The 57,671-nt window shown below is 70.2% G+C and carries 43 protein-coding genes and 1 tRNA gene (2 of these 44 only partly in view); 25 read left to right on the top strand and 19 right to left on the bottom strand.

What is annotated here, in order from left to right; translation table 11 throughout:
* Positions 1–477, top strand: partial view of an NADP-dependent oxidoreductase gene (locus SACE_RS24960; RefSeq protein ID WP_011874628.1) — the 3' portion only. It extends 447 nt beyond the left edge of the window; the window shows 477 of its 924 coding nt (coding positions 448–924); its start codon lies off the left edge, out of view; the stop codon is at positions 475–477.
* A 427-nt stretch (positions 478–904) separates the two neighbouring features.
* On the opposite strand, the gene SACE_RS24955 is transcribed toward SACE_RS24960, so the two are convergent.
* The 3 genes from SACE_RS24955 to SACE_RS24945 are packed head-to-tail and all read right to left on the bottom strand — an operon-like array spanning position 905 to position 4,003.
* Positions 905–1,885 (bottom strand): asparaginase, encoded by a 981-nt coding sequence (locus SACE_RS24955; protein WP_009942444.1) that lies wholly within the window; start codon positions 1,883–1,885, stop codon positions 905–907.
* Positions 1,882–3,318 carry an amino acid permease gene (locus tag SACE_RS24950; RefSeq protein ID WP_009942445.1) on the bottom strand — a complete coding sequence of 479 codons (1,437 nt, stop codon included), beginning with the start codon at positions 3,316–3,318 and terminating at the stop codon, positions 1,882–1,884. The genes SACE_RS24955 and SACE_RS24950 overlap by 4 nt, the downstream gene beginning before the upstream one ends.
* A 4-nt stretch (positions 3,319–3,322) precedes the next feature.
* On the bottom strand, positions 3,323–4,003 hold the full coding sequence (locus SACE_RS24945; RefSeq protein ID WP_029621367.1) for a FadR/GntR family transcriptional regulator: 681 nt from the start codon (positions 4,001–4,003) through the stop codon (positions 3,323–3,325).
* A gap of 352 nt (positions 4,004–4,355) precedes the next feature.
* On the opposite strand from SACE_RS24945, the gene SACE_RS24940 reads away from it, so the two are divergent.
* Complete coding sequence (locus SACE_RS24940) at positions 4,356–6,290, top strand: acyl-CoA dehydrogenase family protein (RefSeq protein WP_009942447.1); 1,935 nt, start codon at positions 4,356–4,358, stop codon at positions 6,288–6,290.
* 12 nt (positions 6,291–6,302) lie between these two features.
* Here the strand turns inward: SACE_RS24940 and SACE_RS24935 are convergent, their stop codons facing one another.
* From SACE_RS24935 to SACE_RS24920, 4 genes are all read right to left on the bottom strand, one after another.
* Positions 6,303–7,217: a GlxA family transcriptional regulator gene (locus tag SACE_RS24935; protein ID WP_009942448.1), complete on the bottom strand. Its 915-nt coding sequence runs from the start codon at positions 7,215–7,217 to the stop codon at positions 6,303–6,305.
* Positions 7,218–7,224: 7 nt separating this feature from the next.
* Positions 7,225–7,824 (bottom strand): cysteine hydrolase family protein, encoded by a 600-nt coding sequence (locus tag SACE_RS24930; RefSeq protein ID WP_029621368.1) that lies wholly within the window; start codon positions 7,822–7,824, stop codon positions 7,225–7,227.
* 87 nt (positions 7,825–7,911) lie between these two features.
* Positions 7,912–8,313, bottom strand: coding sequence for a RidA family protein (locus tag SACE_RS24925; protein WP_009942450.1), 402 nt, complete (start codon positions 8,311–8,313; stop codon positions 7,912–7,914).
* Between the two features lie 75 nt (positions 8,314–8,388).
* Entirely contained in the window at positions 8,389–8,877 is a 489-nt protein-coding gene (locus SACE_RS24920) for a SixA phosphatase family protein (protein WP_009942451.1), read from the bottom strand.
* 163 nt (positions 8,878–9,040) lie between these two features.
* Here SACE_RS24920 and SACE_RS24915 point away from each other — a divergent pair, with 163 nt between their 5' ends.
* Entirely contained in the window at positions 9,041–9,796 is a 756-nt protein-coding gene (locus tag SACE_RS24915) for a class I SAM-dependent methyltransferase (RefSeq protein ID WP_009942452.1), read from the top strand.
* 13 nt (positions 9,797–9,809) lie between these two features.
* On the opposite strand, the gene SACE_RS24910 is transcribed toward SACE_RS24915, so the two are convergent.
* Positions 9,810–10,325 (bottom strand): GNAT family N-acetyltransferase, encoded by a 516-nt coding sequence (locus tag SACE_RS24910; protein WP_009942453.1) that lies wholly within the window; start codon positions 10,323–10,325, stop codon positions 9,810–9,812.
* 132 nt (positions 10,326–10,457) lie between these two features.
* On the opposite strand from SACE_RS24910, the gene SACE_RS24905 reads away from it, so the two are divergent.
* Positions 10,458–10,898: a nuclear transport factor 2 family protein gene (locus tag SACE_RS24905; protein WP_009942454.1), complete on the top strand. Its 441-nt coding sequence runs from the start codon at positions 10,458–10,460 to the stop codon at positions 10,896–10,898.
* On the opposite strand, the gene SACE_RS24900 is transcribed toward SACE_RS24905, so the two are convergent.
* Together SACE_RS24900 and SACE_RS24895 are read right to left on the bottom strand one after the other, a co-directional pair.
* Positions 10,890–11,621 (bottom strand): SDR family NAD(P)-dependent oxidoreductase, encoded by a 732-nt coding sequence (locus tag SACE_RS24900; RefSeq protein ID WP_009942455.1) that lies wholly within the window; start codon positions 11,619–11,621, stop codon positions 10,890–10,892. The two genes, SACE_RS24905 and SACE_RS24900, sit on opposite strands and share 9 nt — an antisense overlap.
* Positions 11,618–13,444 (bottom strand): sialidase family protein, encoded by a 1,827-nt coding sequence (locus SACE_RS24895; protein WP_231849773.1) that lies wholly within the window; start codon positions 13,442–13,444, stop codon positions 11,618–11,620. The genes SACE_RS24900 and SACE_RS24895 overlap by 4 nt, the downstream gene beginning before the upstream one ends.
* 285 nt (positions 13,445–13,729) lie before the next feature.
* Between SACE_RS24895 and SACE_RS24890 the strand changes: the two genes are divergently transcribed.
* The 8 genes from SACE_RS24890 (at position 13,730) to SACE_RS24855 (ending at position 21,977) form a co-directional block, all read left to right on the top strand.
* Complete coding sequence (locus SACE_RS24890; RefSeq protein WP_009942457.1) at positions 13,730–14,677, top strand: dihydrodipicolinate synthase family protein; 948 nt, start codon at positions 13,730–13,732, stop codon at positions 14,675–14,677.
* A gap of 18 nt (positions 14,678–14,695) precedes the next feature.
* A complete protein-coding gene (locus tag SACE_RS24885) occupies positions 14,696–16,006 on the top strand; it encodes an ABC transporter substrate-binding protein (protein ID WP_231849771.1) in 1,311 nt (436 codons plus the stop codon).
* A 47-nt stretch (positions 16,007–16,053) separates the two neighbouring features.
* Positions 16,054–16,944 carry a carbohydrate ABC transporter permease gene (locus SACE_RS24880; RefSeq protein ID WP_031334171.1) on the top strand — a complete coding sequence of 297 codons (891 nt, stop codon included), beginning with the start codon at positions 16,054–16,056 and terminating at the stop codon, positions 16,942–16,944.
* Positions 16,944–17,783, top strand: a complete 840-nt coding sequence (locus SACE_RS24875) for a carbohydrate ABC transporter permease (RefSeq protein ID WP_011874625.1) — start codon at positions 16,944–16,946, stop codon at positions 17,781–17,783. Before SACE_RS24880 ends, SACE_RS24875 begins: the two co-directional genes overlap by 1 nt.
* Positions 17,780–19,792: a beta-galactosidase gene (locus SACE_RS24870; RefSeq protein ID WP_009942461.1), complete on the top strand. Its 2,013-nt coding sequence runs from the start codon at positions 17,780–17,782 to the stop codon at positions 19,790–19,792. The genes SACE_RS24875 and SACE_RS24870 overlap by 4 nt, the downstream gene beginning before the upstream one ends.
* Before the next feature lie 70 nt (positions 19,793–19,862).
* Positions 19,863–20,465 carry a hypothetical protein gene (locus SACE_RS35780; protein ID WP_143538216.1) on the top strand — a complete coding sequence of 201 codons (603 nt, stop codon included), beginning with the start codon at positions 19,863–19,865 and terminating at the stop codon, positions 20,463–20,465.
* Between the two features lie 199 nt (positions 20,466–20,664).
* Positions 20,665–21,372: a YqjF family protein gene (locus tag SACE_RS24860; RefSeq protein ID WP_009942463.1), complete on the top strand. Its 708-nt coding sequence runs from the start codon at positions 20,665–20,667 to the stop codon at positions 21,370–21,372.
* 89 nt (positions 21,373–21,461) lie between these two features.
* Positions 21,462–21,977, top strand: a complete 516-nt coding sequence (locus SACE_RS24855; protein ID WP_009942464.1) for an XdhC family protein — start codon at positions 21,462–21,464, stop codon at positions 21,975–21,977.
* Positions 21,978–21,981: 4 nt separating this feature from the next.
* Here SACE_RS24855 and SACE_RS24850 read toward each other — a convergent pair whose 3' ends face one another.
* A complete protein-coding gene (locus SACE_RS24850) occupies positions 21,982–23,430 on the bottom strand; it encodes an MFS transporter (RefSeq protein ID WP_009942465.1) in 1,449 nt (482 codons plus the stop codon).
* Between the two features lie 111 nt (positions 23,431–23,541).
* Here SACE_RS24850 and SACE_RS24845 point away from each other — a divergent pair, with 111 nt between their 5' ends.
* Entirely contained in the window at positions 23,542–24,273 is a 732-nt protein-coding gene (locus SACE_RS24845) for a FadR/GntR family transcriptional regulator (RefSeq protein ID WP_197537712.1), read from the top strand.
* A 630-nt stretch (positions 24,274–24,903) separates the two neighbouring features.
* Positions 24,904–25,371 (top strand): GNAT family N-acetyltransferase, encoded by a 468-nt coding sequence (locus SACE_RS24840; RefSeq protein ID WP_011874621.1) that lies wholly within the window; start codon positions 24,904–24,906, stop codon positions 25,369–25,371.
* A 67-nt stretch (positions 25,372–25,438) separates the two neighbouring features.
* Here SACE_RS24840 and SACE_RS24835 read toward each other — a convergent pair whose 3' ends face one another.
* The 3 genes from SACE_RS24835 to SACE_RS24825 form a co-directional block, all read right to left on the bottom strand.
* On the bottom strand, positions 25,439–28,690 hold the full coding sequence (locus tag SACE_RS24835; protein WP_009942468.1) for an arabinosyltransferase domain-containing protein: 3,252 nt from the start codon (positions 28,688–28,690) through the stop codon (positions 25,439–25,441).
* Positions 28,691–28,872: 182 nt separating this feature from the next.
* Positions 28,873–30,273 carry an Nramp family divalent metal transporter gene (locus tag SACE_RS24830; protein ID WP_009942469.1) on the bottom strand — a complete coding sequence of 467 codons (1,401 nt, stop codon included), beginning with the start codon at positions 30,271–30,273 and terminating at the stop codon, positions 28,873–28,875.
* A 529-nt stretch (positions 30,274–30,802) separates the two neighbouring features.
* Positions 30,803–31,249 carry an ArsI/CadI family heavy metal resistance metalloenzyme gene (locus SACE_RS24825; protein WP_011874619.1) on the bottom strand — a complete coding sequence of 149 codons (447 nt, stop codon included), beginning with the start codon at positions 31,247–31,249 and terminating at the stop codon, positions 30,803–30,805.
* Positions 31,250–31,332: 83 nt separating this feature from the next.
* Between SACE_RS24825 and SACE_RS24820 the strand changes: the two genes are divergently transcribed.
* The 6 genes from SACE_RS24820 to SACE_RS24795 all read left to right on the top strand — a co-directional run bounded on the left by SACE_RS24820 (position 31,333) and on the right by SACE_RS24795 (position 38,087).
* Entirely contained in the window at positions 31,333–31,701 is a 369-nt protein-coding gene (locus SACE_RS24820; RefSeq protein WP_009942471.1) for an ArsR/SmtB family transcription factor, read from the top strand.
* Positions 31,698–32,792, top strand: a complete 1,095-nt coding sequence (gene arsB, locus SACE_RS24815; RefSeq protein ID WP_009942472.1) for an ACR3 family arsenite efflux transporter — start codon at positions 31,698–31,700, stop codon at positions 32,790–32,792. The genes SACE_RS24820 and arsB overlap by 4 nt, the downstream gene beginning before the upstream one ends.
* Positions 32,793–32,806: 14 nt before the next feature.
* Positions 32,807–33,214, top strand: coding sequence for an arsenate reductase ArsC (locus tag SACE_RS24810; protein ID WP_011874617.1), 408 nt, complete (start codon positions 32,807–32,809; stop codon positions 33,212–33,214).
* Positions 33,215–33,330: 116 nt separating this feature from the next.
* Complete coding sequence (locus SACE_RS24805) at positions 33,331–34,722, top strand: hypothetical protein (protein WP_009942474.1); 1,392 nt, start codon at positions 33,331–33,333, stop codon at positions 34,720–34,722.
* 52 nt (positions 34,723–34,774) lie between these two features.
* Entirely contained in the window at positions 34,775–37,138 is a 2,364-nt protein-coding gene (locus tag SACE_RS24800) for a xanthine dehydrogenase family protein molybdopterin-binding subunit (protein ID WP_009942475.1), read from the top strand.
* 190 nt (positions 37,139–37,328) lie between these two features.
* Positions 37,329–38,087, top strand: a complete 759-nt coding sequence (locus tag SACE_RS24795; protein ID WP_009942476.1) for a DUF3626 domain-containing protein — start codon at positions 37,329–37,331, stop codon at positions 38,085–38,087.
* Between the two features lie 27 nt (positions 38,088–38,114).
* On the opposite strand, the gene SACE_RS24790 is transcribed toward SACE_RS24795, so the two are convergent.
* On the bottom strand, positions 38,115–38,645 hold the full coding sequence (locus tag SACE_RS24790) for a CGNR zinc finger domain-containing protein (protein ID WP_009942477.1): 531 nt from the start codon (positions 38,643–38,645) through the stop codon (positions 38,115–38,117).
* Positions 38,646–38,723: 78 nt separating this feature from the next.
* Between SACE_RS24790 and SACE_RS24785 the strand changes: the two genes are divergently transcribed.
* Positions 38,724–39,542: an alpha/beta fold hydrolase gene (locus tag SACE_RS24785; RefSeq protein WP_009942478.1), complete on the top strand. Its 819-nt coding sequence runs from the start codon at positions 38,724–38,726 to the stop codon at positions 39,540–39,542.
* An 853-nt stretch (positions 39,543–40,395) separates the two neighbouring features.
* Positions 40,396–41,718 (top strand): MFS transporter, encoded by a 1,323-nt coding sequence (locus SACE_RS24775; protein WP_011874616.1) that lies wholly within the window; start codon positions 40,396–40,398, stop codon positions 41,716–41,718.
* Between the two features lie 151 nt (positions 41,719–41,869).
* Here the strand turns inward: SACE_RS24775 and SACE_RS24770 are convergent, their stop codons facing one another.
* Positions 41,870–42,460, bottom strand: a complete 591-nt coding sequence (locus tag SACE_RS24770) for a VOC family protein (RefSeq protein WP_157894870.1) — start codon at positions 42,458–42,460, stop codon at positions 41,870–41,872.
* A 176-nt stretch (positions 42,461–42,636) separates the two neighbouring features.
* Here SACE_RS24770 and SACE_RS24765 point away from each other — a divergent pair.
* Positions 42,637–42,710 (top strand) — tRNA-Pro (locus SACE_RS24765).
* Positions 42,711–42,933: 223 nt separating this feature from the next.
* Here SACE_RS24765 and SACE_RS36890 read toward each other — a convergent pair.
* The 3 genes from SACE_RS36890 to SACE_RS24760 form a co-directional block, all read right to left on the bottom strand.
* Positions 42,934–44,310 carry an IS630 family transposase gene (locus tag SACE_RS36890; RefSeq protein ID WP_231849770.1) on the bottom strand — a complete coding sequence of 459 codons (1,377 nt, stop codon included), beginning with the start codon at positions 44,308–44,310 and terminating at the stop codon, positions 42,934–42,936.
* Between the two features lie 81 nt (positions 44,311–44,391).
* Positions 44,392–44,631, bottom strand: coding sequence for a hypothetical protein (locus SACE_RS37935; RefSeq protein ID WP_143538215.1), 240 nt, complete (start codon positions 44,629–44,631; stop codon positions 44,392–44,394).
* 106 nt (positions 44,632–44,737) lie between these two features.
* The gene (locus SACE_RS24760) at positions 44,738–50,062 is read right to left on the bottom strand and encodes an AAA domain-containing protein (RefSeq protein WP_009942483.1); all 5,325 of its coding nucleotides are present in this window, start codon (positions 50,060–50,062) and stop codon (positions 44,738–44,740) included.
* Between the two features lie 552 nt (positions 50,063–50,614).
* Between SACE_RS24760 and pglW the strand changes: the two genes are divergently transcribed.
* Together pglW and pglX are read left to right on the top strand one after the other, a co-directional pair.
* Entirely contained in the window at positions 50,615–54,973 is a 4,359-nt protein-coding gene (gene pglW / locus SACE_RS24755; protein WP_044547554.1) for a BREX system serine/threonine kinase PglW, read from the top strand.
* A protein-coding gene (pglX, locus tag SACE_RS24750; protein WP_009942485.1) for a BREX-2 system adenine-specific DNA-methyltransferase PglX crosses the window boundary here: on the top strand, positions 54,970–57,671 show its 5' portion. The gene runs 955 nt beyond the window's last position; 2,702 of the gene's 3,657 nt are visible here — the first part of the coding sequence; the start codon lies at positions 54,970–54,972; its stop codon lies beyond the right edge, outside the window. The genes pglW and pglX overlap by 4 nt, the downstream gene beginning before the upstream one ends.

Below are 57,671 nucleotides of genomic sequence, written 5' to 3'. Positions count from 1 at the left end.
CTGGTGCACGCGGCGGCCGGAGGCGTCGGCTCGTTCGGAGTGCAGATCGCCGCGGCCAAGGGCCTGCGCGTCATCGGCACGGCCAGCGAGCGCAACCACGACTTCCTGCGCGAGCTGGGCGCCGAGCCGGTGACCTACGGCGAAGGGCTGGCCGAGCGCGTCCGCGAGCTCGCGCCGGACGGGGTGGACGTCGCGCTGGACTTCGCGGGCGGCGACGCCGTGGCGGTGTCGCAGTCGGTGCTGAAGTCGCCGCGGCGGGTGGTCTCCATCGTCGACCCCGGGGTGAAGGAAGCCGGCGGCATGTACCACTACGTGCGGCCGGACTCGGCCGACCTGACCGAGCTCGCGCGGCTGGCCGACGCCGGGAAGCTCGCGGTCAACGTCGACCGGGTGCTGCCGCTGTCCTCGGCGGCCGAGGCGTTCCGGGTCAGCCAGGAGGGGCGCACCCGCGGCAAGCTCGTGCTCGAGGTGTCCTGACGCCTGCCGGCGACCCGCCACCGGTGATCGTTGCAGGACCGAGAGAGCCGCTTCGCCGTGGTTGCGGCAGAGGCGTCCCGATCTCGGAATTCGTTGCCGCTCCGACAGACGTGTGGGTCGCGGAACAGATCACGTCGCCGATGTGTCGCAGGACTCGTCGCCCGTGGTGGACAGCGCCGCAAGTGCGCCGACTCGGGTCACAGCCGCGTCCCGAGAGCGCACCTGGCCCGTGCGAGGGAAGTGGTGATCCCGAACGGGAAACCCGATCGGAAGCGCACTTCCAGCAGCACGACCGCGAGGACGAGGACAACCCCCGCTCGCTGCACACGACCAGGGCGCGGGAGAACAAACTGCCGAAAATGACCCTGCGACCTGGCCTGATGTCGGTGGTGGCCGGTGGCGGGTCGCGGGGACCCGCCACCGGTGCTCATGCGGCGGCGCGCAGCGCGCCGGCGAGGGGGCCGACCACTTCCAGCCCGTCGGGGGCGCCCGGCCCGGCGAAGCCGGCGAGCGCGGCGGCGTCGGCACCGGCCAGGGCGAGGGCGGCGGCGGTGACCGGCGGCCGCGCCCGGTCCGATCCGTCGGCGATCTTGACCGCGACCGCGGTGCCGTCGGGCAGCGCCGCGACCTGCACCGCTTCGAAGCCGTCCTTGGCGATCAGTCCCGGAACCGCCCGCATCAGGGCGGAGACGTCGCGCCTGCTGCCCGCGACCATCTCCGGGTGCGCCCGGATCGCTTCGGCGACCCGGTGGGCCGGGCTGCCCGCGGGCGCGGCGGCGATCCGGCCCGCGGCCGTGGCCAGACCGCGCAGCGACACCGAGAACAGCGGCGCACCGCAGCCGTCGGTGGCCACGTGCGCGACCGGCTCGCCGGTCAGCTCCTCCACCGTGGCGGCCACCTCGCGCTGCAGCGGGTGGGCCGGGTCGAGGTAGTCCGCGGTGGACCAGCCGTTGCGGCGCGCGGTGTCCAGCATCGCCGCGTGCTTGCCCGAGCAGTTGTGCGCCAGCTTGCGGGCCGAGCGCCCGTCGGCCACCCAGCTCGCCCGCTCGACGGGGTCGTAGGGCAGGTCGGCCGGGTTGGCCAGGTCGGCCTCGGCGAACCCGCCCGCGTCGAGGATGCGGCGCGTCCCCTCCAGGTGCACCCGCTCCCCGGAGTGGCTGGCCGCGGTCAGCGCGAGCAGGTCCGGCGGCAGCGACAGCCCGAGCCGGACCATCGCCACCGCCTGCACCGGCTTGGCCGTCGAGCGCGGGTAGAACGCCGTGCCGGCATCGCCCGCCTGGAACAGCACCGACCCGTCCGGGCCGACCACGACCACCGAACCGTGGTGCACGCCCTCCACGAGACCGTCGCGCAACAGGTGCACCAGCGGCACGTGCCCCGGCACCCCGATCGGCGCCGCTGCGCTCATTCGGCGTTCTCCAGCACCGCGGTGTTGATCCGCTTGCGCACACCGAACCAGCCGACGACCAGGGCGAGCACGATCAGCGGCAGGCACATCAGGGTGATCCGGCCGACCTCGTCGAAGCCCATCAGCACCACCACCGACGCCAGGAACGCCAGGGTGACGATCTCGGTGTACGGGGAGAACGGCAGCCGGTAGCTCGGCCGTGTCACCTCGCCGCGCTTGGCCTTGCGCACGAACAGCAGGTGCGAGAGCACGATGATCGCCCAGGTGCCGAGGATGCCCAGCGAGGCGAAGTTCAGCACGATCTCGAACGCCTCGGCGGGCACCAGGTAGTTCAGGCCGACGCCGATCACGCAGACCGCCGCGGTGAGCATGATCCCGCCGTAGGGCACCTGGTTCTTGTTCATCGCGCCGGTGAACTTCGGCGCCGAACCCGCCATCGACATCGAGCGCAGGATGCGGCCGGTGGAGTACAGCCCGGAGTTGAGGCTGGACATCGCGGCGGTGAGCACCACCAGGTTCATCACGTCGCCCGCGTACGGCACGCCGATGTGGGAGAGCACGGTGACGAAGGGGCTCTCGGCCTTGCTGTAGGCGCTCCAGGGCATGAGCATCGCCAGCAGCACCACCGAGCCGACGTAGAACAGCGCGATCCGCCACATGATGGAGTTGATCGCCTTGGGCATGACCTTCTCGGGGTTCTCGGTCTCGCCCGCGGCGACGCCCACCAGCTCGATCGCGGCGTAGGCGAAGATGACGCCCTGCATGATCAGCACCATCGGCAGCACGCCGGCGGGGAAGACGCCGCCGTTGTCGGCGATCAGCTGCGGCCCGGGCGTGGCGCCGTCGATCGGGTGCTGGGTGACCAGCAGGAAGATCCCGACGACCATGAACAGCACCAGCGCGGCGACCTTGATGATGGCGAACCAGAACTCCAGCTCGCCGAACAGCTTCACCGAGACCAGGTTGATGGCGAGCACGATGGCCAGCGCGATCAGCGCGAGCACCCACTGCGGGATCGGGGTGAACGCCGCCCAGAAGTGGGCGTAGAGCGCGATCGCGGTGATGTCGGCGATGCCGGTGGTCGACCAGTTCAGGAAGTGCATCCAGCCCGCGGTGTAGGCACCCTTCTCGCCCATGAACTCGCGCGCGTAGGACACGAAGGCGCCGGAGGACGGGCGGTACAGGATCAGCTCGCCCAGCGACCGCACGACGAAGAAGGCGAACAGCCCGCACACCGCGTAGACGATGGCCAGCGCGGGCCCGGCCGTGGCCAGCCTGCCGCCGGCCCCGAGGAACAGCCCGGTCCCGATCGCGCCGCCGATGGCGATCATGTTGATGTGGCGGGTCTTGAGCGACTTGCTGTAGCCCGCGTCGCCCGCGTCGAAGGGGGACTTCGGGCGCTCGGCGGCCCGCGTGGTGGTTTGTTCGGTCACGGTGTCAGGACTTTCCGTTCTGCTCGCGGGGTCGCCGCCCGTTCTTGTTGGTGACGATGCTGGTCAGCGCCGCCTCGACGTGTTCGAGGTGGAAGGCCATCGCCTCGGTTGCCGCCTCCTGCGAACCCCCGGCGATCGCCTCGACGATCCGCCGGTGCTCGGTGTTGGAGCCGCCGCGCCGGTCGCCGAGCTGGTTCAGCAGCGCGGACTGCTTGGCCAGCGCGTCCCGGATCTCCTCGATGACCTTGCCGAAGACCGGGTTGCCCGAGGCCTGGGCGATGGTGATGTGGAACAGCGAGTCCAGCGCCACCCAGGCGGTGTTGTCGGTCTCCTGCTCCATCCGCTCCAGCAGGTGGGTCAGCAGGTCGAGGTCGTCCGAGCTGTGCCGCAGCGCGGCGTAGCCGGCGGCGGGGACCTCGACGTGCCGCCGCACCTCTATCAGGTCCCGCGCCGAGTAGGGCCCGAACACCGGGTTCTCGGCCGGTCCGGCCGCGGTGACGAACGTTCCCCTGCCGGTGCGGGAGACGGTGAGCCCGAGGGCCTGCAGCCCGCGCAGCGCCTCGCGCACCACGGAGCGGCTGACCTCGAACTCCCTGCCGAGGGCGGCCTCCGACGGCAGCTTGTCGCCGACGGCGTACTCACCGCGCTCGATGGCGCCGCGCAGGTGGTCCAGCACGGCTTCCATCGCCGAGACCCGCCGGACTGGCTGTCCGGCTGTCTGGCTGTCCGACAGGTTCATGAGGCGGAATCGTCAGGTCTGGCACGCAGAGTTGTCAAGGCCTGGCTTTTCTTCACACTAACTGACGAGGTCGGGACTCTAATGTGTGAAAAGCGACAGCCGATTTCGGCTACACGACGCATTCATCTGTTCTGCGACTACGCGCACCGGGCCCGGCCTGCGGTCCAGTCGAGGGGCAGTGCTCACCTGGGCGGGTCATCTCGGACGAATCGGGCACGGATGTCCTTCCCCTGGTTACCCCCGGGTAGTAGCTTGGTGTGTCCGAGATCACCAGGCCGCTCGTCGTTCGGGGGCAGTGATGACCACGTTGGACTCCACCGGTACCGAGCGTCCGCAGGTGGACGCGCAGCAGGCCAGGCAGGTCGCCGAAGAGGCGCGGCAGACCCGCTGGGACCGCCCGAGCTTCGGACGCGAGCTGTTCATGGGCAGGCTGCGGCTGGACCTGATCGACCCGCTGCCCGAAGGCGCCGTGCTGCCCGAGGGCGAGCGCTTCCTATCCCGGCTGCGGGAGTTCTGCGAGACCCGCATCGACGCCGCGCTCATCGAGCGCGAGGCCCGGGTGCCCGACGAGGTCATCCACGGCCTGCGCGACCTCGGCGCCCTCGGCATCAAGATCCCCACCACCTACGGCGGCCTCGGACTGCCCGCCGTCTACTACCACCGCGCGCTGATGCTGGTCGGGACCACGAGCCCGGCCGTCGGCGCGCTGCTGTCGGCGCACCAGTCCATCGGCGTGCCGCAGCCGGTCAAGATGTTCGGCACCGAGGAGCAGAAGCGCGAGTTCCTGCCCCGCTGCGTCCGCGAGATCACCGCCTTCCTGCTCACCGAGCCCGACGTCGGCAGCGACCCGGCGCGGCTGGCCACCACCGCGGTGCCCAGCGAGGACGGCGAGAGCTACACGCTCAACGGCGTGAAGCTGTGGACCACCAACGGCGTGCTGGCCGACCTGCTGGTGGTGATGGCCCGGGTGCCGAAGTCCGAGGGGCGCCGCGGCGGCGTGACGGCGTTCGTCGTCGAGGCCGGGGCACCGGGCATCACGGTGGAGAACCGCAACTCCTTCCTCGGCCTGCGCGGTATCGAGAACGGCGTGACCCGGCTGCACGACGTCGTGGTCCCGGCGCGCAACCGCATCGGCGGCGAGGGCGAAGGCCTCAAGATCGCGCTGACCACGCTGAACACCGGGCGGCTGTCGTTGCCTGCGATGTGCGCGGCCGCCTCCAAGTGGTGCGCCCGCATCGCCCGCGAGTGGTCGGCGCAGCGCGTGCAGTGGGGGCGGCCCGTCGGCGCGCACGAGGCGATCGCGAGCAAGATCTCGTTCATCACCGCCACCGCGTTCGCGCTGGAGGCCGTGCTGGAGGTCTCGGGCAGGCTGGCCGACGCCGACCGCCACGACATCCGCATCGAGGCGGCGCTGGCCAAGCTCTACAGCTCGGAGCTCGCCTGGCGGATCGCCGACGAGCTGGTGCAGGTGCGCGGCGGCCGCGGTTACGAGACCGCGGATTCACTGGTCGCGCGCGGCGAGCGCGGCGTACCGGTCGAGCAGCTGCTGCGCGACATGCGGATCAACCGGATCTTCGAGGGCTCCAGCGAGATCATGCACCTGCTGATCGCGCGCGAGGCCGTCGACGTCCACCTCTCGGTCGCCGGGGACATCATCGACCCGAAGGCCGACGTGCGGCGCAAGGCCCGCGCGGTGGCCAGGGCCGGCGGCTTCTACGCCCGCTGGCTGCCGGGCCTGGTGGTCGGCCGGGGACAGCTGCCGGCCGGCTTCGCCGAGTACGGGCGGCTGGCAGGCCACCTGCGCTACGTCGAGCGCGCCGGCAGGCGCATCGCGCGCCAGACCTTCTACGGCATGTCGCGGTGGCAGGGCGCGATGGAGAACCGCCAGCTCTTCCTCGGGCGCATCGTCGACATCGGCGCCGAGCTGTTCGCGATGAGCGCGACCTGCGTCTACGCCACGTCGGTGAACCAGGAGGCCTCCGGCGTGGAGCTGGCCGACGCGTTCTGCCGCCAGGCGCGGCGGCGCGTCGAGGAGCTGTTCGGCAGGCTGTGGCACAACACCGACGCCGCCGACCGCACCCTGGCCCAGCGGGCGCTCGACGGCAGGTACGACTGGCTCGACGAGGGCGTGATCGACCCGTCGGTCGAGGGGCCGTGGATCGCCGACGCGACCCCAGGCCCGACCACGCGACCGGACCAGCGGCGCATCGTCCCACCCGGACCCCAGAACTGACCAGGCCCGCGTTCACGCGTCCGCGGCGCGTGAACGCAGGCGCCGCAGCATGCGGCCGTCCTCGAACCCGACGGACCGGGCCGCCGAGTCGACCGTCGCGCCCTGGCCGATGAGGTGTTCGGCCCGCTCCAGCCGCAGCAACTGCTGGTAGCGCAGCGGCGTGAGCCCGGTCGCCCGCGTGAAGCCGCGCGTCAGCGTCCGCTCGCTGCACCCGGCCTCGGCCGCCAGCCGGGCCAGCGGCAGCCGCTCGGCGAACCGCGCGTCGAGCAGGTCCTGGACGCGGTGCACCGCGTCGCTGAGGTGGCCGCGGTGCCGCAGCATGGCGCTGGCCTGCGGCTCGTCGCCGTTGCGGCGGGCGTAGACGACCATCGCGCGGGCGATGCGGGCCGCCGCGGCCGGTCCGTGGCCGGTGGCGACCAGGTGCAGCGCGACGTCGATCCCGCTGGCGATGCCCGCGGAGGTGACCACCCGGTCGTCGAGGGTGTAGAGGACGTCGCGCACGACGTGGGCCCGCGGGTACCGCGCCGCCAGCTGGTCCTGCAACTCGTGGTGGGTGGTGCAGCGGCGGCCGTCGAGCAGCCCGGCCCGGCCCAGCGCGTCGGCGCCGGAGCACACGCTGGCCACTGTGCCGCCACGCGCGTGGTGCGCGCGCAGTCCGCGCAACTGAGCATCGGAGAGCACGGCCGTACGCGGCAGGAAGTCGCCCTGCCAGCCGGGAACGATGACGAGGTCGTCCGCGCACAGCTCGGGCCACCCGGTCTCGGCGTGCACCGGCAGCGACTGCGCCGTCGGCACCGACGCCTGCTCGGCGACGTAGGTCAAGGTGTAGCCGAGTCCCTGCCGGGCGGCGGTGGAGAACACCTGCGCGGGTCCCGCGAGGTCGAGCAGGTGCACGCCGGGGACGAGTACGAAGACGACGCGGGTCACGAACCGGTCAGCCTACCGGGTTGGTCGCACCGGTGAGCTCGTCGACGGTTGCGATGGTGGCGAACCGGCCCGCGAGGGCGTAGCGGGTGCGGGCGATGATCTCGTCGGTGCCGAGGGTGCGCGGGTCGGCGAGGACCTCGGCCAGCGGCCGGTCCGCCGGGGCGTCCCAGTGCGGGATCGGCTGCGTCGCCGTCGCGTCGACGGCGAAGGTGATGGCGTAGCCGTAGTCCGACGCCACGCGCGCCGTGGTCTCGCAGCACTGCTCGGTGCGGATGCCGCACACGACCAGCTCGCGGATGCCGTGCGCGGTCAGCGTCTGCTGGAGGTTGGTGGTGGTGAAGGCGTTGTGCGAGGTCTTGGTCAGCACCGGCTCACCCGGCTGCGGCCGGAGGTCGTCGAGCAGGCGCACGAACCCGCTCTCGGGGTCGAAGACGTTGCCTGTGCCGGGCTCGGTGTGCAGGACCCACACCACGAGGTCGCCCGCGTCGCGGGCCATCCGCACCAGCCGGTCGACCTGCTCAGCGATCCGTGGCTCGGAGATGGCGGCCCAGTTCGGGCGCTGCCGGAAGGATTCCTGGACGTCGATCACGAGGAGTGCTCTGTTCACGCCGGCAAGTCTTGCCGGGAGGGCACGGCGGCGGGAAGGCATCATCGCGCCGCCGTGCGGAACGATCCGGTCAGCGCCGGGCGCCGGTCACGCGGGGCGGATTGCGACGGCGTCGATCTCGAAGAGCATGTCCGGCAGGGCGAGGGAGGCCACGCCGATCAGGGTCTGCGCCGGCGGCCGGTCACCCCAGGTGCGCTCGACCTGCCCGGCGAGCACGTGGAGCTTGTCCGCGTCGTGGTCGACGACGTAGGTGCCGACGCGCACGACGTGCTCGAAGGTCAGGCCGACGGCCGTCAGCGCGGTCCCGAGATTGGCGAAGGCCCGCTCGACCTGCTCGGCGAAGCCGGGCGAGACGACCTGGCCGTCATCGCCGGAGCCGTACTGGCCGGCGATGAACACCGGGTTCCCGCCGGTGGCCTCGACGACGTGGCTGTAGCCGAACGGGACCGGATCGTGCAGCACGGCGGGATTGGTGATGATGCGAGACATCTGGCCGACCATCTCCTGTCGCGGGAAAAGTGTCGCAGCGTCGCCAGGATATGCCCGCCGGAGCTTCCGCGGTGGTCAGCCGCGAGGCACGGTCGAACCCACCAGCTCCGCCCATCCCGGCGTGATCTCCGACCAGTCGCCGGGGCCGCTGAGGACGGCGACCGCGGCGGTGCGCATCTCGTGCGTCCGCCTCGTCAGCAGCGAGACCAGCCCCTCGAAACCCGGGTTGTGGCCGACCAGCAGCACGGTGCGCACGATCTCGGGCAGCCCGTTGACGACCGCGAGCAGATCGCCCGTGGTGGCGTCGTAGACGTCCTGCTCGTAGCGCACCGTCGGCGCGGACGCGAGCTCTGCGCCCAGCAGCTCCCAGGTCTGCTTGGCCCGCAGCGCCGGGGAGCAGACGACGAGCTCGACACCGGGCGCGTTGTTGCGCATCCACTTGCCCGCGACGGGCGCGTCCTTGCGCCCGCGGGCGGCGAGCGGGCGCTCGAAGTCGGACCCGCCGTCGGGCCGGTCGGCCTTGGCGTGCCGGCAAACGATCAGCGTCCGGTTCTTACCCGTCATGCCCACTCCATCGGTTCCGAGTTTCGGTTCAGCACCACGGTAAAGCCGTACCGCGACGCGGGCGCGGCCCGGTGGCCGCGGCCCGGTGCGATGTGGCCGCGGCCCTGGCGTCCGCGGTGAAATCCGGTGGCCCCCGTTCTCGAGGGGTTGCGAGAATCCGGGCATGTCCCGTGGTTTCGAGGAGCTGGTCGCCGAGGGTGCCGCCGTGTCCGTAGACGGCTGGGACTTCTCGTGGCTGGAGGGACGTGCCACCGAGCAGCGGCCGTCGTGGGGTTACCAGCGCATGATGGGCGAGCGGATGGCCACCGCCCGCGCAGCGCTCGACGTGCAGACCGGCGGCGGGGAGGCCCTGGCCGGGGTGCCGGAGCTGCCGCCGCTGGCGGTGGCCACCGAGTCGTGGCCGCCCAACATCGCCGAGGCGACCCGGCTGCTGCACCCGCGCGGCGTGGTGGTCGTCGCCGACGCCGACGAGCCGCCGCTGCCGTTCGCCGACGAGGCGTTCGACCTGGTCGTCAGCAGGCACCCGGTGACCACGTGGTGGCCCGAGATCGCCCGCGTGCTGCGGCCCGGCGGCACGTACTTCTCCCAGCAGGTCGGCCCCGCCAGCGTCTTCGAGCTCGTCGAGCACTTCCTGGGCCCGCAACCGCGGGAGGTGCGGCGCAAGCGCCATCCCGACGACGCCCGGGCGGCGGCGCAGGCAGCGGGGCTGGAGGTGGTCGACCTGCGCTCGGAGTCCCTGCGCACCGAGTTCTTCGACATCGGCGCGGTGGTCTACTTCCTGCGGAGGGTGATCTGGATGGTCCCGGGCTTCACGGTGGACCGGTACCGCCCGCAGCTGCGCTCCCTGCACGAACGCATCGAGGCCGAAGGCTCCTTCGTCGCCACCACGACCCGCTTCCTGATCGAGTGCCGGAAGTGACGGGACCGGCGTCTCAGAACTGCCCCGCCGCGATCCGCTTCTCGAACCAGTGGTCGGCGTACTTGCGCCGCGCGTACGGCGGGATCTCGGCGAAGCCGTGCTTGGCGTAGAGTCCGCGCGCCTCGACGAGGTCGGCGCGGGTGTCGAGCCGCAGCAGCGACGCCCCGAGCGAGCGGGCGTGCTCCTCGACCGCCACCAGCAGCCGGCCGCCCCAGCCCAGGCCGCGCACCCGCGGTGCGACGTACATGCGCTTGATCTCGGCGATCTCCGGTGACAGCAGCCGGACGGCCACGCAGCCGACGGACGTGTCGCCGTCCCACCCGACGAGGAACGCGCCGTGCGGCGGGCGGAGGTCGTCGCTGGGGTCCTCGGCCAGGGCGCGGTCGATCTCCTCGGTGGTGGCCTGCCGCCCGTAGTACCGGCTCGCCACCTCGTCGACGTAGGTGCGCAGCAGCACCGCCGAGACCGGATCGTCGACGGGGGTGGCGGTGATGCGGTGCTGGTCGCCGACCGCGGGGGAGATGCCCATGTGGACAGTATTCGGGCGCTGTCCAACGGTTTCCGATTCGCAGTGCGATGTCCGAAACCCGCTTGGCTCGGCTCCCCGGCGCGGATTGACTCGAGGTGCACCGCAAGAGGCACGACGACGAGGACGACGACGATGACCCCACGAACCGCCGAGACCGACCAGCTCTCCGCCGCTCTGGATGACTTCTACGCGGCCGAGGCCGAATACCTCGCCGCCGGTGGCCCGGGCCGGGCCGACTTCTCCGGAGTGGCGCGGCACCTCGACCCGGACGTGGTGCTGCACCAGGACCCGGGCCTGCCGTACTCGGGGACCTGGCGCGGCCACGACGGCCTGGAGCGCTTCTTCGCCACCATGAGCCGGACGTGGGAGCGCTTCGACATCGGCGAGCAGGACTACTGGTTCGGCGATGCGACCGCGGTCGTGCTCAGCCGGATCAGGGCGCGGGCCAGAGCCACCGGCACCGAGCTGGAGTTCCCCATCCTCCAGCACATCCGGATCCGCGACCGCGGGCTCGCCGAGGTGCGCCCGTTCTACTGGGACACCGCGGCGATCGCGAAGGCGTGCTCAGGCTGAGTCCTTGCGAACCGTCCAGCCGCCGTCGACCACCAGGCTGCTCCCGGTGATGTAGGACGCCTGCGCGGACGCCAGGAAGTGCACCGCCGCGGCGACCTCGGCCGGCTCGCCGAGCCTGCCCATGACGGTGCTCGCCGCGCTCCGCTCGCGCCCTTCGGCGTCGACCCGGTCCCACGCGGCGGTCGCGATCGGACCCGGCAGGACGCAGTTGACCCGGATCCCGGGCCCGTAGTCGACGGCGAGCTGACCGGTCAGCGACAGCAGCGCGCCCTTGCTCGCCGCGTACGCCGCGTGACCGGGGATGCCCGCGTGCGCGTGGACCGACGACACCAGCACGACGCTGCCACCACCTGCCCGCAGGGCGGGCAGGCACGCCCGGAAACCCAGGTACGCGGCGTCGAGGTTCACCGCGAGCTGCCGCCGCCACTCCTCGGGCGCCGTCTCGTGCAGCGGCTTCACCGCCACCGCGTAGGCGTTGCTGACCAGCACGTGCATGCGCGGAGTCCGTTCGGCCACCCGCTGCCAGGTCTCCTCGACGGCCACGTCGCCGGTGATCCACGTGGCTTCGGCGCCGGAGGCCGCCAGGTCAGCGGCCAGCCGGCGCCCGGAGTCGTCGACGTCCACGCCCAGAACCGGGTTCCCCGCCCCGGCGAAGCACCGCAGCACGGCCGCGCCGATACCCGACGCGGCACCCGTGACCACCGCGCAGCCGAGCGCGCTCATCGGCCCACCCCGTCCAGCGGCAGCCGCAGTTCCAGGCCCGCGCCGATCGGGCGGTTCACCGCCCGGATCGCGTCGAGCTGGCCCCGCGGCAGCGCCCGCCGGTAGACTCGGACCTCGTCCAGCGCGCCGTGCCAGCGGTCGGCACCGTCCACCCGCTGTCCGATGTGGACGCCGTCGATCCCGAACTCCGCGCCGCCGGCCGACACCGAGCCGAGCGGAGCCGCCGCGACGGCGACCTCGGCACCGTCGACGATCATCCGGAACCGCCCGCCGCCGCGCTGCAGGACCACGTGGTGCCAGCGCCCGTCGTTGAACGCCGACGTCGAGGCGATGGTGGCGTGCCCCTCCTCGGCCGCCAGGTGCGCGCGGATGCGGTTGCTCCCCGGCTCGGCGCGCAGCCACAGCTGCGGGGTGTTCTCCGAACCCATCCGGTAGGCCCAGAGGAGGGTGTGCGCTCCGGCGGTCTGGTCGTAGGAGAACCACGCCGTGACGGTGAAGTCGTCGGAGCGCAGGTCGAGCTCGTCGGTGAGCGGGACGTGCACGTGCTGCCCGCCGGTGGCCGCCAACGCGGATCCGAACCGGCCCTCGGTCAGGCCGGGCGTTCCTCGCACGTACGCCGTGTGCGCGTTCTTCGACACGTCCGGAGTCGTCGGACCCGGCGCGGGCGGCTCCGGGAAGTTCGGCGGTGTGCCGTTGGGCTGCTCCAGGTACGCCTCGCCGAAGCGCGCGAGCACGATCTCCTCGTACGGATTTCCCTTGCCGCGCTCGTAGAGCAGTCCGATCGTGTCCTCGTCGATCGCGGTGAGGTCGGAGTACCCGGACGGTCCCCAGTGGACGATCTTGCCGTCCTGCCAGCTCTCCCAGCTCCCGCCCTCGTCGTAGGACGAGCGGATGCTCATGGCCTCGCGCCCGGCCGGGTGGGCGGGTGCGGAGAACAGGATGCGGTTGCCTGCGTCGCCCTCGTCGACGGCCCGCCAGCGCAGCGCCGAGCCCTGGATGATCGGCGTCTGGAGCTCGGGGATCGTGCGGAACGGCTTCTCGAACGTCTCGCCGCCGTCGGCGGAGACGGCGAAGGCGCGGTGCCCGGGATCGGTGCCGCCCTGGTCGCGCGCCGCGGCGTACACGCGGCCGTCGACCAGCTCCACCACGCTCATCTCCTGCGGCTTGATGGTGTCGGGCCGGTGCTCGGCGTTGGCGCCCACCCGCCAGTTGAGCCCACCGTCGTCGCTGTAGACGAGGTGACCGCCGACCTGGCGCTCGTCGGCCGACTCGTGCGATGCGCCGACCACGAGCCGTCCGGCGTGCTCGCCGCGGGTGAGCTGGATGCCGTGCATCGGCCCGGTCGCGTACCAGCGGTCCCACGCAGGGTCCTTGACCTGCGCGGTGATGTCCCGGGGCGCGCTCCAGGTCCGGCCGTCGTCGTCGCTGTGCTGGACGTGGACGGTGCGGTCGCGGTCGACGTCGCCGGGGTTGTGCGTGGTGACCAGGACGACGCGGCCGGTAGCGGCGTCCACGACCGGAACCGGGTTGCCGAAGGTGTGGGGTCCGTTGTCGCCGACGAGCTGGACCGGGCCCCAGGTCCGGCCCCCGTCGGTGGAGCGCCGCACGACCAGGTCCACGTCACCGTCGTCGCCGCAGTCGTTGCGCCGTGCCTCCGCGAAGGCCAGCAGGGTGGCGGCGGTCGTCCGGACGATGGCCGGGATCCGGTAGCAGGCGTAACCGGCCAGTCCCCGGGCGTAGAGCGCCTGTTCGGTGAAGTCCGCCGGACCGCCGGGTGGGCCGGCGGCGTGGGCGGGTGCGGCCAGGACGCTGCTCGCGGTCACGGTCACGACGGCCGCAGCGAGCACCCGCAGCCGGTGCGCGGCGCGCGGTCGGCAGGCGGGCTCCGGTCGGTGGTCAGCGGACGGTCGAGCGGGGCGGAATCGGTTCATGGACGCCGAAAACCCTTCTGACGCCGGATGTTCGACGGTGCGGCCACTCGCGTCCCGGTTCGGACGACCACTTGTCATCGCCCGGCCCGCCCGCTAGCTTGCACACATCGCAGGACATCCTACGTCCCACGTGTGATGCCCACAATGGTCGAATCGACCACCAGTCCGAGGAGCGCAATGGCCCAGCCCGGTCCGCAAACCGAGGTCCCGATCGCCGGCGGGGTCGTCCCGCCGCTGTGCACGCCCCTGACCCCGGAGCGGGAGCTGGACGTGCCGTCGCTGGAGAAGCTGACCGGGCACCTGCTCGGCGCGGGCGTCCACGGCCTGTTCGTCACCGGCTCGACCGGCGAGGTCGGCTACCTGCCGGACAGCACGCGCCACCGCGTTCTCGAAGTCGTGGCCGGGGTCAGCGCGGGGCAGGTCCCGGTGCTGGCGGGAGTCATCGACACCGCGACGCCACGGGTCGTCGAGCAGGCGCGCGCCGCGCGGCGCCACGGAGCGGACGCCCTGGTCGCGACGGCGCCCTTCTACGTGCCGACCCACCCGGCGGAGATCGCGGTGCACTTCCGCCGGATCCGGGCGGCGGTCGACCTGCCGCTGCTGGCCTACGACATCCCGGTGTCGGTCGGCACGAAGCTCGCCGCGGAAACCGTCGCCGAGCTCGCCGCGGACGGCACGCTCGCCGGGCTCAAGGACTCCAGCGACGACCTCGACGGTATCCGCACCGTGCTGGAGACCGTCGACACCGACCGGTTCCTGGTGTTCAGCGGCTCGGAGACGATGGCCGACACCGGGCTGCGGCTCGGTGCGCACGGGCTGGTGCCCGGGCTCGGCAACGTCGACCCGGACGGCTACCTGCGGCTGCACCGGGCGGCCACCGCCGGCGACTGGGCGCTGGCCGAGTCCGAGCAGGTGCGGCTGCGCGGGCTGTTCCACCTGATCAAGGTGGGGATGCGGCGTCCGATGAGCCGGTACTCCTCGGCGATCGGGGCGTTCAAGGAGGCGCTGGTGGCCAGGGGAGTGATCGAGCACGGCACGACCAGCGTCCCGATGATCCCGCTCGACGAAGCCGAACGCGCCGAGGTGCGGCGGTTCCTGGTCGAGGCCGCTCTGCTCCCGGAGTGACCTATGTGGACCTCGAAGATGACCAGGCGCCAGGGCCTTCGCGCGCTCGCGGGCGCGGCCGCCGGGCTCGCCGCCGCCGGGTGCACGCAGCAGCCGGCTCCCCAGCCGGGACGACCGGCGATGCCGGGGGAACCGGTGGAACTGGAGTTCTGGGCGTGGGTGCCCGGCATGGACGAGGTCGTCGCCACCTGGAACCGGCAGCGCCCGGACATCCAGGTGCACTACGTCGAAGTCCCCGCCGGGGCTGACGGCGCGTACCCGAAGCTCTACGCCGCGCTGGAAGCAGGGGCCGTGCCCGACCTGGTGCAGATCGAGTTCATGGAGCTGCCCAACGCCGTGCTCCACGGAGGACTCGTCGACCTGGCCCCGCTCGGTGTCGGCGAACACCGCCACCAGTTCGTCGACTGGACCTACGAGCAGGTCAGCTTCGGCGGCGGGGTCTACGCGGTGCCGCAGGCATCCGGTCCGGTCGCGACGTACTACCGCAAGGACCTCTTCGACGAATGGGGCCTGACACCGCCTGCGACGTGGGAGGAGTTCGAGCGCGTCGCCGAGCGGGTGCGGGAGCACGACGCCTACCTCACCACGTTCCCGACCAACAACGCCGAGGTCCTGTCCGCGCTGTGCTGGCAGGCCGGCTCCATCTGGTTCGGCGCCGACGAGCGGCAGTGGGTGGTCGACGTGGACAACCCGGCGACCCACCGGGTCACCGCCTTCTGGCAGCGACTCATCGACCGGGACCTGGTCGACACCATCCCCAACAGCGGCAACGCCTTCTACAAGAGCGTCCAGGACGGCCGGATCGTCAGCCTGCTCGGTGCGCACTGGCACGCGGAGGTGCTGGAGGGCAACGCCGAGAACACGGCGGGCAAGTGGGCGGTGGCGCGGATGCCGCAGTGGGACGCGGCCGGTCCGGTGCGCACCACCAACCTCGGCGGCTCGGCCACCTCGGTGGTGCGCGGCAGCCGCTTCCCCTCACAGGCCCTGGAGTTCGCGCTGTGGCTCAACACCGACCCCGCCACGGTCAGCGACCTCGTCGTCAAGGGCATGGGATTCCCGGCGCTGGCCGACCTCTCCCACGTCGCGGCCATGGACGAGGCGTTCGGCTTCTTCGGCGGTCAGCGGATCAACGACGTGTTCCGCGAATCCAGCGAGTCGGTGGACAACAGCTGGAAGTGGCTGCCGACCACGAACCAGGCGCTGGAGCACATCAACGCCGAGCTGCAGGGGATGGCCGCGGGCGGGCGGAGCCTGCGCGAGATCGCGGTCGACGCCGAAGCCCGGATCATCCGCGACCTGGAGAAGAAGGGGCTGCCCCACCGGTCCTGACCGCCACCGCTCGCGGTGGCCGCGAGCAGCGCTGACAAAGGAGTCGCATGCGCCGCACCAAGGGGACGAGAGTGGCCGTCGCCGGCCTCGTCGGACCGTTCCTCCTGTTGTTCCTCGCGTTCTTCATCGCCCCGGTGCTCTACACGCTGCACCGCAGCCTGCTGGTGGTGCAGCGCAGCGGTCCGCTCGGCCTGGGCGGGGCCGATAACGTCTTCGGCGGGCTGACCAACTACCGGTGGGCGCTGGAAGATCCCGGATTCATCGCCGGGTTCGGCCGCATCCTGCTGTTCGGCGTGGTGCAGGTTCCGGTGATGATCCTCGGCGCGACCGTGCTCGCCCTGCTGCTGGACACCGCCTCCGCCCGCTGGAAGGGCTTCTTCCGCAGCGCCTACTTCCTGCCCTACGGCGTGCCCGGCGTCATCGCATCCATCCTGTGGGGATTCCTCTACACCCCGGGCATCAGCCCGGTCTCGGAGCTGTTCGCCGCACTGGGAATCCCGGTCGACTTCCTGTCGTCGGGCTCGATCCTGTGGTCCATCGCCAACATCGTCACCTGGACCTACGCCGGCTACAACATGCTGGTCATCATCGCCCAGCTCAACGCCATCGACCCCGCGCTGCAGGAGGCCGCGCGCATCGACGGCGCCAACGCGTGGCAGATCGCGATCCGGATCAAGCTGCCGCTGATCCGCCCGGCCCTGGTGCTCAACACGGTGTTCAGCATCATCGGCACGCTGCAGCTGTTCACCGAACCGCTGCTGCTCAAACCGCTCAGCGGCTACATCGACGTCGAGTACACCCCGAACATGAGCGCCTACGCCGAGGCGTTCACCAACAACGACTACGGGCTGGCCGCCGCGCAGTCGATCATCGTCGCGGTGACCTGCTTCGTGCTCTCCTTCGGGTTCCTCAAGCTGGTCGGAAGGAGGGGCGCGTGATGCCGGAGCGGGCGTCGAAGATCCTGGTGACCGCCGTGCTGGCGGTCGCGGCGGTGTACTTCCTGCTGCCGGTGTACTGGCTGGCCGTGGCGGCCACGAAGACGACCACCGGCCTCTACGGCTCCAGCGGGCTGTGGTTCTCCGACCCGAGGCTGTGGACCAACCTCGGGCAGCTCTTCAGCCACGACGGCGGGATCTACCTGCGCTGGGTCGCCAACACCCTGCTCTACGCCGGGGTCGGCGCGCTGGCCGGGACGTGGCTGTCAGCGGCGTGCGGGTACGCCATCGCGAAGTTCTCCTTCCGCGGCAGGGAAATGGTGTTCAACCTGGTGCTCGGCGGGGTGCTGATCCCGTTCACCGTGCTGGCGCTGCCGCTCTACCTCATCTTCAGCTCGCTGGGCCTGGCCAACACCTACGCCAGCGTGCTGCTGCCCAGCATGGTCAGCCCCTTCGGGGTCTACCTGGCGCGCATCTACGCCGACGCCGCGATCCCCGACGAGCTGCTGGAGTCCGGCCGGATCGACGGCGCGGGGGAGTTCCGCATCTTCAACACGCTCGTGCTGCGGCTGATGAAACCGGCGCTGGTGACCGTGTTCCTGTTCCAGTTCGTCGCGATCTGGACCAACTACTTCCTGCCGCTGGTGATGCTGTCCGACAGCAGCCTGTACTCGCTGCCGCTGGGACTGGCGGCGTGGTCCACCGCGGCCGAACGCGACGCGGTGCTCACCCAGCTGACGGTGGGCGGCGCGTTCGTCTCGGTCGTTCCGCTGATGATCGCCATGCTCTTCCTGCAGCGCTACTGGAAGGGCGGGCTCACCGAAGGGAGCGTCAAGTCTTGACCGAACCGCAGGCCGCCCGCCGATTCCGGGAGCGCATCGCCACCATCGCCTACGGAGGGGACTACAACCCCGAGCAGTGGCCGCGGGAGGTGTGGCGCGAAGACATCCGATTGATGAGCGAGGCCGGGATTTCCCTGGTGTCGGTGGGCATCTTCGGCTGGGCGCTGGTGGAACCGCGGCCCGGCGACTTCGACTTCGGCTGGTTCGACCAGGTGCTGGACAACCTCGCCGAGGGCGGTGTCGCGGCTTCGGTCGCGACGATGACCGCCTCGCCGCCGCCGTGGCTCGCGAGGAAGTTCCCGGAAACGCTGCCGCAACGCGCCGACGGCACCATCCTGTGGCCGGGCGCCCGGCAGGCGTACTGCCCGTCCAGCCCGGTCTACCGCGAGCACGCGCTGCGGCTCGTCGAGAAACTCGCCGAACGCTACGCCCAGCACCCAGCGCTGGCGTTGTGGCACATCGGCAACGAGTACGGCTGCCACGTCCGCGCCTGCTACTGCGACAGCTCGGCGCTGGCCTTCCGCGACTGGCTGCGCGAGCGCTACGGCGACGTCTCCGAGCTCAACGAGGCGTGGTCGACGAAGTTCTGGTCCCAGCGCTACGACGACTTCGACGAGATCCTGCCGCCGCGCACCGCGCCGACCTTCGCCAACCCGGCGCAACGGCTGGACTTCGCCCGCTTCTCCTCGGACACCATGCTGGAGCTGCTGCGGATGGAGAAGGCGGTCCTGCGCCGCGTCACGCCGGAGATCCCGGTGACCACCAACCACGTTCCGCTGGCCAGGACCCTGGACCTGCACGCGTGGTCGTCCGAAGTGGACGTCGTCGGCTACGACTCCTACCCCGACCCGCACGACCCGCGCGCCCACGTGCTGGCCGGCCTGTCCTACGACGTGTTCCGGTCGCTGCGCGGCGGCCAGCCGTGGCTGCTGATGGAACAGGCGCCCAACGCGGTGAACTGGCGGCCACGCAACGCCGCCAAGGCCCCCGGCCAGATGCGGCTGTGGAGCTGGCAGGCCGTCGCCCAGGGCGCCGACGGCGTGCTGTTCTTCCAGTGGCGGCAGTCGGCGGGCGGCGCGGAGAAGTTCCACTCCGGGATGGTGCCGCACGCCGGCACCGACACCCGCACCTTCCGCGAGGTCACCGAACTGGGCGCCGAACTGGCCGCCGCCGGGGAGCTGGCGGGCACCCGCCCGGACAACGACGTCGCGCTCGTCCTCGACTGGGACAGCTGGTGGGCCCTCGAACTGGACTCCCACCCGTCGGAGCTGGGCCAGGTCGACGCGTTGCTCGCCCACTACGGCCCGCTGTTCGATGCCGGCATCGGATGCGACGTCGTGCACCCCGACCGCGACCTGTCCGGCTACCGGCTCGTGGTGGTGCCGAACCTCTACCTGCTGCGGGAGACGACCGCGGCGAACCTCACCGACCACGTCCGGCGCGGCGGGCACCTGCTGGTGTCGTTCTTCTCCGGCATCGTCGACGAGAACGACCGCGTGCACCTCGGCGGCTACCCGGCCCCGCTGCGCGAGGTGCTGGGACTGCGGATCCCGGAGTTCCAGCCGCTCGCCGAAGGCGCCGGCATCGGCGTGGAACTGCTCGGCAGCGCCGCCCGCGCGACGCTGTGGTCGGAAAAGATCGAGCCCAAGGGTGCGAGCGTGCTCGGCACGTTCACCGAGGGCGCGCTCGCCGGGCACCCGGCGCTGACCCGCCACGCCTTCGGCGACGGCGCGGCCTGGTACCTGGCAACCCGCCCGGAGCCGGAGGCGATGCGCACGCTGATCGACCGCGTGACGGCGGAAGCCGGTGTCCAACCGGTGCTGGCGGACCTGCCCGCCGGAGTGCAGGCGACCCGCCGAGGCGAGTTCTTCTTCCTGCTCAACCACAACGCGGTCGAGGTGAAGGTGCGGCTGCCGTGGCCCGCGGCCGACCTGCTCACCGGCGCACAGGCCGCCGAGGTCACCCTGCCCCCGCGCGGAGTCGCCGTCCTCAAGCCCGTGGAGCGGTGATCCGCTGGTCAAGCGGTGACTTTCCCCGAATGGAGTACAGGCGGCCGGATGCGTTCCTATGCTGCCCGGGATGATCGACCGGTTAGGCACAGGTACGTGGGAAGAAACGTCGGAGAAGGCGGCGATGTCCGAGTCGCTGCGCGGGACGGCGGTCCCGATGGTCCGGCTGGTGCCGTGGGTGGCGGCGTTCTACCTCGCGTCCGGGTGCGTGGGCGGCGCGCACAGCACCTCCTCCGGGCCGGTCCCCACCACGGCGGCCCCGACGACCGAGACGGCGACCCCGACCACCACGGCCGAGACCACCACGACGGAGACCACGACCAGCGAAACCGACGACGTGCAGAACTGGGACCACGTCGCGGTGTGCGTCGACCCGGAGACCGAGGTCCGGCTGCCCGACGAGGACTGCGAGGACGCACCGACCGACTACACCGACGTTTCCGGCCAGCACGTGGGCGTCGCCGCCCTCTGGTACCACTACTCGACCTCGGCCGGCGCCTTCGCCGCACCGGTGGGCACCCGGGTCAGCGGCGGCAGCTACACCACGCCGAAGACCGGCCCCTCCGGCCAGACCGCCGCGGTCGGCCGGGCGGGCAGCGTCCCCACCACGGGCGGCACGATCCCGCGGGGCGGCTTCGGCACCGGCACGTCGGGCACCTCCGTCGGTGGATAGGGAATGTTCCAGCAGTGGCTTGCGGCGAACCTCAGACGCCTTCTCGCTCCGGGCTCGCCGAGTTGCAAGGCGCTATGGCTGCGCAGTGGACCGCTGTCGTGCTTCTTGAAGGAGATCCACTGCCGTGATACGGCTGCGCGGTATGGCGGTTGAGCCGATCACTTCGCGTTCTCCGCGGCCGGTGCGGAGGTCAACGCTCGTGCAGGAGTGGCGCGAGCTGATGTTCCTGCATTGGCCGGTGGAACCGGCGCGAGTGGCCGGTCTGCTGCCGCCTGGTACCCGGCCGGACGTCCTGGACGGCGTTACCTATGTGGGGCTGGTCCCGTTCCGCATGCACCGTGTGGATCTGCCGGCAGGGCCGGGAGTGCCGTATTTCGGGTCGTTCTGCGAAACCAACGTGAGGCTGTATTCGGTGGACGATGCCGGCCGTCGCGGGGTGGTGTTCCGATCTCTGGATGCGGCCCGGCTGTTGCCCGTCGTGGTGGGCCGGGTCGGCGTGCGGCTGCCTTACGTGTGGTCGAAGATGCGGCTGGACCGCGACGGCGATGTGATCACCTATACCTCCCGTCGCAGGTGGCCTGGACCGCGGGAGGTGACCAGTCGCGTCGTTGCCAGAGTAGGGCCGCCGATCGTCGAACAGGGTGGGTTGGAACGGTTTTTGACCGCCCGGTGGGGTCTGCACGTGTCCTGGTACGGCCGCACGTGGTATCTGCCGAACGAACACCCGCAGTGGCCCCTGCACCACGCCGAATTGCTCGATCTGGACGACAGCCTCGTCACCGCGGCCGGATTGTCCGCACCGGCCACATCGCCGGTCAGCGTGCTCTACTCACCGGGAGTTCCTGTCCGGTTCGGCACGCCGGTACCAGTAGATAGGCAGGCCCCGGGCCCACGAACCTTATCCTGAAACGACCTGTGAAGAACCCCTGGCCCGGCCCGGAGCGGCCCGCGCCCGGGGTGGTGGCTCGAACCCGCCGCACCTGCCAGACTCCAGGCATGGCCGAGGACGTTGCCGCCTGCGAGGTGGCGCACAGCGACGCACCGGTGGAAACCGGCGACCGGACCCTGGTCGCGGTGTTCGCCTCACCGGTCTCGCGCTACCTGCTCCGGTACGGCCGGGACCTCGGGTACCGGACGCTGCTCGTCGAGCCCGACCCGCAGCGCGCGGCCCAGGTGGGCGACACCGGCGCCGACGTGGTCGGGAAGGTGACCGGCATCGGCGGTGACACCGACGTCATCGTGACCGACCACCACCGCCCGGAGCTGGGCCCGATGCTGCGCGACGTGCTGGCGCACCAGGTCCGCTGGGTGGGAGTGCTGGGCAACCCCCGCCACCCGGCACCGCACGTCGCCGCGCTGCGCGAACTGGGCGTCGAGGACGACGCGATCGGCGAGGTGCACCGGCCGATCGGGCTCAACATCGGCTCGCGCCGCCCGCCCGAGATCGCCATCGCCGCGCTGGCCGGCCTGCTCGCCGACCGCAACGGCAGGCCCGGCGGCTTCGAGTTCTGACCCGTCACGACGACGTCCGCAGCTCCGGCGCGACCTCGTCGCCCGACACCGTGCGATCGACCATCCCCGAGTCGTCGCCGAAGAGCCGCTGCACCCGCCCGGGGGCGTTCACCGCGATGAGCACGGCCACGACGATGGTCAGCCCGAACGACAGGCCACCCAGCGCCGCGCCGCGCCCGGTCTGCTCGGCGATGGCGTTGCCCAGCACCGGGGCGACCGCGCCGCCCAGCGCACCGACGTTGTAGGTGAAGCCCAGCCCGGCCGCGCGCCGGGAGGTCTCGAAGTACCCGCCGACCAGCTTGGGCAGGATGCCCGAGATGCCCTGGCCGAACATCTGCTGGAAGAACAGCAGCACCGCGATCCAGCCGAGCTGGTCGCCGCCGAGCGCGAACACCGGCAGCACCGGCACCAGCGAGGCCAGCAGCGTCCAGGTGTAGGCGCGCTTGGTGCCCAGCCGGTCGCCGGTGAAGCCGGCCAGCACGCAGCCGACCGCGGTGCCGAAGCCGGCGAAGAACAGCACGTCGGCGACCTGGCCCGGGTCGTAGCCCAGGTCCTGCTTGAGGTAGGTCGGCAGCAACGCCTGGATCGGCCACGAGTACAGGAACGCCAGGAACACCACGACGATCAGCGTCACCATCATCGGCGTCGCCGACCGCGCGAACTGCGCGGCGAAGGCGAGCAGACCACCGGCGGCCGCCACCGCGAGCAGCACCGAGACCACACCCGACGACCAGCCGATGAACAACGCGAACAGCGAAACCGCGACCAGCGCGGTCAGCAGCACGTTCCACGGCCGCGCCCGGCCCTGGTAGAGCACGTCGACGAAGGTCGGCTCGTCGTGGGAGGCGTGCTCCCAGTCGGCGGCCTCCGGGATGCCGCGGCGCAGCCACAGCGCGATCACGATCGGGGCCAGCCCGAGGAAGAACAGCGCCCGCCAGCCGAACGACGGCACGACCCAGCTGTAGACCTGGGCGGCCAGCACACCGCCCAGCGAGAAGCCGGAGAGCAGGAAACCGCTGGCGCGGTTGCGCAGCCGCCGCGGCCAGCTCTCGATGACGTAGGTCGCGCTCGCGCTGTACTCCCCGGCCATGCCCAGGCCCACGACCAGCCGCGCCACGAACAGCGGCCAGTAGTCCCACGCCAGCCCGCAGGCGAAGGTGCCCACCGAGTAGAGCACGATGCTGATGATCATCGCACCCCGGCGGCCGTAGCGGTCGCCGACCGCGCCGAGCACCAGGCCGCCGAACCAGCGGGAGATGAACGCCGCCGACACCAGGGCGGCAGCTGCGGCGTCGGTGAGCCCGAACTCGTCGCTGATCTCGGTGAGCACGAGCGTGATCAGCACGAAGTCGAAGCCGTCCATCGCGTAGCCGAGCCAGGCGGCGAAGAACGCCTTCCAGTCGCGGGCCGAGAGCTGCCGGTACCAGCGCGCGGAGTCGCTCGTTGCAGCCATCTGAGCCTCCTCGCTCATCACACCCCGGACATAGGACGTAGGATGTCCAGGCAAGCTACTCTGGGCCATCGCGGATGGCAAGGTTGTTCTCAGCGGTGGCCGGAATCGGCGGTGGGCGCCGAACCACCGGGCAAACCGGAGCAGGCGGAGGGACGGGAATCGATGGCTGGTGGCGGCAGGCAGCTCCAGGACCGAGTCGTGGACCTGATCCTGGAGTCCGGGCTGCCTCCAGGCTCCCCGCTGCCCAGCGAACCGCAGCTGATGGCCCAGCTCGGCGCCAGCCGCAACTCCATCCGCGAGACGCTGCGCGCCCTGCACACCCTGGGCATCGTCGACATCCGCCACGGCTACGGCACCTTCGTCGGCGAGGCACCCGTGACCGCGCTGATGCCGGGCCTGCTGTTCCGGGCCCGCCAGTCGGCCCGCCAGGACGCCTCGACGCTGGCCGACTTCATCCAGATCCGCCGCATCCTGGAGACCGCGCTGATCGCCGAGGTGCCGCAGCACGCCGACGAGGACTTCCTGGCGGAACTGGAGTCCTGCGTGGCCGAGATCAGAACCGGTGACGTCGTGGAGGCCGACCGGCGGTTCCACCAGACGCTGTACCGGCCCGTCGGCAACGAGATCGCGGTGCAGCTCATCGACCTGTTCTGGACCGTCTACCACCGCGTCGAGGAGGAGATCGACCCGCCGGAGTGGTTGCGCGAGGAGATCGGGCGCGAACACCAGTCGATCGTCGACGCGATCCGCTCCGGTGACGCCGGGCGAGCGGCCGAGGCGATGACCCAGCACTTCGCCGACATCGAGCGGCGCTCCCGCCGCTTCATCGACCGCCAGCGCTGAGGAGTGCTGCAGAAGTGGTTCGCGCAGCGGTTCGGGCGGCGGAACCTCCGTGCTTGTCTTTGATCTTGTTTAAGTGGTGAGTTGGCGGGTCATGAGGCGTGGCCCAGTTGACGATGGTTTCGGAGTGGGCGGGGAGGCGTTCGTAGTCGCGGATGGCGTCGACGATGGCTCGTCTCGGGTGTTTCTCCGGGTGGCCGCCGTAGCGGGTCTGGCTAGCCGGGGCGGGCAGGAGTGGTTCGATCAGGGCGCACTCGGCGTCGGTGGTGTCGGAGGGGTCGCGGCGGGTCCGGCCGGTGGCGTGGACGTGCGGTACAAGCGGATCGGGCCTTTGCTGGTTGATCTCGATGTGGTGTCACGATCACTGGCGAAGGCCTGTCCTGTACCTACGCCAGGGGATCAAAGACAGGCACTCAGAAGCCTTCTCGCTCCGGGATCGCCGACCGCCAATTCACCACGTCGACGCTGTCCTCGCGAGAAGGCTTCTGAGAACCCGTAGCGGTGCGGGCGGGGTCCCGCACCGCGAGCGGCTGACGCCGCTCGCGAAACAGACCCTGAACTCCGCCGTCGGCGGGCGAAGGCCGCAACAACCGCTTCACGCGGCGGAAACAACCGCTGGTCAGAATCCACCACATGAGGATCCAGCAGGTGCAGTGGGCGGACGCCGACGCCGTCACGCTGCGCGCTCTGCAGCGCGCCGAGATCGCCGCGAGGTACGGCACACCGGACAGCGAACCCGGGCTCGTGCCGTCGCAAGCGGACATCGCTGCGTTCTTCGTGGCTCGCGCGGACGACGGCATCCCCGTCGGCTGCGGCGGACTCCGCCACCTCGGCGGCGGCGTCGGCGAGGTCAAGCGGATGTACGTCGTCCCGGCCCGGCGGGGGAGCGGCGTCGCGGTCGCGATCCTGGACGCGCTGGAGGACTGGGCGCGCGGCCAGGGCTGGACCACCCTCCGGCTGGAGACCGGCACCGCGCAGCCCGACGCGGTGCGCTTCTACACGCGTTCGGGCTACCAACGCATCCCGAACTTCGGCGCCTACGCCGGTGTTGAGACCTCGTTGTGCTTCGAGCGGGTGCTCGAAGCACAACGCAGCGCCTGATCGAAGCGCGGAGACAGCAGTGGGGCCGGCCCTCCGAAGAGGACCGGCCCCACCGCGCTGATGCGGACTACTGGTCGGCGGTTTCCTGGTTCTTGATGTCGCTGCGGTCGCTGGAGCTCGGCAGGTCACCAGGCAACTGCACCGTCTGGCTGATCGGCCCGGGCGAGAACATGCCCCAGCGGACCTCGTGGCTGACCCGCATCGCCGCCTCCGCGGGCAGCGCCTCGGGCGTCTGCGGCTCCAGGACGTAGAGCGAGCCCCAGTCCCGGGAGATGTCGTTCTTCAGATACGTCGGCAGCTCCATGGTGTTGGAGTTGACGTTCATCCACCCGAACGGCCCGCCCATGTCCGGCGACGACCAGCTCTGGCCGATGTCGCGCACCTCGGCACCACCGGCGACGCGGAACTTCGGCATCTCGAAGATCCCGTTGCGCATCGCGGGGATCCGCAGGCACGGGTGCACCAGCGCCGCGGGCCACTCCACGTAGGTCCCGGCCTGGCCGACGAAGTCGGTCATCCGGGTCAGCTTCGGAGCGCGGGGAGCGCTCAGCGCCAGCCAGCCCTCCGGAGCCAGCGCCTGGTCCTTGGCCACGATCCGCAGCTTGGTCGCGCCCTCGGCGTCGCCGTCGACCATCAGCCGGGAGTCGCGCCAGTTCGGGGGCGCGCCCTGCGCCTTGGGCAGGATGCGGCGGTCCATGATCTCGAACCCGCGCGGCGTGTCCTTGCCGAACTCGACGACCGCCGAGTTGGGCTCGGCGTCGATCCCGGCCAGCGCCACGACCACCGGGACCTCGCCGCTGGTCGCGCGCTCGGGGATGTCGTACCAGTCGGTGCGCAGCTCCCCGGTGCCCAGGCCCTGCGGGTCGTAGCTGCCCCACACCGGCGCGGCCGCGTCGCCGAAGTGGTGCGGCGGCGTCCAGTCGGGCTGGCCAGGGTAGGCCTGGTCGCTGGACGGCACGCCCGGCTGCACGAACCCGTCGGTCTTGGCGCGCAGGTAGTCGTTGGGCTTCTCCGGCTCCGCCTTGCGGCCGGGCACCTTCGTGCCGGGCGCGGCCACCGACGGCTGCTGCGGGGAGACCGCGAGGACGCCGTCGCGGGGCTGCGACTCGACGTAGACGTAGTCCGACAGCCCGCAGCTGTTGCCCATGAGCTGCTGGACGTTGTCGGCGCCGATGCTGTAGCTGCCCCACTGCTTCTGGACGACCTTGGCGAAGGTGGCGACCTCGCCGGCCACCAGCAGCGCGCACACGATCGCCAGCGGCGCGGTGCCCAGCTTCAGCGCCCGGCTGCGCTGTTCGATGCTGCTGACGTCGACGACCTTCGGGTTGTTCTCGTCGAGGCGCAGGTGCTCGATGAGCGCGACGACGGCCGCGACCGCGGCGACGGCCAGCAGCGCGGTGCTGGCGTTGAACCCCTTCAGCGACGGCGGCTTGTCGAACCACGGCACGCCCCAGCCGGAGACGTAGAACCAGCCGTTGGGGCCGGTGGCGGCGAAGGCGATGATCAGCATCAGCCCGGAGAAGAACGCCGCCCGGTTGCGCCGCGAACGCAGCACGGTGCTGCTGGTCGCCAGCGCCGTCAGCGCGGCCAGCGCGCCGCCCAGGGCCGCGAACAGCCCGAAGTGGTGCGACCACTTGGTGGGGGTCACCACCAGCACCACGAACGACAGCGCCGTGACCGCCAGCAGGCGGCGGCTCGGGCCGAGCGCGGCACCGCGGATGCGGCCCCGGCGCAGCAGCATCACACCGCAGGTCGCCAGGCACAGGATGACCAGCAGCACCGGGAAGCGGCGCACCAGCGAGCCGTCCGGGGTCGGGGCGAACAGCAGGTTGTAGCGGTTGAGCTCCTGGTACCAGTGGTCGTTGGGGCCCAGCTCCTGGCGCAGGTCGGTGGCGTCCATGACCGCCTGCCAGGTCTGGTCGGAGAACACCACGACCATGATCACGAAGCCGCAGGCCGCGATCGGCGCCAGGATCGGCAGCCACCCGAACTGCCTGGCCCGGCTGCGCACCAGCCGGAACAGCGGTTTGATCGCCGCCACGTAGGGCAGCACCGCGACCAGACCGGTCGGCCCGGCGCCCACCGCCAGCGCGGCCACCACCAGGCCCAGCGCGGCCGGCATCATCCGCCTGGTCGCCACCGCCCGCTCCACCGCGCACAGCGCGAGCAGCGAGAACAGCACCACCACGGGCTCGGAACGCAGACCGTTGTTGTAGGGCATCCAGAACGCCAGGAACACCGCGGCGCCGGCCCAGCCGGCGGCGTTGCTGCGGCGGACCTGCTGGCCGAGCCGGGGCAGCACCTCGCGGCTGATCAGCAGCCAGCTCGTGATGCCCATCAGCAGCGCGGGCAAACGCACCCACGGCGTCGCGGTGGAGACCTGCACCCACAGCGAGTACAGCTCGTAGAACCAGCCGAACGGCGCCTCGGGTACGGCGAACCAGCGGTAGTAGTTGGTGATGTAGTCGGCTTCCTCGCGTGCGCGGGCGATCGTGAGGATGTAGCCGTCATCCGAGGTCATCGCGCCGATGAGCCACCAGATGCCCAGCGAGCCGAGCACGGCGAGGTCGCGGAGGGTGGGCTTCCACCAGCCAGAGGGCGCCAGCCGCGGCGGGCGCCGCCCGGCCCGGCCGTCGAGCCTGCGCAGCACCACCACGCAGCCGATGAACGCCAGCACCGCCCCCGCCATCACGACGATCTTCAGCGCCGTCGCGTGGCTTTCGTAGCGGGTGTCGACCTCGGCCTTGAACGACAGCCCCGCGGTGCGGTCCACGGCGGCGTCGAGGTCGGAGTAGATGCCGGTGAGCTGCGGGCGCACGTCCTCGTTGGCCAGCGCGATCTGCTGGCCGCCGACGGCGGCGGTGGTGCGGTAGCCGTCGGAGTGCACCGTGATCGCGCAGTTGCCGACCGGCATCGGCGCGGTGCCGAGCTGGCGGCCCTTGGAGGTCAGCACCAGGCGGCCGTTGTCGACCTGCAGCCGCAGCCCCGTCACCTTGCCGGTGTCGGAGTTCAGCGGCGTGGTGCTGACCAGGGTGCCGTGTCCGTCGCTGCGCGCGTCCAGCGACCGCGCCGACTCGCACGGCACGGTGGCGTCGATCCGGACCGGCGAGTAGCTGGCCAGCGGTGCCGCGACCGGGCGGGTGCCCTGCGCGGTCGGCCACTGCAGCGTCGTGACGTCGTAGTTGACCGGCATGAAGGGCACCGCCAGCGCCAGCACCGCTCCGAGCAGTCCGAGGACGGAGGCGACCAGCCGCAGCTTCTTCGCGGCGGGGTCCCGCCCTGATTCCGGGGAGCGCGCCGCGTCGTCGCCGGACGGCACGGGTTCCTCTTCGGGACTTGTGGTGTCATCCTTGCCCGCACTAAGCACACGAGCAAAATAGTCGCCGCTCGTGGCGCCTTTTCCAGCGCATCGCCGTTGTCAGCGGACCGAAATCAGGGCGGTACCCCTGTCCTGCGCTCTCAGGTTGCTCTCAGCCTGCCGTAACCCGCCGGTGACCTGCTTCAGCCGGCGCCGACCCCGAACACGTTGAGGATGGTGTAGGCGCCCAGCAGCGTGATCGCGGCGCTGCTGACGACCAGCAGGACGTTGAACGCGGCCGAGCCGTGCAGCCGGGGGTCCACTTCGGTGCGCCGCAGGTACCAGGTCGCGATCACCACCGCGGGCAGGAAGATCCCGGTGGCCACGCCGCCGATCTGGACCATGACCACCGGTGAGCTCACGAACAGGTAGGCCATCCCCCACAGCACCGGCTGGATCACGGTCAGCGCGCGCAGCCACCGCTGCCGGGCGACGGAGTCCTGCCAGTCGAGCACGCCCAGCGTCGCGAACAGGTTGGTGTACATGCGCGACCAGCTCGGGACCGAGGCCCACAGGGTGGAGCCGAGCACCGCCACCGCGCCGAGGAGGAACAGGACGTTGGCCCACTCGCCGATCGTGTCGGTGTACATCCGGGACAGTGTCGTGATCATCTCGTTGCCTTCGAGCACGAGACCCTGCGGGTGCAGCACCGCCGCGCCCATGACGAAGAACGCCAGGGTGCTGAAGGTGTAGATGACCCACGACAGGAAGACGTCCTTGTACATCACCCGGATCCAGCCGCGCGCCCGACGCACCCACTCGTCGCTGCCGTCCGGCGGCCCCGCCCAGCGGGCGTAGCCCTTCTCCACGCACCAGTAGGTGTAGAAGGTGATCTCGTCGGCACCGACGCCGGTGATGCCGAACATCGCCACGGCCGCGCCGAGTGCGCCCGCCGGGATGGTCAGCGCCAGCCCACCGGCGACGTCGGCGCCCGAGTAGCTGAACGGCGTGAACGGAAGACCGAAGGCGATCACGACGGTGACCGCGGAGAAGACCGCGACGAGCAGGAACGCGCCGCGCTCGATCAGCCCGTAGCGGTTGGAGTACAGCAGCGCGATGCTGCCCGCGACCACGATGAGCGTCCATGCCGCCAGCGAGGTCGGACTCAGCGGATCGGCGCCGACCGGGATCAGCAGGCTCAGCGAGACGGCGACCCCGCCGACGATCCCGCCGAGCTGGAGCAGTTTGGACAGCGCCATCGCGATCCACAGCAGACTGATCCAGCCGATGCGGCCGAACCGCGGTGGGACGGCGTTGTAACCGGTGAGGCCCGGTTTGCCGGTGGAGATCGTCCAGCGGGCCAGCTCGGCCTGCAGCGCGACCTTGACGCCGGTGCTGAGGATGACCATCCACAGCAGCGCGAACCCGGCCTCGGCGCCGAGCGCGGTGGTGGCGATCAGCTCGCCGGAGCCGACGATGGAGGCGCTGACGATCAGGCCGGGGCCGAGGTAGCGCAGGCTGGCGGCCCAGCCCCGCGGTGGTTCCTTGATGCCGTCGGCGGTGAGGAGGTACGGGTCGTCGGAGGCGGCTACGTCTGTTCCCATCGCGCACTCCCTCGTGCGTCGGGCCGTGACGGACCAAGCGGGTACCACGCCGCAGCGTGGAGATTTTCACACTTGTGAAACTGAGCTTTGGTGTGTGAAAAATTACAGCGGCCGATCGCCTCGGTCAACGGTCCGGAGCCGCCGGCCGCGCGGGACCGGCGAGGAGGTGCCGGTGAGGAGGTGTCGACCGGACACAGTGGACGAACCGGGGTGATGGCGCACGCATGCCTTCGGGCGTGGTGCGGCCGGATGCTGCGCAGCGGCCACGCTGCACAGGCGGGGTGAACACGGCGTGATCACCAGTTCCGCGCGCAGTCGCCCGGCATGCCGCCGGTGTGCTTCGCCGGAACCGGCGCAGGTCTCCCCGGTGCTCTTGGTCCTGTACTCGGTGAGCGGTCACGTCACCGCGATTGATCGACACGCCCGCGAGGCGGGGCCGGTCTCTTCGGCGGGCAGGGGCCGGCCCCGCCGGCTCGGGTCACGCCGTGGCGGGTCGCCTCGGGCTGCGACAGCCGCGCCGACCGAGTGCTCACGCGTGGGTGGCCGTCTCCTCGTCGCCGGCGCAGCACTGGGCGGCCCCGTCCTCCGATGGGGCAGCTCCGAACGTGGCGGAGTCCGCCTTGACCACGTAGACCTCCCAGGGCTCCCCGCCCGGCCCGTGCACCCAGACCTTGTCCTGCCGGGCATAGCAGCAAGTCGTGTCCTGTTCCACCTCCGTGAACAGGCCCAGTGCGCGCAGCCGCTCGGTGGCGTTGTCGACCTGCTCGGTGCTTTCGACCTCGACGCCGAGGTGGTCGATCGCGGTGTCCTGGCCGGGCTCGCCCGCGACCAGAACGAGCTTGAGCGGCGGTTCGGCGATGGCGAAGTTGGCGTAGCCGGGCCGCAGCTTGGCCGGTTCGGCGCCGAAAAGCTTCGAGTAGAACGCGATCGAACCTTCCAGGTCCCCGACCCGGAGGGCCAGTTGCATGCGAGACATCTCAACCCCTTAATTAGATGTCCATCTAAACAGATGGCGATGCCAGCTTGCTCCTCTGCTTCGACGACTGTCAAGATAGAAGCATGTCGAACCAAGACGCGCAGGCGACCGGTGCAGAGTTGTGCTGCTCGCCGGTGATGCGGGAGCCGCTGACCGCCGAGCAGTCAGCCGAGCTCGCTAGGGTGTTCAAGGCGATCGGCGAGCCGGTACGGCTGCGGTTGCTGTCGCTGATCGCCTCCCACGCGGGCGGGGAGGCGTGCGTGTGCGACCTGACCGGAGCGTTCGAGCTGTCCGGGCCGACGATCTCGCACCACCTCAAGGTCCTGCGCGACGCCGGGGTGATCGAGGGCGAACGGCGCGGCACGTGGATCTACTACCGCGTGCGCCCCGAGACCCTGCGCGCCGTCTCGGCCGTGCTGGTGCCCGCCGACGCCGAGGCGGTCACCGCATGAGCCGGTCCGCCGAGGCTCCCGTGGTCGCGCGCCTGTCGGCGCTGGACCGGCTGCTGCCGGTGTGGATCGGCTCCGCGATGGCCGCCGGCCTGCTGGCCGGACGGTGGGTTCCCGGGCTCGGCCCGGCGCTCGACGCGGTGCGGGTCGACGGGATCTCGCTGCCGATCGCCCTGGGCCTGCTGGTGATGATGTACCCGGTGCTGGCCAAGGTCCGCTACGACCGGCTCGACACCGTCACCGGCGACACCCGGCTGATGGTCTGCTCGCTCGCGCTGAACTGGATCCTCGGCCCGGCGCTGATGTTCGCGCTGGCCTGGCTCCTCCTTCCCGACCTGCCCGAATACCGCACCGGTCTGATCATCGTCGGCCTGGCGCGCTGCATCGCCATGGTGATCATCTGGAACGACCTGGCCCGCGGGGACCGGGAAGCCGCCGCCGTGCTGGTCGCGCTGAACTCGGTGTTCCAGGTCCTCGCCTTCGCGGGCCTCGGCTGGTTCTACCTGTCGGTGCTGCCGGGCTGGCTGGGCCTGCCCGCGGTCGGACTCGAGGTCTCGGCGTGGCAGATCGCCAAGTCCGTCCTGATCTTCCTCGGCATCCCGCTGGTCGCCGGATACCTGACCCGCAAGCTCGGCGAACGCGCCCGGGGCCGCGACTGGTACGAAACTTGGTTCCTGCCCAGGATCGGCCCGGTCGCCCTCTACGGGCTGCTGTTCACCATCGTGATCCTCTTCGCCCTGCAAGGCGACCAGATCACCGGCCGGCCTGTCGACGTCGCGCGGATCGCGCTGCCGCTGCTGGCCTACTTCGCGGTCATGTGGGCCGGATCGTTCGCCCTGGGCAAGGTGATCGGCCTGGGTTACGAGCGGTCGGTGACGCTGTCGTTCACCGCTGCGGGCAACAACTTCGAACTGGCCATCGCCGTGGCCATCGCGACCTTCGGCGTCACCAGCGGCCAAGCGCTGGCCGGGGTCGTCGGCCCGCTCATCGAAGTGCCCGTGCTGGTCGCCCTCGTCCACGTCTCCCTGGCCGCCCGCCGCTGGTTCACCGCCCCCGCGGCGATCGGCACCGAGCACGCCCGCACCACCTCGTGAATCCTGGAGCGACCGTGTCCCACACCCCTGAAGTCCTGTTCGTCTGCGTGCACAACGCCGGACGTTCCCAGATGGCCGCCGCACTCCTGCAGCACCACGCCCGAGGCGAGATAGCCGTGCGCTCCGCCGGATCCGCTCCGGCCGAGACCGTCAACCCCGCCGTCCTGACCGCCATGGGCGAACTCGGACTCGACCTCACAGCCGAAATCCCCAAGAAGCTGACCACCGACGCCGTCGAAGCCGCCGACGTGGTGATCACCATGGGCTGCGGTGACGCCTGCCCCGTCTTCCCCGGCAAGCGCTACCTGGACTGGGAATTCACCGACCCCGCGGGCAAGAGCGTCGACGAGGTCCGCGCCATCCGCGACGACATCGACCGCCGCGTCCGCGACCTGCTGGCCGAACTCGTCCCCGGTTCGTAGCACTCGCGTTCGGGCGATGTGTGGAACCGCCGCGTACCGGGTACTGAGGTGGCTTCCGGAGGATCACCGCCCGGTCACGCGGTGACCAGGTCCTCGGTGGCAGGCGAGGAGGCTGCATGAAACCAGGACGCGCGGTCGCTTCGTTCGACTCCGCCACCGGGATGCTGCGCGCGCTGTCCCGGTTCCTGGCCGGTGCGGACGTCCCCGCGATCGGACAGGCGCCCCCGGCGCTGGAGCCGGTGCTGTCGGCGGCCCTCGGCACGGTCAACCACCTGCCCAGGCGGCTCGCCGAACAGGCGTACGCGTTCAGCGGCGTGGGCGAGGCGGTGCCCCGCGACCGCGTCGGCGAGATCGACGCGGAGGCCGTCGCGGGCTGGATCACCGGCCACTACCCGAAACGCCGCTACCCGGTGATCTTCGTCGGCTCGTCCAACGGTGCGCTGATCCACCTGGCCGCCGCGCTCGACGCGCCGTGGCTGCCCCAGACGCTGCTGATCCCGGTGCGGCGCAGGGGAGTGGACCGCGACGACGCGCGCGGCGAGCTCGCCGCGGGCACCGAACCCGGCAGGGCGCTGCTGGCGGCCAACTCCGACCTGGTGCTGCACCACATGCACGACCCGAACCAGGACCGGCTGATGATCGCCGGCATGTCGTACTTCCGGGTCAAGTGGCAGCGGCTGCCGCTGGCCTACCGGCGCTTCATCCGCGACCACCTGGCGCCCGGCGGCATCGTGGTCACCGCCGAGTGCGGGCTGCAGTGGCCCGTCACGCGAGTCGGCGACCGCCACCTGTTCCAGTTCGGCGCGCTGGGCGGAGCCACCGCCGACGAGTACCACCGCGGCGGGCCCCGCGTGGCGCGCATGCTCAAGCGCTACGGCGCCGGACGCACGAGCTGGGACCCGCCCGAACCCGACGGCGAGGCACCCGAGGCGGAATGGGGCTTCGACCCGGCGCTGCTGGACAGCGTCACCGAGTTCGCCCGCCAGGAGGGTTTCGGCCTGCGGCGCCTGAGCTTCGCCGAACCCGAACTGCTGAGCCCGGTCGTGGCCGACCTCTACCGGCAGTGGTACGACCGGCGCGGCATGCCCGGCAACCGGCTGCTCGCCGAGTGCTTCCTGCTGATGGAACCGTGGTGGACGTTGCGGACCGGGTCCGTGCCGTTCTGGATGTCGTTCAACGCCGAAGGCTCGCACGACGCCCTGCTCTCCTACATCGACACCGCCCGCACCTACGACGAGATCCGGATCATGCTGTTCTCCCACGGCATGGAGTCGATCGGACTCACCGGCATCCGGTCCTGGCGGGAACTGGCCGCCAGAGCCAGGAAGTCCGGGACGCTGCTGGGCGTCGACCAGCGCGCCTACCCCCGCGACTTCGCGAGCCTGGTGCGCGCGCACCGCGAGCTCAGCCACGTCCGCCCGCGCTACGAGATGCCCGAGCCGCTGGCCTTCACCGAGGCCGAACCGCTGCTCCAGCACACGCCGGAAGTCGAGGTCGCCTCAGCCTGAAGATCACCCCGGAAGCCGTGCTCGCGGCGCTCGGCGCGGATAGGCTCGTGCCATGGTGGGATCACTGCTCGGTAACGAGGTCCCCAGGGTCGAGGACCCTGATCTGCTGCACGGACGAGGCAGCTACGTCGGCAACCTGGACGTCGAGGGCCTGGTGCACGTCGGTTTCGTGCGCTCACCCCTGGCACACGCGCTCATCACGTCGATCGACACCGAGGCCGCGGGGTCGGCTCCCGGCATCGTCGCCGTCTACACGGCCGCGGACCTGGACCTTCCGGTGCCGCCGCCGTTCATCGTGGTCAATGCGCAGTGCGCACGGCCCGCGCTGGCCACCGACCGGGTCCGCTTCGTCGGCGAGCCGGTCGTCGCGGTGGTCGGCGAGAGCAGCGCGGCGGTGACCGACGCGCTGGAACTGGTCGACGTCGACTACGAGCCGCTGCCCGCGGTGGCCGACCCGGAGGCGGCGCTGGCGCCCGACGCGCCGACGCAGTTCCCGGACCTGGGCTCCAACATCGCCGCCGGCGAGCGGGACTCCGCCGGGGCCGAGGTGCTCGACGGCGCCGACGTCGTGGTCCGCGCCCGGATCGAGAACCAGCGGGTCGCCGTGGTGCCGATGGAGGGCAACGCCGTCACGGCGGTGCCCGGCGGACCGGACGACGACCACGACCTGACGGTGCACGTGTCGACGCAGATGCCGCACGCGTTGCGCGACGGCGTCGCCGGGGCGTTCGGCATCGCACCGGAACGGGTGCGCGTCATCGCCCCGCACGTCGGCGGTGCCTTCGGCGGCAAGGCCGGGCTCGGCGCCGAACACGCCGTCGTCATCGGCATCGCGCGCAGGCTCGGACGTCCGGCCAAGTGGGTCGAGACCCGCTCGGAGAACATGCAGGGCATGCCGCACGGCCGCGGCCAGGTGCAGTACGCCGAGCTGGGTCTGCGGCGCGACGGCGAGATCGTCGGCCTGCGCTGCCGCGTCGTCGGCGACTGCGGCGCCTACGCCGGGTTCAACGGCCTGCTGGCGATGGGCTCGACCCGCTCGATGGCCCAGGGCGTCTACAACATCCCCCGGATCGCCTACGACGCGATCGCCGCGCTGACCAACACGACCCCGGTCGGCGCGTTCCGCGGGGCCGGACGTCCCGAGGCGGCGGCCATGCTCGAACGCATGATGGACTTGGCCGCCACCGAACTCGACATGGACCCCGTCGCACTGCGGCGCAAGAACTTCCTGGCCAACGACGTCTTCCCGTACAAGACCGCCGTCGGCACCGAGTACGACAGCGGCGACTACGACCTGCCGCTCACCGAGGCCCTGCGGCTGGTGGGCTACGAGGCGCTGCGCGCCGAGCAGGCACGCCGCATCGAGGCGGGGGAGACCCGACTGCTGGGCATCGGCGTGAGCAGCTACGTCGAGATCACCGGCGGCGGTGGCGGCGAGTACGCCGAGGTCGAGGTGCACGACGACGGCCGCGCCACGATCAAGGTCGGCACCTCCTCGCACGGCCAGGGGCACGCGACGTCGTTCGCGATGATCGTCAACGACCTGCTGGGCATCCCGATGGAGTCGATCGAGTTCGTCCAGTCCGACACCGCGACCGTGGCGCGGGGCGAGGGCACCGGCGGCTCCCGCTCGCTGCAACTCGGCGGCAGCGCGGTGCGGGAAGCGGGCGAACTGGTGCTGCGGCGGGCCAGGGAGCTGGCCGCAGCACGGCTGGAGGCCGCCGTCGAGGACATCGAGCCGACCGGCGACGGCCTCGGCGTCGCGGGCGCACCGGCGGCGAAGGTGAGCTGGCAGGAGCTGGTGCAGGCGGCGTCGGCCGACGGCGGTGCGCTCGCCGAGCACGCCGACTTCGAACCGGGCGGAGCGACCTTCCCGTTCGGCGCGCACGTCTCGGTCGTCGAGGTCGACATCGAGACCGGACTCGTGCGCCCGCTGCGCCACATCGCCGTCGACGACTGCGGGCGGGTGCTCAACCCGCTCATCGTGCGCGGCCAGCAGCACGGCGGGGTGGTGCAGGGCATGGCGCAGGCGCTGTGGGAGCACATGTCCTACGACGACGAGGGCAACCCCCAGACCGCGACCCTGGCCGACTACGCGGTGCCGTCCGCGGCGGACGTGCCGGCACTGGAGGTTTCCAGCACCGAGACGCCGACACCGCTGAACCCGTTGGGCGCCAAGGGAATCGGTGAGGCGGCGACCATCGGCGCGACGCCGGCGGTGCAGAACGCCGTGGTCGACGCCGTCAAGCACCTCGGAGTCCGCCACATCGACATGCCTGCCACCCCGCAACGGGTCTGGCAGGCCATCCGAGACGGCGTCTCGGCGCCGTTGTGGCAGGACCCGCCCGCGGCGTTTGAGGCGCTTCCAGTGCGCGGCGCCGAGCGCGGCCGGGAGTCCGACCAGGCCGTGGTGTGACCGAACGTGGTGAGCGGTGTCCGAGCGAGGGCACCGCTCACCACGGTGCGCCCACTGCTGTCGCGACGTGGATCGGGGTGGTCCGGTGCGTGGATCTTCGCGGCTGGCTCGTGACGGTTCTGCCTGGGAGCGGGCGATCGCCCACGTCGCCGGGCGCGCCGAAGGCGGCCCGGTCGACGATCCACCACCGGTGACGCTGCACTTCCACCCCGACCGGCTCGTGGGCGGCATCCCGGTCATCGACGCGATGGTGCGCGACGGCCTGTACCGCTCGCAGTTCGAAACCGGAACCAGCAACGGCGGGCTGACCGCCCACCCCGGCGGCGACCGCTGGCGATGGGAAAGCCGCATCTTCGCCGGTGCCTACGACCACGCCGCAGCGGAGCAGCGTCCGAAGTACGGGTCGCTGAACTTCCGCCGCCGCGCAGTAGGCGGATCGCCGCGGTTCGGCTCCTGTCACGTGCGTCTATCGCCGGCGGTCCTGGAACGCACGACCTTCTGCCACCCCGACAGCGTGTTCGAGCCGACGGACTTCGGCGTGGCGCAACGCCTTTCGGCACTGATCGACACCGCCCGCGCCGACCGCCGCGACCCGCTCGACGACTACATCGAGGCACACGTCCACGGCCCGCTCGACCTCGCGCGTGACGTCGAAGCGATCGTGCTCGACCCCAGCTACCGCGGCACCAACGTCGAGCGGGCGGCCACCGGGCTGGCCTGCCGCATCGAGTGGCACCCCGGTTTCTCCCTGAGGACAGAAGAACTGCGGCGGCACCCCGACTACCGCGGTCAGCAGTACGTCGACCTCGGCCTCTCCCTGGCCGAGCACGGACGCCTGACACCTCGCACCCTCGGCGACGCGGCCCGCACCGGCCACCACGACCAGCAGGCGCTCAAGCGCGTCTGGCACTACGTGGCCCGCTTCGGCAACCTCGACCCGGCGGCATAGCCGCAGCGGCCCGCTGGGTTCGTGACTCTACTTGCCCTCGGCCCGCTTCCGGTACGAGCGCATCTTGTGGCGGGCACCGCAGATGCTCATGCTGCACCACACGCTGTTGTTGGCCGGTGAACGGTCGTAGAACAGCCAACGGCAGTCGCCAGAGCGGCAGACCTTCAGCCTTCCCCGCCGCCCGGTCAGTTCCTCGACGAACAGCACCGAAAGCAGTTCCCCCGCAAGCCTGTCCACAACGGACTCTCCGTTGACCGGGATCTCCGCGTTCCCCGCATCGTCCCATCGCGGTGGCCCCAGCACCTTCCGCGCGAACTCGTTGAGCGTCCCGGACTCCTGACCCGACTCGACGTGCTCGCGGATCGCTTCGCGCAGCCGGACGAGCTGTTGCCTCTTGCGGTCGTCCAGCCCGACCGCTGAGCGGCCGTGCTCGCGAAGCCACCGAGCGGTGCCGTCCACCGTCAGGAAGGCGTCCTCGTCGTAGAGGAAGCGAGCGGAGTTGCAGAACGCCTCGATCGTCCCGAGCGCGTCGGGCGCGGCAGGCCGGTCGTATGCCACGAGCTCACTTTACCAACTAGGCTCGATTGATGGTAACGTTACTGCTTGAACGCATTAGACGGTAACGGAGGTGCTGAGATGGGCTGGAAGCTGACCGAGAGCCACGACTCGCCGCACGGCGAGGTGCGATGGGCGAGCTTCGGCGAGGGGTCGCCCGTGGTCCTGCTGCACGGCACGCCGTTCTCGTCCTACGTCTGGCGCGACGTGGCCGCTGGACTCGCGACACGACACCGCGTCTACGTCTGGGACATGCCCGGCTACGGCCTCTCGGAGAAGCGCGCCGGGCAGGACGTCTCGCTCGCGGCGCAACAGGAGGTCTTCACCGGCCTGCTGGAGCACTGGGGCCTGCGCTCGCCGGCCGTCGTCGCGCACGACTTCGGCGGAGCGGTCTCCCTGCGGAGCGCACTGCTCGACGGTGTCCGGTATGAGCGGTTCGTGCTCGTCGACGCGGTCAGCCTCCGGCCCTGGGGCTCGGGCTTCTTCCGGCTCGTGCACGACAACGCCGACGTCTTCGAAGCCCTGCCGCCACACCTGCACGAGGCGCTGGTGCGCCGCTACATCGCCACAGCCGCGCACCACGAACTCCCGCCGCCCACGCTCGACGCCCTCACCGAGCCCTGGCTGGGGGAGACCGGCCAGCCCGCCTTCTACCGCCAGATCGCCCAGGCCGACGAGCGTCACACGCAGGAGGTCGAAGACCGCTACGGCGACCTGGACTGCCCCGTCCTCATCGCATGGGGGCGCGAGGACAGCTGGCTGCCCGCCGAACGCGGCACCCGACTGGGACAACAGATCCCCGGCGCCCGCCTGGAGCTGATCGACGACGCGGGCCACCTCGTGCAGGAGGACGCCCCGGCTCACCTCACCGGCCTGCTCGCCGACTTCCTCGCCCGCTGACGTCCGGGTGCGCCGAACAGCGCCCCGGTCGCCACGCTTCCCGAGACCATTCGTCGCCGGCGACCAGCGCCTGCGACCACCCGCGCGCCTCTCGCCCGGTGCCGTGTCGGCATCCCACATCCCGGATGCCGGCACAGCGCCGGCTCGCCCTGGGGTTGCCGAGTGCGCCGTTTGCGCCCTATCCGACGTCCTGCCCACGATGCGGGCCAAGCGACGCACACGGCCGCCCCGGTCGCTCACGGCATGTCAAGCCGCCCACGCCACCTCTCCATCCGGCCAAGGGCGCTCCCCATGCGGACGCCTCCGCTCGCGCCCCTCCGCCGCGTCCTATCCGCCCAGCGCACGCCTGTCCAACGGCTAAGCCCTTCTCCCCCTACCGCCCGCCGGTCGCCACAGCCCCTCGGCCCGCCCTACCGCACGGACCTGCACCTATGCCGGCGCCGCCGCGCTGAAGGCCGCGGGGCGTCCCCGCGCCGACCAAACGCCAGCGCCGCGCGGTCTCCGCCCCTGCCCCGAGCGCCTCCGCCTCCGCGCCGACCAGATGTCCGCGCTGTCCGGCCTCCGCCCCGCGTGGTCTCCACCTCCGCCCCCGCGCCGACCAGATGTCCGCGCTGTCCGGCCTCCGCCCCCGCGTGGTCTCCATCTCCGCCTCCGCCCTCCGCGCCGACCCCGCCTCGATCCCCGTCTCCGCCCCGGCTGCTGCCTTCGCCTCCACCCCCGCTACCTGCTTCGCCGCCACGCCCGCTCCTCCCGCTTCCTCCCCGCCCATGATTTGGGAGGCGGGTCTCGGTACGTGGTCACCGCCAGCTAGAGTTTCGTTCGACCAATCGTGTTACCCAGGAGGTTCGGCACCATGGCTGTCGGCCACGCTCCCGCTCCGGACGCGGAGAGCTCAGACCAGGCTCCTCGGAACTCGACCCGCCAGGTCGTAGTGGCCAGCCTCGCGGGAACCTCGATCGAGTTCTACGACTTCTACGTCTACGCCACCGCCGCTGTCCTGGTGTTCCCCCACATGTTCTTCCCGGCGGGGGACGCCACGGCCGCGACGCTGCAGTCGCTGGCGACCTTCGCGATCGCCTTCGTCGCCCGCCCGCTGGGCTCGGCGCTGTTCGGCCACTTCGGCGACCGCATCGGCCGCAAGTCCACCCTCGTCGCCTCACTGCTGACGATGGGCATCTCCACGGTCGTGATCGGCGTGCTGCCCGGCTACGAGCAGATCGGCATCGTGGCGCCGCTGCTGCTGGCGCTGTGCCGCTTCGGCCAGGGCCTCGGGCTCGGCGGCGAGTGGGGTGGCGCGGCCCTGCTGGCCACCGAGAACGCCCCGCCGAACCGGCGCGCGTTCTTCGGCACCTTCCCGCAGCTCGGTGCACCGATCGGGTTCTTCTTCGCCAATGGGCTGTTCCTGCTGCTGTCGGAAGTGATGGACGACCAGACCTTCCTCGCCTGGGGCTGGCGGGTGCCGTTCCTGGTGTCGGCGGCGCTGGTCGCGGTCGGGCTGTGGGTGCGGCTGACGCTGCACGAGACCCCGGCGTTCGCCAAGGTCGTCGAGCGCGACGAGCGGGCGAAGGTGCCGCTGGCGCAGGTCTTCCGCACCGACTTCAAGGCACTGGTGCTGGGCACGTTCATCATGCTCGCCACCTACGTGCTCTTCTACCTGATGACCGTCTTCTCCCTCTCCTACGGGACCGCGAAGACGGGCCTTGGCTACGACCGCTCCGCGTTCCTCGTGATGCTGCTGATCGGCGTGGTCTTCTTCGCCCTGGCGACACCGGTCGCCGGCGTGCTGGCCGACCGCTACGGACGTCGCTCGACACTGCTCGTGACGACGGCGGCCATCATCGTCTTCGGCCTGCTGCTCGGTCCCTGGTTCGGGGCGAACTCGACCGTGGCGACCGTGTCCTTCCTGGTGGTGGGCCTCGGCCTGATGGGCATGACGTTCGGTCCGATGGGTGCGGTGCTGCCGGAACTGTTCCCGACCGCCGTGCGCTACACCGGCGCCTCGGTCGCCTACAACGTCGCCGGACTGCTCGGTGCGTCGGTCGCGCCCTACATCGCCACCTGGCTCGCCAGCAGCTACGGCCTCGGCTGGGTCGGCGTCTACCTCGCGGCGATGGCGTCGATCACGCTGCTCGCCCTGCTGCTGAGCAAGGAGACCAAGCAGTCCTCACTGGACTGAGCCCAGCGCACACCAGCACGCGGCACCGGACATTCGAGCCGCATTCCTGAACCGGGAGCCCGGGGTCGACACGACTCCGGGCTCCCGCTTCATCGCCGCCCCCGTCCTTCCCGGTGCGCCGTCCGGCACGCCGCCGATCGAACCCGATTCCTCACAGCAGCACGACCGGCCCGGTCCTACCCTCCAGCGTCGTCACCAGCGCGGACCGGGTGCCAGCCTGCACCTCCATCTCGACGCCGATCGCTTCCAGCGCCGTGGTCGCCTCCACCCGAGGATGCACACCGAACATGGAACGCAGCGGCACCACGGGCAGGCCCTCGCTCGGATGCCGGGAGTCGCCCCAGTCGATGAGGAACGGCACCGGCCCGTCCGCATGCGAGAACGGCGTCAACCGCCACTCCAGCAACTCCCCACCCGGGGTACGGCGGGACATCGACTCAGGCGTGCCGGGATCCCACCCGCCGTCGCGGGCAGCCCGCACATCCGCATCAAGATCGGTGGTCTGAACCGCCCAGGTCACCAGGCGAGGCTCACGCAGCTCGTCGATCCCGAACGGCCGCGGCCCACCCGGCTCAGGCGCCTCCGGATCGGGCCCGATGATCTCCAGATACGCGCGCCCGCCCAACCCGAGCAGGTGGTTCGCCGTGCCCTTGCCCGCGTGCCGCCCACCGGGCACCGACCGCACCCCGGTCAACCCCTCAACCAGTGCCACCGCGTCCCCGAGATCCGGGCCCGCGAACACCAGGTGGTCCAACACGGGGGAGACCCCCGCCAAGCTCCCTCGGCTCATGATCACCACTGTCCCACACCTCAGCCCACCACCGACCTGACCAGCGCAAACACCCCGCCTAGGGGGGTGGTGATCGCCCGGACAGGGGTGGGGTAAGCTATTCACGCACCCCGCAGAGGGGATGCGGCCGGGACGTGGCGCAGCTTGGTAGCGCACTTGACTGGGGGTCAAGGGGTCGTGGGTTCGAATCCCGCCGTCCCGACGGTCGAAACAGCCCGCTGGCTGGCGCGTAAGCGCAGGTCAGCGGGCTTCTTGGCGTTGTCATCGTGATCTGGTAGTTGATCTCCGCGCTTGGTCTGATCCGATTTTTGGGAGGAGTTTGGGAGGATCGATCACCGTCGGGGCGAAATGGGGTCGCGGGGTGGGAGTCGATGATCTTGCTCGGTCGGGTGATTCTTTTCGAGGTCGCGGGTCGTTGTGGCTGGTCAGCATGGGCTTTGCGGTGGTGGGCGGAGGGGAGTGCAACGTCGGCTGTGGTTTTGCGCTGGCGTGCTGATTGGATCGCCGGTCGGGACTTGGCCGCTGGTCAAGGGGTCGCGGTGGCGCGTGCTGATGGCTGGCCGCGCGGTGTCTTCGGGCGTGTACTGGACCCATGTGTAGTGGGGGCCATGGGGTGGGTGCGTTCGGTGGTGTTGTTGAGGTCTTCCCAGCGGTGTCGGAGCCTTTTGAGGAGTTGCTTCTCGTTTCGGGCGCGACGTCGCTAGTGGCTTGTCAGGCGGCGTTGATCTGGTAATCGGGTTGTCGGATCTTTGAGTTGATCGCGAAGTTCCGTTTGGGCGGGCTCGTTGGTTGTGCCAGCGGATGTAGGCGCCGATGGCGGTGTTCTGCTCGTCGTGGCTGCGATGGTCAGTGCCGCCCAGGGCGAAGTAGCGCAGGGCGGCGAACTCGCTTTCGATCCAGTTCAGCCCTGAGGCGTTGGTCGGGGTGAGGACCAGCTCGATGTCGTGGGCCTGGCACCAGGCCAGGACTTCCGGGCGAGTGTGCGGCCCGTAGTTGTCCAGGACCAGGTAGAGCCGCTCGTGGGGCCATCGCCGACGCAGTTGCTTGCAGAAGCCCAGGAACTCGCGCCAGCGTTTCCGTTCCCGGATACGGTAGGTGAGCTTGCCGGTAGCCAGATCGAGTGCGGCGAACATGTGCCGTACCCCCTGGGTACGGGTATAGGTCGCCCGCAGGCGCTCGGGTGTCTTGACGGGGCGCCATGCTTTTCCCTTGCGGGGCAGCAGGTTCAACGGGCCGAACTCGTCGACGCAGAGCACCCGGCCACCGTTGGGCGGGTGGTCGTAGAGGTCGAGGATGCGGGTCATCTTGGCGGTGAAGTCCGGGTCGTTGGAGGCTTTCCACGTGGTGGTGGTCTGCCACGACACACCGTCGTCCCGCAGGATTCGCCGCAGCGTTTCCCAGCTGATCCGCTCGACATAGCGATGTTCGACGAGGTAGTCGCACAGCTTGGCCAGGGACCACGTGCTGAACGGCTGGCGCAGGATACGGGGGTCACACCCGGCGATCGCGCAAATCCGAGCCCTGGTGGGCTCATCGATCGTCTTGGGTGCGCCCCCGCTCCATTTTGGGTCCAGTGCGCCAAACCCCTGTTCGTTGAACGCGTGGATCACATCACGCACGTAGTCAGGGCTGACATCGAGCAGATGCGCGATGTCGGGCACGGACTGGCCCTGAGCCGAGGCCCACACCACGATCGCCCGTCGCAGCTTGACCGGGTCTTTCGCTGTCCTGCTGATCTTCTGCAGGCGTTGTCCCTCGGCCAGGCTGACCGGACGCACGAACACCTCCGGACGGCGCGACACGCACTCACCTCCCAGCTCGACAACAAGCCGAGACAGCATGCACGACACCCACCAGACCATGATCAATAGCCCGATCAAGGTTCATAGACGAGCCACTAGCGCGTTCGGCTTGTGCTTCGTTGATCGCCTCGGTGAGCGCTGCCGGGGCAGCGACTCGGCGTCGGTGAGCCGCTGTTGCGCCTTCTCCCATGTGGGTGCGCTCTTGGGTGTCTTCTTGGACGCGGGTAGTCCCCTCACGGCCTTGTCGACGTTATCAGGGGCGAACAGCTTGCCGATCCAGCCGTTGGCGGCATCGCGGATGAGGTCTTCTCGGAGGTACACGACAGGTGGATGATCGGCAGGGCTCGTCGGTGAGGGTAAGGACTCGTCGTCCCTGCACGTTGCCGCCGGGACTACGCGGCGGCCCGGTACCGTGTCGTCATCCCGACTACCGCTCGTCCCATGTCTGGCACAGTGTCTTGGCCGCGTCGAGGGCCGTGCGGACGTTGGTTGTCAGGCGCTTCTTGCCGAGGCGGGCGAGAGTGTCGCGGTAGATATTTTCTTCGTCGTCCCAGCCGTAGTTGCGGGCGGATTCGGTGATGATCGCGGCCAGCTCGCGCGGAGGGATCTCGTCCAGGCTCCGGGGCCCGAGGACGCGGATCAGGTACTCAGGCTGATCCGGTGTGCGGTAGGTGCGCGTTTCTATTCCGCGTCGGCGCAGCGGGTTTTCCTGGGCCAAGAGCCCCTTTCTGACGGCTGCGGTGATGGCGTCGTTGAGTTTCGTGGCGATGACGTGCCCGACACGCCGGTTGCCTGCGGCGTCACGGTAGGCGGCGTGGATGCGACTGCCCATGACCGGGCCTTCGGCCTCCACGATGGCGACGATTGCGTCGATGAGCTGGGATCGGGTGGCGTCGGCCAGGGATGGGAGAATGCCGGTGAACTCGCGATAGGTGGGGAGTTCTCGGGTCGTTCTGCGGATCTCCGCTGATTTCCTCGTCGTGATCGTCATGTCTACGGCTGATTCCTGTGCAACGGAGGCGACAGTCGGGGCCGGCGCTGTTGTCTCGGCGTCGACAGACTCACTCCACACCGGTTCGGTTGTGACGGATCCACTGTCAGTTGCTCCCAGGTCGCCGCTGAAGACGACGGTCGGTCTGGAGCGCAAGGCCACGATCGACTCTTTCTCGGCTGTGATCCCCGCTGACGTATTGCGGACGACCGTGTCCAACGCCGTAGTGACGGGTGCGGCAGACACCGCACCAGGCGTCTCGAGTCCGTCCCGCTTGACCTCGCCGCGTTCGATCCCATCGGGGTCCGTGTCCAGGGGCTCGCTGCGCTGTCCATAGGGATGGATTGCGAGTGCGTCGAGTGCGGACCACAGGTCGCGCAGGACTGCAGGGCGGTCGATGTAGAAGTCGGATTCGCGGATGCGGAAGAAGGTCCAGCCGCATCGTTCGAGGTCGCGTTGACGGGCGAGGTCACGTTCGTAGACGTCGGGTCCGTGCCAGTGGTCGCCGTCGCATTCGATGGCCAGGCGGGCGCTGGGACCTATGACGACGAGGTCGATGCGGTAGGGCTTCGCATCGTACTGGGGGATGACGGTGTAGCCGCGGTCGGCGAGGTGATTGAACACGCGCTGCTCGAACAGTGAGTCGAACGGAGGCACGAGGACGTCGTCGGGGACGACGGTAGTATGTCCGTCTAGTGTGGACTCTGCGCGGTTTGCCACGCCATAGCAGTAGTCGAGTAGTTGGAAGCGGAGGTCTTCTTTGTTGCGTAGGTCGCTGATCTTCACCGAGTGGAAGACCCAGAGCTGGTCCTTGGCGCGTGAGACGGCAACGTTGTAGCGCTGGACATAGGTGTCTTGGGTGAGCGCGCCCATGCTGCGGCCGGGTTCGGGGGCGGCGACCATGGACAGGAACATCACGTCGCGTTCCGAGCCCTGGAAGTCGGCGGCGTTGCCGCAGCGCAGGTCGCGTGCCTTCCACTCGTCGGGGTGCAGGCGCGCGAGCAGCGTGGATTCGAGCTTGCGTGCTTGGGCGTCGCCGAGCAGGGAGATGACGCCGAAGGTCTTGCCGTCGTAGTGGGGGTCGGCGATGCACTTCTCGATCTGGGTGACGATCGACTCGACCTCGACCTTGTTCACGTTTCGGTTGGCGCCGATGGTGTGCCCTTCGGGCAAGAAGACGGGGACGACGGGGTCGAGCCGCTCTGCGCCGTACTGGCGGACGGGGATGAGTCGGATGCCGTCGGGTTCGTAGGCGATGCGGTTCGAGAAGCCGATGATCTCGGGCACGCAGCGGCGGTGTTCGGTCAGGGTGATGGTGCCGCCGTAACGCATCTTGGCTTCGTCGAAGAAGCTGTGCCGCGGGTCTTGCCACGTGCTCTTGTACGGATCGTCGGCCAGGTACTGATTGGCCAGGTCGCGTAGGCGCTGTTCGTTGACGCCGACCGCGGAGGGGGAGACCTGCTTGTCGTCGCCGATCACGACGATCTTCGGCGCGAGGTACTGCAGGAACGTGGCTTCGGCGCCGGCCTGGGAGGCTTCGTCAACGATGACGACGTCGAACATGTCGGGCTTGATGCTGAACTGTTCGGCGATGCGGTAGATGGGCATGATCCACACCGGCACGGCCGGACGGCAGCGGTCCATGGACTGGCGGATCTCGGCGCGGCGTTGGGCGGCGTAGGTTCCGGTGCCCTTGCCCAGGCGGCGGACCAGTTGGGCGTACTGCTGAAGGTTGGCTTTGGCGCTGCCGGTGATGCGCTCTTCGGCGACGGCGTGGTTCCAGGCGCGGGTGGCGGCGAGGATTTCGACCTGCTCGCGGATGTGTTGGTCGGTCGTGTGCAGGTGGCGCTGCAGGGTGTTGACGTCGGCGCCGGTCTGGGTGCTGATCCAGGCGCCGGTGGCGGCCCACTGCCAGGCGCGGGCGAGGTCCCCGAGGCGACTCGGCCAGGTTTCGTGATGGGGGTCGGCTTCGACTGCGGCACGCAGATCCTCGGCGCGCTCCGAGATGCGGGTGGCGAGGACGTCACGACGTGCCGCGCGGTGTCGGATGCCGTGCAAGCGCGCTAGACGGCGGTGCGCGGTGGCGTAGCGGTCGTGGTCGCGTGACCGAGTGGCTTCGAGCAGGACGTGGACGCAGTGCGCACTGTCGGACCAGCGTGTGGCGGCGGTGAGGCGCTCTTCGAGCTGCTGGAGGGGCCGGTGGGCTGCGGTGGCGGCGTCGGTGGCTGCGGCGGCGTCGACGAGACGGGCGTAGACGCGGACGGATTCGAGGTCGGTCCAGTCCGGGCGCGGCAGGCCGAGTTCAGCGAGATCGTTCTCGGTGGCGTCGAGCTCGGCGGCCAGGGCCAGGACGCCGCGGAGCTGCGCGAGCTCGGTGACGTGCCACTGAAGCCGCTCGTGCACGGTGTCTTCAGCCGGGATGGCCATGCCCTCAGGCCAGGCGCGGTCGAGCGCGTCGAGCACGACGGTGGCCCCGTGCCAGGTTTGGAAGGCGGCGAGCTGCTCCAGGCGGGTCGGTGGGAGTCCGTTGACACGGACGCGCGTGAACAGCGGCTCGGCCTGCTTGACAGCCCTGGGGGCGGCCAGGCCGATTTTCGGGGTGCCGTCGGGGGCGGTTTTGAGCGTACGGCCGTCGGCGACGTGGCGAATTAGGGCCTGGGCGAGTGGGATCAGCGGTGCCGTGTCGCCAGCGGTCTTGATGCGGATCAGCGGATCGAGACCGGTGACCAGCGGAGTGACGCGGTCGATGAGGCCGGCGAGCTGCTGGGCGCGGGAGCGCCAGGTGTGGGTGCGACCGGAGCGCACGTCGGACAGGGCCTGGTGGAGCCAGGGTTCGCGGCGGCGGGTGAGTGCGTCGGTGGTGTCGGCGAGTTGGTGCAGCCGGTGCTGCAGGCGTTTCCGGCCGGCGGGGTGAATACGCCGAACCGGGTCGTAAGCGGCGTGGTGGTGCATGGTCGCGTAGCCGCGTTCGGCGGTGGTGGCGGCGTGTTCTGTCTCGACGAGGTCGGCGAAGGCCTCCGGATCCGGGACTTCGGTGAGGTCGGTGAGTCGCGCGTGGGAGTGGGTTTCGTCGGCGAGGAGCTCGGGGTCGGTGAGGTGGGCGAGCCATTCGAGGGCTTCGGCGTCGGTCAGCGGCGCGGTGTCGTCGGCGGTGACGGTGATCAGCTCGGTGAGCCAGCGGTGGTCGTCGGCGGCGTTGTTGTGGCGCCGCGCGAGTTCGGCGAGGGTGCCCGTGTCTCCGCCGTGCTCGCGTGCGGTGGTCTCGTGTTCGCGGGCGTCGAGCAGCTCGCGGTAGAGCCGGGCGCGCTCGCGCCGCAGCTTCTCGATCCTGTCCAGGCAGTTCTGAACGGTCTGGTTGGCCTCGGCCGGATCGTGGTCGGAGGCGCGGCTGGCGATGTATTCGACGGCGGTCTTGAGGTCGGCCATGTCCTCGCGAGAGGACCCGACGACGGCGACCGACAGCGGTTTGATTGCGTCGGGCAGCTTGTCACGGACCTCCCGCAGGGCACGGTCGGTATGGGCGGTGACCAGGACGCGCTTGCCCCGCGCGAGCAGGTGGGAGAGCAGGGCGGCTGCGGTGTGGGTCTTGCCGGTGCCGGGCGGACCCTGCACGAGGATCTGGGCCTTGCGGTCGACCGCCTTGATGATCTTCAACTGTGTGTCGTTGACCGGCAGCGGCAGGAAGAGCTCGTCGTCGACGGTGACCACGGCACCCTCGGTGCTCTCGGGCTCCACGGTCGGCCGGTGGTCAGGGTCCACGAGTGGGCGCAGCCCGTCAGGCACCTCGACGGCCTGGCCGAGCTGATCGACAATCGTGTCGAAGATCTGGATCAAGCCCTGCTGGGAGCGTTTGCGCAGCAGCAGCGCTGGCGCAAACGCCGCGACCGCCTGCTCAGAGGCGACCGGGGTGGTGTCGTCGTCGCGGTACGTTCCGGCGCTGTCGAGGGTGTGCACCAGGCGTCGCGCGAGTTCGCCGACGCGCTCGCGGTCCAGGGGATGCGTGGTCGTTTCGCGCGCAGCGTCGCGGACGGCGTTGATGTGCTGCGGGTTGCCTTGCAGCCCGGGGTCGAGCATGTCGAGTTCGACGGTGAGCGGGTCACGGGACTCGACCCGGGCGACGGTCAACCGTCCGGTCGCGTCGTCGAAGTCGAGCGTGACCGGGGTGGTGAGCATGTGACGCCGCACGGTCGGGTGGTTCGGCGGCTGCCAGGAGAGCAGGCCGGCGCCGATGACGAGTTCGAGGTTCTCGGTGTGGCTGGTGGCGGCGACGTAGGTGGCGAACACGCGGGTGTAGAGGTCGCGGACGGGGCGGTCGCGCAGTTCGTTCTCGGCCCAGGCCTGCCAACGTCGCGCCCAGTCGCGGTAAGACTCGGCCACCTCCGGGTGGTCGTCGAGAGCGAGGCACCCAGCTCCGGAGTCCGGGTTCGGGATCTCGTCGCGGAGTTCGGCGATCTGGTCGGGGTTGTCAACGGCGCTGTTCAGCCAGCGATGCACGTCGGCGCCGGGGACGGGTGGTGAGCTCTTCTCGACGCGGTCGAGCACGAGGAAAGGCTCGTCGGCAGCCGGGGCTGCGGCGCGGTGCGCGGTGATGACGGCAGGGTGGTCGGGCAGGTCCGCGAGCCACAGCAGGTGACCGCTTTCGGCCTGGTTATCGACGAGCAGGGCGGGGCGGTTCTTGAGGCGTTGGGATGCGGCCAGGAATCGGAACAACCGCGACGCGTGGTCGAGGGCCGAGTCCGTCGTGGTTGGTTCGATGCTCACCGCAACCCCTGTTTTGTGTTTTGTCGTGAAGGAACGGTGGAGCGCCTTAGCGTCTCGCGGGTCTGAGACGTGATCTGCTGCGCGGCCGACGCGGGACGGCCGAATTTGATCACCATGCCCGTTCTGCGGTGGTGGGCGCGGTGATCCGACGCGGTCGCTCCGTGCGGAAATCTGATCGCGTGGTGCCATCAGAGTGTTACCGCCCTCTCTGGGCGGGCGGTGCGCGAAAGGTCCGAGGTGCTCGTGGTGGCTGGGTAACAAAAAGGGCAGTGCTTGCTGCGTACTCCCGGGACTGCCCCCCGCTTGGCGGCCACACCCCGTGATGATCATTGCGCCGAACGTGTGTGGCGTGATCGCTCTGGACCAGGGGCCTTGTACATACCGTTACCAGGCAGGATCGTGGCACGCTGGCGATCGGACGGCGGGGGCGTCTCGAATATGTCACGCCTGTGGCAACGTTGCGTAGGCGTCGGATGTGATCACTACGATCGCGGGACGTGCGGTGGCAGTACGCCGCGACCGTCATGGGGGAACGCAGGAGAGGGGGCCGCGGTGTCGAGCGGCGGTGCGTCGGAGCCGGAACCGAGGTCGAAAGCTCAGTCGGTCTCAGCGCCCAAGCCGGGCCCGACACCTGGTCCGTCGCAAGTCAAGCGCTGGCACCAGGAGCGGCCGTCGCCGTATCCGTGGGAGCAAGAGGGGCTCGATTATGTTCGGCGGTCGATGCCGAACACCGAGCCGTTCCGCGCGTGGGCGACGTTCTCGTTCACTGCGGGGTCGGGGCGGATCAACGAGTGCGATCTGTTCATCGCGACGCCGGGCGGGCTGTATCTGGTGGAACTGAAGGGCCATCCAGGGCGGGTGGCCAATAGCGGCGATACGTGGCGTTTCCGCGAAGAAGGCTCGCGCTATACCCGCACGCTTCGCAATCCGCTTCACTTGACGGACCTGAAGTGCAAGGACCTGCGCAGTCGGCTGGATTGGGCGTTGCAGCAGCGCGGTCACCGCAGTATGCGCACGCCTTGGATCCAGCCTGCGATCTTCCTGTCTGCACAGGGGTTGCGGTCGGAGCTGGACGAGGTGCAGCGCGCTCACGTCTACGCCCGGTCCGAGGACTCGGGGCTGCCGGAGATCTGGCGTGATCTGCTTGCCAAGCCGCCGCAACGTGAGCACCAGCGGGTGCGGCCGGAGTTCTCACGGCTGCTCCGAGATCTGTTCGCCACGATCGGGATCAGCGCGGCCACGTCGCATCTGCGGTTCGGCGACAACTGGTCGCTGTGGCCGGAGAAGCTCGACGCGGGCCGCACCTGGGAGGATCGGCTGGCGGAGCGGTCCGTTCCGGTCAAGGAAGAGGGCCGGGTACGGATCTATCTCACCGCACAGCAGGCCAGCGAGAAGCAGCGGCAATCGGTGGAGCGGGCCGCGCGGCGCGAGTACCAGGTGCTGCAGGGCATCAACCACCGCGGGATCGCGCAGGCGGTGCAGTTCGCCGAGCACGGCGGATCCCCGGCGATCCTGTTTCGGCACCGACACGCCGACCTGCGGCTGGACTCGTATCTGGACCTATTCGGTGATCGACTGAGTACCGAGGCCCGGCTGGAGCTGGTGCGGCAGTTGGCGGAGGCCGTGCAGTACGCGCATCAGCGGTCGCTGTATCACCGGGCGCTGTCGGCGCGGTCGATCTATGTGTCGGCCCGTGACGATGGATCGCAGCCGCTGTTGCGGATCATCGACTGGCAGACCGCCGCGCGCGACTTCGAGACGACGATGGGCACGTCATCGCTGGGCAACAGCTCGGTGACCGGCGAGCATCTGGCCGACTCGTCAGAGGTGTATCTCGCTCCGGACTTCGACACGCCGTATGCGGACCCGGTGGATCTGGACGTGTTCGGGCTGGGTGCGCTCACGTACTTCCTGCTGACCGGCAGCCCGCCCGCCACCCAGCGCAGCGCGTTGATCGACCGGCTGCGGAAGAACCAGGGACTGCGGCCGTCGGCGGTGGCCGACGGGGTGTCCGACGAGTTGGATGCGCTGGTCTTCGAGGCAACCCGGGCAGATCCGATGGATCGGCTGACCGCGGCAGACGAGTTCCTCAAGCGGCTCGACGACGCGGAGAAGAAGTCGGTTCCGGTGGGCGTGGCCTCAGACGTGGATCCGCTCGACGTCTCGGCAGGCCAGACCGTCGGGGGCGAGTGGGACGTCGTGCGTGTGCTGGGCACCGGCGCCACCGCCCGCGCGCTGTTGGTGTCGCGGATCGACGAGGACGCCGACGGGGAGCCGAGACCCGAGTACCGCGTGTTCAAGGTGGCCCTCGACGAGGACAAGGCCGCGCAGCTGCGGGCCGAGGCCGAGGCGCTGACGAAGGTCGGCGGCGGTGTCGTGGTGAAGCTGCTGTCGCCGGCTCGGCAGTTCGCCGGGCGCACGGTGCTGGATCTGGAGTTCGCGGGCGGGTTCGACCTCGAGGGCAAGACGCTCGGCGAGACGATCCGCGCCGAGGGCAAGCTCAGCTACCACAACCTGGAGCGCTACGGCCGCGACCTGTTCAACGCCCTCGACATCCTCGCCGGCCACGGTGTCTGGCACCGGGACCTCAAGCCCGACAACTTCGGGGTGTTCAAGCGCGCAGACCGCTCGACGCAGCTGATGCTGTTCGACTTCTCCCTGGCCGGCGTGTCGGAACGCGATGTCAAGGCAGGCACTCGTGGCTACCTGGACCCGTTCCTGGGCACGTCCCGCCGCCCTGTCTATGACGATCACGCGGAGCGGTACGCGGCGGCGGTGACGCTGCACGAGATGGCGTCGGGGCAGCGGCCGGAGTGGGGCGACGGGATGACCGACCCGCGCACCACTGCGGACGAGACCCCGAACCTGGCGGCGGACCTGTTCGAGCCGGATCTGCGTGAGCCGCTGACGTCGTTCTTCCGGCGCGCGTTCCACCGCGAGGTCGACAAGCGCTTCGACACGCTCAAGCAGATGGACGACGCGTGGCGGGAGGTATTCCGCAAGGCCGACCGCACCCCGCCGCTGACTACCCCGGGCACAGCCGAGGCCGACGACGCGTCGCTACCGGACCTGCGCGAGGCTGCGGCGAAGAGCGCGACGCTGGAGACCCCGCTGGATGCGGCCGGACTGTCGCCGCGCGCCGTGTCGGTGGCGAACTCGTTCGAGGCGTTCACCGTCGGCGACCTGCTGCGGGTGCCGCCATATCAGATCTCGAAGGCGCGCGGAGCCGGCGCACTGGTGCGGCGCGAACTCAACCGACGGCACACCCAGTGGAGCAAGGTCCTCCTGGCCGGGGCGACACCGCAGCGCCCGCAGGTCGAGGGCCGGGCGCCGACGATCGACGACCTTGTCGAGATCCTCGCCCCGAAGCCGCGCCGAGGCTCCCCGCGGCCCGAGGCGATCCGGCTGTTGTTGGGGTTGCCGGGCGAGGACGGGACCCCGCCGCCGTGGCCGACGCAGAGCGACGTGGCCAAGGCCCTCGGACGCACCCAGGCGACCGTCTCACGTCACCTCAACTCCCAGGCCAAGGAATGGGCGGCGGACGAACACCTCACCGCCGTCCGCGATGATCTCGTGGCACTGCTGGGCGAGGCGGGCCGGGTGATGACCGCCGACGAACTCGCGGCCGCGCTGCGTGCCCGGCGCGGCTCGGTCGAGCAGGACTCCGCGCGGGCGCACGCGTTGGCGCTTGCCGTGGTGCGGGCGGCGGCAGAGACCGAGATGGCGGCCCAGGGCACCGACGCCGAGCCGAGGTTGCTGGTCCTGCGCCGAGCGGAGCGCGTGCTGGTAGCTCTCGAGTCGCTGTCGGACTCCTCGGACCCGAGTGCCCCGGAACTCGCGGACTTCGCCGGAGCACTGGGCTCGTGTGCCGACGAACTGGTGAAACTCGACCCTCTGCCGGGCCGGGGCGTTGTGGTGCGCGAACTTCGGTCCATCGACGCACCCGCTGGCCTGCCGGTCCAGGCGGACACGCGGCTGGTGGAACTGGCCGCAGCGATGTCGCGCAACGCGGCCGCCTCACCCCGACTGGAGCTGTATCCGAGGGACTTGGACCTGGTGCGGGCGCTGCGGATCTCGCAGGCTCCGGCCGGGGTGCGGCGCGGGGTCGGGATCGCCGTCGATGATCTGCTTGCGAAGGTCAAGGCCCGGTTTCCCCTGCTGGAACTCGGCGAGTCGATCACGTACGTGCAACTGGAGCGTGAGCTGTCGGCGGCCGGGTTCCCGCTGGTCTACGACGTGGAGAAGGCGCGGTTCACGCAGCCCGAGCCCGAATCGTCGCGCAGCGTCGGCAGCTCCTACACCTCGGTCACGTCGACGGAGCAGCGGAGCGATCCGAGCGAGCAGGCGCACGCGAAGCTGACGTCCGCGTTGAACAAGGGCGGTTTCGCTGCGCTGACGCTGCGCGGGGTACACCTTCCGGGGGCGGCGGAGTCGATCTCCTCGGCCTTCCCGGTCGACTCGGTGCACGTGGACGAACTGTTCCTGGCGCAGTTCCGGGCGCTGGTCAAGCAGCACGACGTGGACTGGAACGACATCCGCGCTCTCGACAACGAGTTCGGCGCGACTGGGGTGATCGCGGACGGCTTCGCGTCGTTCGTCGAAGTGACCTGGGAGAACGTGCAGGAGGAACTGGCCAGGCGGGCCTCGTCCTCAGTGCTGTTTCTGCACCACGCAAGCCTGTTGGCCCGCTATTACAACCGGGGCGGCCGAGATCTGTTGACGGAATTGCAAAACGCGGCCCGCCGCCCAGACTCGCGTCCCCACGGCATGTGGCTTCTGTGCCCAGGCGATTCGGCGTGGGAGACACCGCGGCTGGAGCAGCACATCGTCGAGGTGCTCGGCGAGTCGGAACGGGTGGTGCTGGACGGCGCCTTCCTGGCGGGGTTGAACGCGGGCGAGGGCGCCGCGTGAAGGAGACGACATCGGTGAACGACGAGGCGACGGCACGCGGTATCGACCAGGCGGCGCTGGTGAAGGACCTGCGCGCTCGGGTGTCCACGCTGGAGGACGATCTGCGAGCCCGCGCGGCTGAGGTCAAGGAGTTCGACGCCGCACTACGCGAGGAGTACGAGGCGGCCCGGGAGGCCGAACGCACTGCGGCGACTTACGAGTCCTGGCTCGACGAGCGCGTTACGCAGGTCGCGGCGGCTTGGGTGCTGGGCACGGTGTTCGTACGGTTCTGCGAAGACAACGGCCTCATCCCGGACCCGTTCCTTGCGGGGTGGGGCGAGCGGCTCGCCGAGGCGGAGGAGCGGCACGAGGCGTATTTCCGGGAGCGTCCGCAGGACAACGACCGGGACTGGATTATCGCCGCGTTCGACACTCTCGCAGCCGCGCACCCGACCGCCAAGGGCCTGTTCGATCGGAACCACAATCCGTTGTGGGAGATCACACCGTCGTTCGAGGCCGCGAGCGACCTGATCCGGTTCTGGCGGCGGCGCGGCGACAACGGCCATGTGCACCACGACTTCACCGACCCCGAACTCGATACCCGGTTCCTCGGGGACCTGTACCAGAACCTGTCGGAGAACGCCCGCAAGACCTATGCGCTGCTGCAGACCCCGGAGTTCGTCGAGGAGTTCGTCCTCGACCTGACCCTGACGCCCGCGATCGAGGAGTTCGGGCTCGACGGCCTACGCACGATCGACCCTGCGTGCGGGTCGGGGCACTTCTTGCTGGGCATCTTCGATCGGCTGCTGACGCGGTGGCGCGCGAAGGAGCCGGGCACTGACTCCTGGACGCTGATCCGTCGATCCCTCGAATCCGTCCACGGCTGTGACAAGAACCCGTTCGCGGTGTCAATCGCGCGGTTTCGGCTGCTGGTAGCGGCACTGCGAGCAGCTGGAGACGCGAGGTTGGACGGGGCGGCGGAGTTCCCGATCAACGTGGCAGTGGGGGACTCGCTGATCCACGGACGCGGTGCGCCGCGGCCGGAGGACGAGTTGTTCGCGGCGGAGGAAGCGCACACCTACGCAACCGAGGACGTCAACGAGCACGTGCGTGACTACGACCTGCTAGGTCGGGCGTCGTACCACGTCGTGGTCGGGAACCCGCCGTACATCACGGTGAAGGACAAGCAGGAGAACGCGAACTACCGCACGCTGTACCCGGACGTGTGCTCCGGCAAGTACGCACTGTCGGTGCCGTTCGCCAAGCGCCTGTTCCAGCTCGCGGTGTTCACGAGCGGTGACGATCGCCGGGCCGGGTTCGTGGGGCAGATCACCGCGAACTCGTTCATGAAACGCGAGTTCGGAAAGAAGCTCATCCAGGACTACTTCGCACAGAAGATCCACCTGACACACGTCATTGATACGTCCGGCGCGTACATCCCGGGGCATGGGACACCGACCGTGATTCTCGTGGGACGCAACCACTTTCCGCGCATGGGCGAGTCGATCCGGGCGGTGCTGGGGGTTCGGGGTGAACCGGGCGAACCGGAGATTCCAGCCGAGGGCTTGGTCTGGTCGGCGATCCTCGACCAGATCGGCAAACCCGGAACCGAATCGGAGTGGGTGTCTGTCCAGGACGGCGAGCGCACTAGTTACTCCCGGTTCCCGTGGAGTCTTTCCGGCGGTGGCGCGACCGATGTTTTCGCCATGGTAGAAGAGGCCCCGAAGCGTTTGAAATCGTTGTTGGAACGACCGATCGGATTCGCGAGTTTCCCTGGGCAGGACGAGGTCTTTTTCTTTTCGGATTCGTGGTTCCGCCGGAACCGGGTCGAAGACGAGATGGCTCGACCGCTCGTGGTCGGCGAGGTGGTACGCGACTGGGACGAAAAGTGCGACCAGACTGCTCTCGTCCCGTACGGCTGGGATCAGAAACCGATCGAATTCAATCCGGCGAGCCCATGGGGGCGTCATCTATGGGCCATGCGCAGGGTGCTTTACTCGACCACCGGGTTCTCCGGTGAAACACGGGATGAACTAGATGTCCCCTGGTGGACGTGGTATCGCTGGATACCTGAACGTTATGCGACTCCGCTATCGATCCCGTTCGCTTTTGTCGCTACTCATAGCCACTTTGTGCTGGATCGGGGTGGGAAGGTCTTCAATCGTTCTGCTCCGGTGATCAAGTTGCCGGAGGGGGCGAGTGAGGACGAGCACCTGGAGTTGTTGGGGGTGCTGAACTCGTCCACGGCCTGTTTCTGGCTCAAGCAGGTGAGTCAGGACAAAGGGAATCGTGGTGGTGAGCGGTCGACCGGGCGCTACGCGTGGGAGAGTTACTTCGAGTTTACGGGCACCAAGCTCCAGGACTATCCGCTCCCGCAGGATCTTCCGCTCGAACTCGGCCGCACGTTGGGCTCTCTCGCTCGGCGAATGTCCGAAAAGGATGCTTCGGTGTTCGCGTCCGGGGCTGCTCCGACTCGGCTCGAACTCAACGCATCGCGTGCGGAACACGACCGCATCCGCTCCCGCATGATCGCCCTTCAGGAAGAGCTTGACTGGTTCGTCTACCACTCGTACGGCCTGCTCGGCGATGCCGAACGCGAGCGGTTGACCGTGCGGGTTCTCGATGCGGTTCCCGAAGTTCGATTGGGCGAGCGGGCTTTCGAGATCGCCATGGCGCCGCGCGCCGCTGAGGATGAGGCGATCGAGCAATGGTTCATCCG

The organism is Saccharopolyspora erythraea NRRL 2338, from assembly GCF_000062885.1.
Taxonomy (GTDB): domain Bacteria; phylum Actinomycetota; class Actinomycetes; order Mycobacteriales; family Pseudonocardiaceae; genus Saccharopolyspora_D; species Saccharopolyspora_D erythraea.
The sequence above is the reverse complement of the archived record's forward strand: the minus strand, read 5'-3'. Positions and strand labels throughout refer to the sequence as shown.

Excerpts from the sequence above, each read along its gene's own strand:
- SACE_RS24905 (WP_009942454.1), top strand. The coding sequence starts at position 10,458 with ATGACCCCACGAACCGCCGAGACCGACCAGCTCTCCGCCGCTCTGGAT.
- SACE_RS24855 (WP_009942464.1), top strand. The coding sequence starts at position 21,462 with ATGGCCGAGGACGTTGCCGCCTGCGAGGTGGCGCACAGCGACGCACCG.
- SACE_RS24820 (WP_009942471.1), top strand. The coding sequence starts at position 31,333 with ATGTCGAACCAAGACGCGCAGGCGACCGGTGCAGAGTTGTGCTGCTCG.
- SACE_RS24840 (WP_011874621.1), top strand. The coding sequence starts at position 24,904 with ATGAGGATCCAGCAGGTGCAGTGGGCGGACGCCGACGCCGTCACGCTG.
- SACE_RS24920 (WP_009942451.1), bottom strand. The coding sequence starts at position 8,877 with ATGACGGGTAAGAACCGGACGCTGATCGTTTGCCGGCACGCCAAGGCC.
- SACE_RS24875 (WP_011874625.1), top strand. The coding sequence starts at position 16,944 with ATGCCGGAGCGGGCGTCGAAGATCCTGGTGACCGCCGTGCTGGCGGTC.
- SACE_RS24890 (WP_009942457.1), top strand. The coding sequence starts at position 13,730 with ATGGCCCAGCCCGGTCCGCAAACCGAGGTCCCGATCGCCGGCGGGGTC.
- arsB (WP_009942472.1), top strand. The coding sequence starts at position 31,698 with ATGAGCCGGTCCGCCGAGGCTCCCGTGGTCGCGCGCCTGTCGGCGCTG.
- SACE_RS24955 (WP_009942444.1), bottom strand. The coding sequence starts at position 1,885 with ATGAGCGCAGCGGCGCCGATCGGGGTGCCGGGGCACGTGCCGCTGGTG.
- SACE_RS24785 (WP_009942478.1), top strand. The coding sequence starts at position 38,724 with ATGGGCTGGAAGCTGACCGAGAGCCACGACTCGCCGCACGGCGAGGTG.
- SACE_RS24825 (WP_011874619.1), bottom strand. The coding sequence starts at position 31,249 with ATGTCTCGCATGCAACTGGCCCTCCGGGTCGGGGACCTGGAAGGTTCG.
- SACE_RS24885 (WP_231849771.1), top strand. The coding sequence starts at position 14,696 with ATGACCAGGCGCCAGGGCCTTCGCGCGCTCGCGGGCGCGGCCGCCGGG.
- SACE_RS24800 (WP_009942475.1), top strand. The coding sequence starts at position 34,775 with ATGGTGGGATCACTGCTCGGTAACGAGGTCCCCAGGGTCGAGGACCCT.
- SACE_RS24910 (WP_009942453.1), bottom strand. The coding sequence starts at position 10,325 with ATGGGCATCTCCCCCGCGGTCGGCGACCAGCACCGCATCACCGCCACC.
- SACE_RS24850 (WP_009942465.1), bottom strand. The coding sequence starts at position 23,430 with ATGGCTGCAACGAGCGACTCCGCGCGCTGGTACCGGCAGCTCTCGGCC.
- SACE_RS24925 (WP_009942450.1), bottom strand. The coding sequence starts at position 8,313 with ATGTCTCGCATCATCACCAATCCCGCCGTGCTGCACGATCCGGTCCCG.
- SACE_RS24940 (WP_009942447.1), top strand. The coding sequence starts at position 4,356 with ATGACCACGTTGGACTCCACCGGTACCGAGCGTCCGCAGGTGGACGCG.
- SACE_RS24805 (WP_009942474.1), top strand. The coding sequence starts at position 33,331 with ATGAAACCAGGACGCGCGGTCGCTTCGTTCGACTCCGCCACCGGGATG.
- SACE_RS35780 (WP_143538216.1), top strand. The coding sequence starts at position 19,863 with ATGATCGACCGGTTAGGCACAGGTACGTGGGAAGAAACGTCGGAGAAG.
- SACE_RS24830 (WP_009942469.1), bottom strand. The coding sequence starts at position 30,273 with ATGGGAACAGACGTAGCCGCCTCCGACGACCCGTACCTCCTCACCGCC.
- SACE_RS24775 (WP_011874616.1), top strand. The coding sequence starts at position 40,396 with ATGGCTGTCGGCCACGCTCCCGCTCCGGACGCGGAGAGCTCAGACCAG.
- SACE_RS24945 (WP_029621367.1), bottom strand. The coding sequence starts at position 4,003 with ATGGAAGCCGTGCTGGACCACCTGCGCGGCGCCATCGAGCGCGGTGAG.
- SACE_RS24915 (WP_009942452.1), top strand. The coding sequence starts at position 9,041 with ATGTCCCGTGGTTTCGAGGAGCTGGTCGCCGAGGGTGCCGCCGTGTCC.
- SACE_RS24900 (WP_009942455.1), bottom strand. The coding sequence starts at position 11,621 with ATGAGCGCGCTCGGCTGCGCGGTGGTCACGGGTGCCGCGTCGGGTATC.
- SACE_RS24880 (WP_031334171.1), top strand. The coding sequence starts at position 16,054 with ATGCGCCGCACCAAGGGGACGAGAGTGGCCGTCGCCGGCCTCGTCGGA.